General features: G+C 61.9%; 49 protein-coding genes and 1 pseudogene. 23 read left to right on the forward strand and 27 right to left on the reverse strand.

Annotated elements, in window-relative coordinates:
* Positions 1-529: 529 nt before the first annotated feature.
* The gene (locus P3T25_RS35820; RefSeq protein WP_168435748.1) at positions 530-1285 is read right to left on the reverse strand and encodes a DeoR/GlpR family DNA-binding transcription regulator; all 756 of its coding nucleotides are present in this window, start codon (positions 1283-1285) and stop codon (positions 530-532) included.
* A 123-nt stretch (positions 1286-1408) separates the two neighbouring features.
* Between P3T25_RS35820 and P3T25_RS35825 the strand changes: the two genes are divergently transcribed.
* Positions 1409-1996 carry an NUDIX domain-containing protein gene (locus P3T25_RS35825; RefSeq protein ID WP_154561474.1) on the forward strand — a complete coding sequence of 196 codons (588 nt, stop codon included), beginning with the start codon at positions 1409-1411 and terminating at the stop codon, positions 1994-1996.
* A gap of 359 nt (positions 1997-2355) precedes the next feature.
* On the forward strand, positions 2356-2655 hold the full coding sequence (locus tag P3T25_RS35830; RefSeq protein WP_154561476.1) for a hypothetical protein: 300 nt from the start codon (positions 2356-2358) through the stop codon (positions 2653-2655).
* Positions 2656-2740: 85 nt separating this feature from the next.
* Here the strand turns inward: P3T25_RS35830 and P3T25_RS35835 are convergent, their stop codons facing one another.
* Positions 2741-3913: a porin gene (locus P3T25_RS35835; RefSeq protein ID WP_154561478.1), complete on the reverse strand. Its 1173-nt coding sequence runs from the start codon at positions 3911-3913 to the stop codon at positions 2741-2743.
* Positions 3914-4491: 578 nt separating this feature from the next.
* On the opposite strand from P3T25_RS35835, the gene P3T25_RS35840 reads away from it, so the two are divergent.
* Positions 4492-5601, forward strand: coding sequence for an OpgC domain-containing protein (locus P3T25_RS35840; protein ID WP_171927001.1), 1110 nt, complete (start codon positions 4492-4494; stop codon positions 5599-5601).
* A gap of 73 nt (positions 5602-5674) precedes the next feature.
* Entirely contained in the window at positions 5675-6535 is an 861-nt protein-coding gene (locus tag P3T25_RS35845; protein WP_154561482.1) for an alpha/beta hydrolase, read from the forward strand.
* A 71-nt stretch (positions 6536-6606) separates the two neighbouring features.
* On the opposite strand, the gene P3T25_RS35850 is transcribed toward P3T25_RS35845, so the two are convergent.
* Positions 6607-7689: an AI-2E family transporter gene (locus P3T25_RS35850; protein ID WP_266239172.1), complete on the reverse strand. Its 1083-nt coding sequence runs from the start codon at positions 7687-7689 to the stop codon at positions 6607-6609.
* 345 nt (positions 7690-8034) lie between these two features.
* On the opposite strand from P3T25_RS35850, the gene P3T25_RS35855 reads away from it, so the two are divergent.
* Positions 8035-8319, forward strand: coding sequence for a DUF3331 domain-containing protein (locus tag P3T25_RS35855; RefSeq protein WP_028197253.1), 285 nt, complete (start codon positions 8035-8037; stop codon positions 8317-8319).
* A gap of 376 nt (positions 8320-8695) precedes the next feature.
* Complete coding sequence (locus P3T25_RS35860; RefSeq protein WP_429361802.1) at positions 8696-11260, forward strand: adenosylcobalamin-dependent ribonucleoside-diphosphate reductase; 2565 nt, start codon at positions 8696-8698, stop codon at positions 11258-11260.
* Positions 11261-11322: 62 nt separating this feature from the next.
* On the opposite strand, the gene P3T25_RS35865 is transcribed toward P3T25_RS35860, so the two are convergent.
* The 4 genes from P3T25_RS35865 to P3T25_RS35880 all read right to left on the reverse strand — a co-directional run bounded on the left by P3T25_RS35865 (position 11323) and on the right by P3T25_RS35880 (position 17132).
* Positions 11323-12273, reverse strand: a complete 951-nt coding sequence (locus P3T25_RS35865) for a dimethyl sulfoxide reductase anchor subunit family protein (RefSeq protein WP_154561488.1) — start codon at positions 12271-12273, stop codon at positions 11323-11325.
* Between the two features lie 11 nt (positions 12274-12284).
* The gene (locus tag P3T25_RS35870) at positions 12285-13031 is read right to left on the reverse strand and encodes a 4Fe-4S dicluster domain-containing protein (protein ID WP_154561490.1); all 747 of its coding nucleotides are present in this window, start codon (positions 13029-13031) and stop codon (positions 12285-12287) included.
* Positions 13032-13132: 101 nt separating this feature from the next.
* On the reverse strand, positions 13133-16054 hold the full coding sequence (locus P3T25_RS35875; RefSeq protein WP_266239170.1) for a molybdopterin-dependent oxidoreductase: 2922 nt from the start codon (positions 16052-16054) through the stop codon (positions 13133-13135).
* Positions 16055-16199: 145 nt separating this feature from the next.
* Entirely contained in the window at positions 16200-17132 is a 933-nt protein-coding gene (locus P3T25_RS35880; RefSeq protein WP_266239169.1) for a 2-hydroxyacid dehydrogenase, read from the reverse strand.
* Between the two features lie 269 nt (positions 17133-17401).
* Here P3T25_RS35880 and P3T25_RS35885 point away from each other — a divergent pair, with 269 nt between their 5' ends.
* Positions 17402-18907 (forward strand): sensor domain-containing diguanylate cyclase, encoded by a 1506-nt coding sequence (locus tag P3T25_RS35885; protein WP_154561496.1) that lies wholly within the window; start codon positions 17402-17404, stop codon positions 18905-18907.
* Positions 18908-18987: 80 nt separating this feature from the next.
* Here P3T25_RS35885 and P3T25_RS35890 read toward each other — a convergent pair whose 3' ends face one another.
* Positions 18988-19290, reverse strand: coding sequence for a putative quinol monooxygenase (locus P3T25_RS35890; RefSeq protein ID WP_093638511.1), 303 nt, complete (start codon positions 19288-19290; stop codon positions 18988-18990).
* A 204-nt stretch (positions 19291-19494) separates the two neighbouring features.
* A complete protein-coding gene (locus tag P3T25_RS35895) occupies positions 19495-19818 on the reverse strand; it encodes a hypothetical protein (RefSeq protein ID WP_154561595.1) in 324 nt (107 codons plus the stop codon).
* A gap of 207 nt (positions 19819-20025) precedes the next feature.
* On the opposite strand from P3T25_RS35895, the gene P3T25_RS35900 reads away from it, so the two are divergent.
* Positions 20026-20367: a zinc ribbon domain-containing protein YjdM gene (locus P3T25_RS35900; protein WP_154561498.1), complete on the forward strand. Its 342-nt coding sequence runs from the start codon at positions 20026-20028 to the stop codon at positions 20365-20367.
* Between the two features lie 52 nt (positions 20368-20419).
* Positions 20420-20593 carry a hypothetical protein gene (locus P3T25_RS35905; RefSeq protein WP_166618212.1) on the forward strand — a complete coding sequence of 58 codons (174 nt, stop codon included), beginning with the start codon at positions 20420-20422 and terminating at the stop codon, positions 20591-20593.
* On the opposite strand, the gene P3T25_RS35910 is transcribed toward P3T25_RS35905, so the two are convergent.
* Both P3T25_RS35910 and P3T25_RS35915 read right to left on the reverse strand, forming a co-directional pair.
* Positions 20590-21990, reverse strand: coding sequence for a heavy metal sensor histidine kinase (locus tag P3T25_RS35910; protein WP_429361807.1), 1401 nt, complete (start codon positions 21988-21990; stop codon positions 20590-20592). The two genes, P3T25_RS35905 and P3T25_RS35910, sit on opposite strands and share 4 nt — an antisense overlap.
* Positions 21987-22658: a heavy metal response regulator transcription factor gene (locus tag P3T25_RS35915; RefSeq protein ID WP_093638501.1), complete on the reverse strand. Its 672-nt coding sequence runs from the start codon at positions 22656-22658 to the stop codon at positions 21987-21989. The genes P3T25_RS35910 and P3T25_RS35915 overlap by 4 nt, the downstream gene beginning before the upstream one ends.
* Positions 22659-22842: 184 nt before the next feature.
* Between P3T25_RS35915 and P3T25_RS35920 the strand changes: the two genes are divergently transcribed.
* From P3T25_RS35920 to P3T25_RS35930, 3 genes are all read left to right on the forward strand, one after another.
* Positions 22843-23475, forward strand: a complete 633-nt coding sequence (locus P3T25_RS35920; RefSeq protein WP_154561502.1) for a hypothetical protein — start codon at positions 22843-22845, stop codon at positions 23473-23475.
* A 101-nt stretch (positions 23476-23576) separates the two neighbouring features.
* Entirely contained in the window at positions 23577-24209 is a 633-nt protein-coding gene (locus P3T25_RS35925) for a cytochrome b/b6 domain-containing protein (RefSeq protein WP_429361810.1), read from the forward strand.
* A complete protein-coding gene (locus P3T25_RS35930) occupies positions 24206-24979 on the forward strand; it encodes a molybdopterin-dependent oxidoreductase (protein WP_154561506.1) in 774 nt (257 codons plus the stop codon). The genes P3T25_RS35925 and P3T25_RS35930 overlap by 4 nt, the downstream gene beginning before the upstream one ends.
* Positions 24980-24997: 18 nt before the next feature.
* Here P3T25_RS35930 and P3T25_RS35935 read toward each other — a convergent pair whose 3' ends face one another.
* A complete protein-coding gene (locus P3T25_RS35935; RefSeq protein ID WP_154561508.1) occupies positions 24998-25984 on the reverse strand; it encodes an AraC family transcriptional regulator in 987 nt (328 codons plus the stop codon).
* Positions 25985-26304: 320 nt separating this feature from the next.
* Between P3T25_RS35935 and P3T25_RS35940 the strand changes: the two genes are divergently transcribed.
* Both P3T25_RS35940 and P3T25_RS35945 read left to right on the forward strand, forming a co-directional pair.
* Entirely contained in the window at positions 26305-27357 is a 1053-nt protein-coding gene (locus P3T25_RS35940; RefSeq protein ID WP_154561510.1) for an NAD(P)-dependent alcohol dehydrogenase, read from the forward strand.
* Between the two features lie 843 nt (positions 27358-28200).
* Complete coding sequence (locus P3T25_RS35945; RefSeq protein WP_168435750.1) at positions 28201-29157, forward strand: LysR family transcriptional regulator; 957 nt, start codon at positions 28201-28203, stop codon at positions 29155-29157.
* A gap of 31 nt (positions 29158-29188) precedes the next feature.
* Here the strand turns inward: P3T25_RS35945 and P3T25_RS35950 are convergent.
* A pseudogene (locus P3T25_RS35950) lies at positions 29189-29419 on the reverse strand (nucleoside hydrolase); the annotation flags it as partial.
* Between the two features lie 68 nt (positions 29420-29487).
* Positions 29488-30432, reverse strand: a complete 945-nt coding sequence (locus P3T25_RS35955) for a hypothetical protein (protein ID WP_266239167.1) — start codon at positions 30430-30432, stop codon at positions 29488-29490.
* 125 nt (positions 30433-30557) lie between these two features.
* Here P3T25_RS35955 and P3T25_RS35960 point away from each other — a divergent pair, with 125 nt between their 5' ends.
* The 4 genes from P3T25_RS35960 (at position 30558) to P3T25_RS35975 (ending at position 37524) form a co-directional block, all read left to right on the forward strand.
* Positions 30558-31403 carry a M15 family metallopeptidase gene (locus P3T25_RS35960; RefSeq protein WP_054036462.1) on the forward strand — a complete coding sequence of 282 codons (846 nt, stop codon included), beginning with the start codon at positions 30558-30560 and terminating at the stop codon, positions 31401-31403.
* Between the two features lie 268 nt (positions 31404-31671).
* Positions 31672-35574, forward strand: a complete 3903-nt coding sequence (gene tssM, locus P3T25_RS35965; protein ID WP_429361814.1) for a type VI secretion system membrane subunit TssM — start codon at positions 31672-31674, stop codon at positions 35572-35574.
* Positions 35571-36563 (forward strand): type VI secretion system-associated protein TagF, encoded by a 993-nt coding sequence (tagF, locus tag P3T25_RS35970; protein ID WP_054036464.1) that lies wholly within the window; start codon positions 35571-35573, stop codon positions 36561-36563. Before tssM ends, tagF begins: the two co-directional genes overlap by 4 nt.
* Positions 36564-36567: 4 nt before the next feature.
* The gene (locus tag P3T25_RS35975; protein ID WP_154561518.1) at positions 36568-37524 is read left to right on the forward strand and encodes an OmpA family protein; all 957 of its coding nucleotides are present in this window, start codon (positions 36568-36570) and stop codon (positions 37522-37524) included.
* Between the two features lie 84 nt (positions 37525-37608).
* On the opposite strand, the gene tssA is transcribed toward P3T25_RS35975, so the two are convergent.
* The 9 genes from tssA to P3T25_RS36020 all read right to left on the reverse strand — a co-directional run bounded on the left by tssA (position 37609) and on the right by P3T25_RS36020 (position 48420).
* Entirely contained in the window at positions 37609-38718 is a 1110-nt protein-coding gene (gene tssA, locus P3T25_RS35980) for a type VI secretion system protein TssA (RefSeq protein ID WP_266239165.1), read from the reverse strand.
* A 67-nt stretch (positions 38719-38785) separates the two neighbouring features.
* Positions 38786-41461 (reverse strand): type VI secretion system ATPase TssH, encoded by a 2676-nt coding sequence (gene tssH / locus P3T25_RS35985; protein WP_266239164.1) that lies wholly within the window; start codon positions 41459-41461, stop codon positions 38786-38788.
* Positions 41462-41496: 35 nt separating this feature from the next.
* A complete protein-coding gene (tssG, locus tag P3T25_RS35990) occupies positions 41497-42591 on the reverse strand; it encodes a type VI secretion system baseplate subunit TssG (protein ID WP_154561524.1) in 1095 nt (364 codons plus the stop codon).
* On the reverse strand, positions 42555-44393 hold the full coding sequence (tssF, locus tag P3T25_RS35995) for a type VI secretion system baseplate subunit TssF (protein ID WP_429361818.1): 1839 nt from the start codon (positions 44391-44393) through the stop codon (positions 42555-42557). The genes tssG and tssF overlap by 37 nt, the downstream gene beginning before the upstream one ends.
* 101 nt (positions 44394-44494) lie before the next feature.
* The gene (gene tssE / locus P3T25_RS36000) at positions 44495-44974 is read right to left on the reverse strand and encodes a type VI secretion system baseplate subunit TssE (protein ID WP_054036473.1); all 480 of its coding nucleotides are present in this window, start codon (positions 44972-44974) and stop codon (positions 44495-44497) included.
* Between the two features lie 82 nt (positions 44975-45056).
* Positions 45057-45560 (reverse strand): Hcp family type VI secretion system effector, encoded by a 504-nt coding sequence (locus P3T25_RS36005; protein ID WP_054036475.1) that lies wholly within the window; start codon positions 45558-45560, stop codon positions 45057-45059.
* Positions 45561-45632: 72 nt separating this feature from the next.
* Complete coding sequence (gene tssC, locus P3T25_RS36010; RefSeq protein WP_429361821.1) at positions 45633-47123, reverse strand: type VI secretion system contractile sheath large subunit; 1491 nt, start codon at positions 47121-47123, stop codon at positions 45633-45635.
* A gap of 18 nt (positions 47124-47141) precedes the next feature.
* Positions 47142-47690 carry a type VI secretion system contractile sheath small subunit gene (gene tssB, locus P3T25_RS36015; RefSeq protein WP_154561528.1) on the reverse strand — a complete coding sequence of 183 codons (549 nt, stop codon included), beginning with the start codon at positions 47688-47690 and terminating at the stop codon, positions 47142-47144.
* A 37-nt stretch (positions 47691-47727) separates the two neighbouring features.
* Positions 47728-48420, reverse strand: coding sequence for a tetratricopeptide repeat protein (locus P3T25_RS36020; protein WP_154561530.1), 693 nt, complete (start codon positions 48418-48420; stop codon positions 47728-47730).
* Between the two features lie 363 nt (positions 48421-48783).
* Between P3T25_RS36020 and tssJ the strand changes: the two genes are divergently transcribed.
* The 3 genes from tssJ to icmH all read left to right on the forward strand — a co-directional run bounded on the left by tssJ (position 48784) and on the right by icmH (position 51641).
* Positions 48784-49410, forward strand: coding sequence for a type VI secretion system lipoprotein TssJ (tssJ, locus tag P3T25_RS36025; RefSeq protein ID WP_154561597.1), 627 nt, complete (start codon positions 48784-48786; stop codon positions 49408-49410).
* A 108-nt stretch (positions 49411-49518) separates the two neighbouring features.
* Positions 49519-50865: a type VI secretion system baseplate subunit TssK gene (gene tssK, locus P3T25_RS36030; protein ID WP_093638429.1), complete on the forward strand. Its 1347-nt coding sequence runs from the start codon at positions 49519-49521 to the stop codon at positions 50863-50865.
* Positions 50862-51641: a type IVB secretion system protein IcmH/DotU gene (icmH, locus tag P3T25_RS36035; RefSeq protein ID WP_093638426.1), complete on the forward strand. Its 780-nt coding sequence runs from the start codon at positions 50862-50864 to the stop codon at positions 51639-51641. Before tssK ends, icmH begins: the two co-directional genes overlap by 4 nt.
* A gap of 117 nt (positions 51642-51758) precedes the next feature.
* On the opposite strand, the gene zwf is transcribed toward icmH, so the two are convergent.
* The 4 genes from zwf to P3T25_RS36055 form a co-directional block, all read right to left on the reverse strand.
* A complete protein-coding gene (gene zwf, locus P3T25_RS36040; protein WP_266239162.1) occupies positions 51759-53240 on the reverse strand; it encodes a glucose-6-phosphate dehydrogenase in 1482 nt (493 codons plus the stop codon).
* 202 nt (positions 53241-53442) lie between these two features.
* Positions 53443-54396, reverse strand: a complete 954-nt coding sequence (lhpI, locus tag P3T25_RS36045) for a bifunctional Delta(1)-pyrroline-2-carboxylate/Delta(1)-piperideine-2-carboxylate reductase (protein ID WP_154561536.1) — start codon at positions 54394-54396, stop codon at positions 53443-53445.
* A gap of 197 nt (positions 54397-54593) precedes the next feature.
* Entirely contained in the window at positions 54594-54851 is a 258-nt protein-coding gene (locus P3T25_RS36050) for a hypothetical protein (RefSeq protein ID WP_154561538.1), read from the reverse strand.
* Positions 54852-54946: 95 nt separating this feature from the next.
* Positions 54947-55579, reverse strand: coding sequence for a C39 family peptidase (locus P3T25_RS36055; protein ID WP_171927018.1), 633 nt, complete (start codon positions 55577-55579; stop codon positions 54947-54949).
* A 206-nt stretch (positions 55580-55785) separates the two neighbouring features.
* Between P3T25_RS36055 and P3T25_RS36060 the strand changes: the two genes are divergently transcribed.
* Both P3T25_RS36060 and P3T25_RS36065 read left to right on the forward strand, forming a co-directional pair.
* Complete coding sequence (locus P3T25_RS36060; protein ID WP_054036490.1) at positions 55786-56040, forward strand: helix-turn-helix transcriptional regulator; 255 nt, start codon at positions 55786-55788, stop codon at positions 56038-56040.
* A 2-nt stretch (positions 56041-56042) separates the two neighbouring features.
* On the forward strand, positions 56043-57383 hold the full coding sequence (locus P3T25_RS36065) for a type II toxin-antitoxin system HipA family toxin (RefSeq protein ID WP_429361826.1): 1341 nt from the start codon (positions 56043-56045) through the stop codon (positions 57381-57383).
* The last annotated feature ends 288 nt before the right edge of the window (positions 57384-57671 follow it).

Here is a 57671-nt window from a genome sequence, read left to right on the forward strand (position 1 = left end):
TCTTCGTCCGACACATCGGTCGGATACCCTTTGCGGTCTGCTCTTTTCATCCCGCCAGGATACCAGGTCTCACACAAGGTGCCTAACACGCTCTAAGTGAACACAGCGGCAACTCGTGAGCAGGACGATCGTGGAAAACGTCAGGTCTCGCGCGAGACCACGCGCGTGCTCGCGCGCGGCGAACCTGCGCTGGACGGCGATAACCACGAGGGAGGTGTTCGAACCGCGGGCGCTTGTTTGAGCCCGGGCGTACCGGCGATGTGCAGTAGCCATCACTTCGGCTGCCGCAGTCGATCTGATTGACCTTGAACTACCGTGAGTTGCCTTTTCCCTGCCCTGCAGAGGGCCAAGGGCCGGGATTATCTCGCTGTTTAGACGCACGGTGCGTCATTTTTTGTCAGCTATCTCGCAAATAACGTATTGGGTATGAATCGTTATAACAGTGGGTTTATTGCGCTGCTTGTTATCTGTCGAGGATCGGCGATGGCCGCTGTTTTGTCGCGAGCGTAACTTACTAAAACGTATTTAACTAAGCGCGCAAGATCGTGATCCCCAATGCTTCGAACGGCGCGGTAAGCACCTCTGGCGTATTCCGCTCGACGACGATCGTGCTGGCCGCCGACACATCCGCGATCTTGTACGCCGATGCCGCATTGAGTTTTTCCGCCGACGCCAGCACCACTGTTTCCGCTGCATGTTCCGCGAGCGCGCGCTTCACGTAGGCCTCCTCCATATCGCCGGTGCTCAGGCCCGCTTGCGGATGCACACCCGTGACGCCCATGAAGTAGAAGTCGGCGCGAATGTGGCTGAGCGATTCGATAGCCGCCGCACCCACGTTGACCATTGAATGCCGGAACAGACGCCCACCGATCATGATGACCTCGAGCTCCGCGTGCTCGGCCAGTTCGACGGCGATGCTCGGGCTGTGCGTGACGATCGTCGCCCGCAAATCGCGCGGCAAGTGGCGCGCCAGTTGCACGGCAGTCGTGCCGCCGTCGATGAAGGCAATCTGCCCGCGCGCGATCATGCCCGCCGCCGCCCGGCCGATCGCCGCCTTCGATGCCGATTCGATGCGCTCGCGCCCGGCAAAATCCACTGCCGCCGGCGACGCCGGCAATGCGCCGCCATGCACGCGCTGGAGCTGCCCCTCGGCGGCGAGCTCGCGCAGATCGCGGCGGATCGTGTCCTCCGAGACGTCGAACTCGACGCTCAAGGTCCTGGCGATCACCTGGCCGTCACGCTTGAGCGCTTCAAGGATCAACTGTTTTCTTTGCGATGTGAGCACGGCGGGCGTCCCGAAAGCATTTTGGCAATTTGCACGAAATTTCTTGTTTTTGCACGATATTGCACGATACCATAAATTGCATGCGGTGCAGACCGCGTTTCCCAACGGAACAGGATACGAGCCATGAACGAAATCGCCGGGCGGGTGCGGATCGTCGACGTGAAAGTGCTATCGGACGACTGGTACGTGCTGAAGAAAACCACCTTCGACTACCAACGCGCGGACGGCAGCTGGCAGCGCCAGAGCCGCGAAACCTACGATCGCGGCAACGGCGCGACGCTATTGCTGTACGACCCGCGCCGCCGCACGGTGGTGCTGACGCGGCAATTCCGCCTGCCGGCGTTCGTCAACGGTCATCACGGTATGCTGATCGAGGCGCCGGCGGGCCTGCTGGAGGCCGCCTCACCCGAAGAGCGGATTCGCGCTGAAGTCGAAGAGGAAACCGGCTACCGCGTACACGACGTGCGCAAGGTATTCGAAGCCTTCATGAGCCCGGGTTCGGTGACGGAAAAGCTGCACTTTTTCGTCGCTGAATATGATGCGGTGGCGAAAGTCGGCGCGGGCGGCGGCATTGCCGACGAAGGTGAAGATATCGAGGTGCTGGAACTGGCGGTGGACGAAGCGCTGGCAATGGTCGAACGCGGCGAGATCGTCGACGGGAAGACGATCATGTTGTTGCAGTACGCAAAGTTGAATCTGTTCGGCGCGTAAGTGTTGGCTCGCAGGTCGTTCGGCGAGATCGACCGCGGCGGCGGCGGTGCGCATGGGCATTTACGCGCAATGTGGCGAGCGCCTCGCTCCCGCTACGGCCGTTCTGTCCGCGGCCTCGCCACAAACCTCGGCATTTCAGACTAATCCCACGCGACTTTGGGAAAAGGATGATATGTCGATGAACGTCAAAAAAATATCCTTACGGGTCCTTTTAAAGCCTGCCTGCCGCGCGGTCATTGCGAGGCAGTTCTTAAACGGGAAAACCATTTCCGTCAGTATATTTTTTACTTCGTCAGCGTCATAAAGCCGGCGAATGATTTGAGGTTTAAGTGGATTCTCTTAATTCAGCGAACAGATTCATGGCCGGTTTCTTTTTCGGCATCGTGGTCGCCGCAGTCGTAATGGTATTGCTGTGCAATGCCGGTGAATTTTCACCGTTTATCGCGAAACTGCATGCTTTGGAACAGGTCATCCTGACCGTGCTCATTTCGATCGTCATCGTCGATGCAAAACCATTGGCTTATAAGACCGTCTGGCGTGACCGCCGCTGCAGCTTCATACTCGACGAAGATCTAACCGCGACAATTCGCGGCAGAACCTTCGGCATTCCCGCCGGCGTGGTAGTCGGGATTCTGATTCAGAACTACGTGATGAACTGATCTCCCGCCGCACGGGAAAGCGATATCCATCACACCCGGCCCTGCAGTCATCATGCGGCCCACCGCCGGCACGTCCTGCCACCCTCTAGAATTTATGCCGTATCGCCGCGCGCACCACGACCTGCTTCGACGTCGACGACGGCGACTGGGTGCCGGGCGTGAAGGCATCGTCCAGAATTGAGAACGTGGCGTCGCCGGTCACCTGCTGATATTCGCCCTGAATGTACACGTCGGTGCGTTTGGACAGGTTGTAGTCCGCCATCAAACCAAACGAATGAATCTTCGGCTTCACGCCGCCGTTCGAGGCGTCGTAGGTTTCGATCGTGTACACGTACTGCGCGCCGACGAACAGTATCGGCGAAATCTGATACTTGCCGTTCACCTCGAAGTTCTGATACTTGAGCGAGTTCAACAACACGCCCGGCGGCACGAGCGGCGTCACGCCGAGAAAGCCGTTGCCGGTCGGGTCGAGATAGTTCGAGTTGGTGTACACGAAGCCGGCAGTGGCCGGGCCAAAGGTGTAGGTGATGCCGCCGCCGAACACGCGCATGCGAGCCGCGATAAAACTGGCGTCGTTCGCGGTGATCGCGCCGTTTGAGCCGTTGCCGGGGTTGTCGGCCTGCAGATAAGCCGCGGCCACCAGCAGTCCGCCGTAGGTGTACTGGCCGCCGAAACTGTACGCGCGATTGTTGGCGAAGCCGGTGTCGTTGCTGAAGCTGTAGACGCCGCCGAACTGGAAGCCCGAGATCGACGGGCTGGTGTACTTGACGCTGTTGTCGAGACGGAACGAGTTGTCGGTGTTGTCGTTATCGTACGGGTGCGAGAACAGTGAACCGGCCCAGTTGCCGTTGGCCGTGGTCTGCGCCAGAAAGTCGACCACCGAGTCGTACTGGCGGCCGAACGTCAAGGTGCCGTATGGCTCCGAGCTCAAGCCGACGAACGCCTGGCGGCCGAACATCCGGCCGCCCTGGTTAAGCCGCCCGGAACTGACGTCGAAGCCGTTTTCGAGCTGGAAGATCGCCTTCAGGCCGCCGCCCAGTTCCTCGGCGCCCTTCAAGCCCCAACGGCTGCCTTGCGCAAAACCGCTCGCGAGTTCATAGACATGGCCGTGGCCGACATTGTTGGTGTAGTTGATGCCTTCATCGAGCACGCCGTACAGCGTCACGCTCGTCTGGGCAAAAGCAGGCAGGGAGAAAACCGCCAACGAAGTGGCGGACAAAGCGGTGGAGACAGCCAGCGCGAACACTTGCTTGTTCATGATGATCTCCCTGAGCTCGAGCAATGGGACAACTCGATCCGACCGCTTTCTTTTTGACGCTAGTCGAGGCGTTTATCGACCCCGACGCGCTTTAAGGAAATCCTCACACGCCGTTACGTCGCCGTCCATCGGGTGTCGCGCGCATATCTCAAAACGTTGCGAAATCTCCACTGCCTAGGGCAGCCCCTTTTTTCGCAGCGCTTATTCAGGTAAACGGCGCCGCGCCGCCGGGACTTAAGCTGGCTGTCGCATTGGCCGCGCCGGCGCTGCGCGTTTCGACGCGGTTTTGTCATCGAAGGAAATATAATCGAAAGCTTTTGCGGCGCTGCAGCGGAACTCTGCGCCCTCAAACGGGTCATTTTTACTGGCCTCTGCAGCCGCGCCTCGCGTGGCTGGTTCAAGCGGCTACGCGGTTGGTCACCCCACGGGTCGTGCATCCTCGGGGCGGCCACCTGCGGGGCGGCCATCCGCGGGGCGGCCATCCGCCGCAACACCTAATCCAATTTCAAAAGCTTTGTGAGACGCCTGCCGCGCTGGACTAGCGCGCCGTCGCACGGGGCTGCTTTTGGCACCACATAATGCAAAAGTCGCAATCCCGCTTGATCGAGCTCGATTTTTTTCGCGGGCTGGTCCTCCTGATCATCGTCGTCGATCACATCGGCGGCAGCATTCTGTCGCGCGTCACGCTGCATGCCTATGCGCTGTGCGATGCGGCTGAGGTCTTCGTGTTCCTCGGCGGCTTCGCCACCGCGACGGCCTACGCGGCGCTCGCCGAACGGCGTAACGAGGCGACCGCGCGCAGCCGCTTCCTGCGCCGCTCGCTCGAAATCTATCGCGCCTTCCTCATCACTGCCGGCTTGATGCTGCTGGTCAGCGCGGTGCTGACCGCGTTCAGTATCGACGGCCCGAATCTCGCCACCACCGACCTCGACGATCTGATGGACACGCCCGTGGCCGCCCTGCGCGACATTCTGCTGTTCCGCCGTCAGCCGTATCTCGCTTCCGTGTTGCCGATGTACGCGTTCTTCGCACTGCTGGTCCCGATGATCCTGCCGCTCGCGCGCAGCAAGCCATGGCTGCTGCTGGCCGGCAGCGTTGCGCTGTGGGCAGGCGCACCGGCGATCGACGCCTACCTGCCCGCCGCGCCGGACATGCACTGGGATTTCAACCCGTTTGCCTGGCAGTTGCTGTTCGTGCTCGGCGTGCTGGCACGTTGCCAGCCGGTTTATCAGCGGATCAGCGCGCACCGTCTCGGCTGGCTGGTCAGCGTGCTGGCGTTCGCCGTGGTCGCCGCCGCGGCCTACTACAAGCTCTTTATTGAGCGCGAGCCGCTCGATGCCAGCTTCAAGCAAAATCTCTCCTATCTGCGCGCCGTCAATTTTCTGGCGATTGCCTGGCTCGTCGCGAACCTGATCCAGCTCGGCTGGGCAAGGAAGCTCGCTCAATGGATGCCGTGGGTCGGCATGATCGGCCGCAAAGGGCTGCTGTGCTTTATCGCGGGCGCCGTGATTTCGCTGGTCGTCGATTCGCTGCTGTATGCCGCGACTGACGGCTATCTGAACTATCCCCTCGGGCTGGTAGCGGATGCATGTGCTGTCGGCGCGCTGTTCGCCGTCGCGAGAGCATCTGAACCGCTCAAGCGCTTCGCGACGCACCTCTGGAGCTTGCGTCTCAGAACGTCGCCCTGAGTGAGCGTTTTCACTGCCGATCCTGATAGCATGACGGCCGCGCGCGACCTGCGCGGCGGCCTCTTACTCTGACATGCGTCTATTCCTACATTCCGCACTCCTCGCGCTGTGCGCCGCTGTCGGCGCGCCGGCGAGCGCCAGCACCGTCATCAGCCGAAGCTTCCATTCCGAAGCGCTCGGCCGCGACTGGGCGTACACGATCTATCTGCCCACCGGCTATCGCCACGACGCCGCACGCATTCCCGTGCTCTACCTCCTGCACGGCAACAACGGCGACGCCAACGACTGGCTCACGCAAGGCCACCTGCAAACCGCCGCCGACGCACTGATCGAGCACAAGGAGATGCCACCGGTTGCGATCGTGATGCCGCAGGGCGGCACGGACTGGTATGTCGATCGCAAGGAGAAGATGGAAACCGCGTTCTTCGGCGATCTGCTGCCCGAGATCGAAACACGCTACGCGGTCGCAACGCAGCGTAACGGGCGGATGATCGGCGGCGTTTCAATGGGCGGTTTCGGCGCGTTGCGCTACGCCATGACGCAACCGGAGCTGTTTTGCGGCGCACTCCTGCTGAGCCCCGCGATCTATGCGAACGAGCCGCCGCTCGCTTCGGCGGCGCGCCGCGTCGGTGTGTTCGGCGACCGGCAGTTCGATCCGCACGTCTGGCATGCGCTCAACTATCCGGCGCAATGGGAGCGGTACATGAGCCAGCCGTATCGCCTGCCGATGTTCATCGCCGCCGGCGACGACGACCTGGCGATCCAGGCCGATGCGTCATCGCTTTACACGCACCTTCGGCTGGCGGGGAATCCGGCGGCGCTGCGCATCATCGACGGCGGCCACACCTGGGATGTCTGGAGCACGCTGTTGCCCGCCGCGCTGAAATACACGGTTGGCTGCGTCAAACAATCGGCGCGCGATCAGGACAAGTAATCAGAAAAAATAAGCCGGCAAATCAGCAATCCTGATTGCGCCGGCAAAGTGTGTGCAACAAGTGCGTGCAACTATTGCACGAGGTCGGTCCACAGCACCACCAGAACGGTCATGAGCGCGGGCCCGATGAAGAGGCCAAGCAAACCGAACGTCTCCGCCCCGCCGAGAATACCGAATAGCACGAGCAGGAAAGGCAATCGCGTCGAGTTGCCGATCAGCACCGGCCGCACGAAATGTTCGGCGACGAACACCACAACCGAGCCGAACACAGCAAGCGCGACGGCCGCGGCAACCGAGCCTTGCGAGAACAGCCACAAGGCCGCGAGGCCGAACGTGAGCGGTGCGCAGAACGGCAGCATCGCGGCGATCGCCGTGACGAACGCGAGCAGCGCGACGTGCGGCAAGCCGGTCACGAAATAGGCGACGCCCAACAACACCCCCTCGCCGAGCCCGACCACCACCAGCCCCGACACCGTGCCGCGTACTGCCGCGGCCATGCGCGCGAGCAACTGCGCGCCGTCGTCGCCGAAGCCGCGCCGCACGCCTTTCATCAGCGAGCCGGACAGACGCGGCCCCGCCTGAAAGATCACGAACAGCGTGATTAGCATGAAAGCGAACACCATCACGCCGTGCGCCGCGCGCGCGCCGAAGTGGCGGCCGAGCGTCATCACCGTGGTGCTGTGCAGCCCCTTCATTGCCGCCGAGTCGCGCAGCGGCTGGGCGAGATTGGCCTGCCACCAGGCTGAAACCTGTTGCACGCCGAACGGCAAGCGCTGGATGACGTCCGGCATCGGAATACCATTTTCCTGCGCGGCCTGGAACCACTCATTCATGTCATGGGCTTCGCGCAGCGCCTGGGCAATGCCGACACCCACCGGCAGGACCACCAGCAATGCGATCGCAAGGGTTAGCGCCGTGGCGATCAGCGTCGTGCGGCCAGCAAGCCAGCGGTTGCCTGCCGCCGTTTGCAAAAGCGGCCACAGCGCGATCGCAATGACACCCGCCCAGGCCGCCACCGCAATGAAATCGCGCACGACCCACAGCGCCAGCAACACGAGTGCGATATACAGGACGAGTGAAGCCGCTTTCTGCTTTTTCAGGCAATCAGGCGGTGTCGGCAATTCGGGCGGCGCTACGGGGGGGCGTGAAATCATGTGGGCTCTTGAGTTCTTGTGGATATGCGCGCGTGACGACCGGAAAAATGCAAACCCGCTACACTTGCGTCGCACGGTTGCTCATCAATAACCACATCTTAAAGGAAGCACCGGCGCCCTTCGCAGGCAGCATGCTCGTCGCACTGGGTACAACACTGCGTTGCAAAAATCCACGCTATCGCAAATTCACCTCGCATATATCCCGCAAAGGCCCGTCGTTTCGGGTAAGCGTGAATGTCAAGTTTCATTGTTGCTGTTTAGAGAACACTGTTTCAACCGCGGCACAATGGCTATCCGCCTCGCACGGGACTACATTCGGCACACCACAATACGGAGCCGACGATGATGACCTTAGAGTCCATCCCCCTTGACGGAACCAATGGCGTACGCATCGAAATTCTCGAGCGCTCCGACACCACGCTGGTGATCCGCTGGGTCGAACCGGGGCGCTGTCATTACGGCGAGCAGCGTTGGCGGCGGCGCTCGGCGCATACGTCGGGAACGTGCGCGGTGACACGACGCAAGATCCGCCGCGGCGACGCGGTGTTCAAACCGGCTGAACGGCCGGCTCCTTCGAATGCTTCTGCAATGATTTGTGCTGAGGTGTTGGGCGAACTGGTTGAAGCCTGAAGTTTTTTGCCTCGGCGACACGTGGCTGCCGTGAGCTTACGGTCCCTGCTGCCGTAGGCCTCCTTCATGAATTATTGGCGCAGGCTCTCCGCCGCGCTGCCCGCTTTTTCAGGCGCTCTCCAACACGCCCCGGCGCCGCTCGTCAACTCACCGCCTATAGGTCTATAACGGCCGCTACGGAAGGCCGCTGGCATTGGCGGGCAGCCACTCTGCTGGCCCGCCTCCCAAAGCCTGATTGCGGTGCTTGGCCACGTGCGTTAAGGTGAACCCCGATGCGCCAGGCCACCACGCCTGTCAGACGCGCAGCGTTAAATGAATGCACCGCATCCCATTCGAACGCGCCGCAGCCGTCTCGCGGCAAACGAGAGGCGACACCATGGCAGAAGACACGCACGAACCCCGCGCCGCAGCGGTTTCTCCCGCCCCGCTAGTTGCACCGCAACAATTCTCTCTGGACGTCCTGCTCGAGAAATACGCCAAAGGCGACGAGCAATCGGCTGACGACGTATTCAAACGCGTCGCCCGTGGCGTCGCTCAGGCGGAACCGGAAGCCCTGCGCGAGTCGGTGGAAGCGCTCTTTGCCGATAACCTGCGGCACGGCGCGCTCGGCGCCGGACGCATCATGAGCGCGGCGGGCACGGGCATCGCCGCCACGCTCATCAACTGCTTCGTGCAACCGGTCGGCGACGCGATTCAGGGTGTCGACGAACAAGGCCTGCCCGGCATCTACGTGGCGCTGCTGCAAGCCGCCGAAACGATGCGCCGCGGCGGTGGCGTCGGCTACAACTTCTCCGCGATCCGGCCCAAGGGCGCCCGCGTTCATACCACCAGTTCGTCGGCGTCCGGGCCGTGCAGCTATATGGACGTGTTCGACGCGTCATGCCGGACCGTGGAAAGCGCCGGCTCGCGGCGTGGCGCGCAAATGGCCGTGCTCGACTGCAATCACCCCGATCTGATCGAGTTCATCGAGGCGAAGCATTCGAAAGGCCGTTGGAACAACTTCAATGTGTCGGTGGGCGTCACCGACGAATTCATGCGCGCGGTCGAAGAAGATCAGCCCTGGCAACTCGTGCACCGTGCCGAGCCCTCCCCCGCGCTGCGCGCGGCAGGCGATGTGCGGCAACGCGAGGACGGCCTGTGGGTCTATAGCGAAAGGCCGGCACGCGAGATATGGGACCGCGTCATGCGCTCCACGTACGACGTCGCCGAGCCCGGCATCGTGTTCATCTCGCGCATGAACGAGGACAACAATCTACGCGCCGTCGAAACCATCCGCGCCACCAATCCGTGCGGTGAACAACCGCTGCCGGCCTACGGCTGCTGCAACCTCGGACCGTTGAACCTCACGCGCTTCGTGGTCAATCCGTTCGCTCAAATGAAAGGCCGCAAGCCTTCGTTCGACTGGGACGGTCTCGCCAAACGCACTCGCATCCAGGTGCGTTTTCTCGACGACGTGCTCGACGTCACGCTATGGCCGCTGCAACAGCAATATGACGAGTCGCGCGCCAAGCGGCGCATCGGCGTGGGCTTCACCGGCTTAGGCGATACGCTGGTGATGCTCGGCCTGCGCTACAACTCGCAGGAAGGCCGCGACTTCGCAGTGCGCATCGCCCAGTTGATGCGCGACGAGGCCTATCGGGCGTCGGTGGAACTGGCGCGCGAGCGCGGCGCGTTTGAGTTGTTCGACGCCGCACGCTATCTGGAAGACGGTACGTTCGCCTCGCGCCTGCCCGACGACATCAAGGACGCGATACGCCAGGACGGCATCCGCAACAGTCATTTGCTGTCGATCGCGCCGACGGGCACCGTCAGTCTCGCGTTCGCCGACAACGCGTCGAACGGCATCGAGCCGGCCTTCTCGTGGACCTACACGCGCATGAAGGTGATGGCCGACGGCGGCCGCGAGTCGTTCGATGTCGAAGACTACGCGTATCGCCTTTATCGCGAGCTCGGCGGCGACGTGAAAAACCTTCCCGACTACTTCGTCAGCGCACTCGAAATGTCGGCCCGCGACCACCTCGACATGATGGCCGCCGTGCAGCCGTACGTGGACACGTCGATCTCGAAGACGGTGAACGTGCCGGCGGACTATCCGTTCGAAGCGTTCGAAAGCCTGTACTTCGACGCGTGGAAAAACGGTTTGAAAGGGCTCGCCACGTACCGCCCGAATGAAACGCTCGGCGCGGTGCTGAGCGTCAGCCCGCCGCCGCAAGCAGACGATACGCTGACCGAGACCGATCAGGATCCGCTGCGCATCGCGATCGATCATCGGCCCAAAGGTGAATTGCCGGCGATCATCGAAAAGGTCGAGTACCTGACGCAAGCCGGCAAGAAGTCGCTTTACGTGGCGGTCTCGTTCATCGAAGTGACGGGACGGCTGGGCGGTGAAGAAGTCACGATCGAACGCCCCATCGAGTTCTTCATTCCGACCGGGCAGCGCGACGAATCGCAACAGTGGATCACGGCGACGATGCGTTCGCTGTCGCTCGCGGCACGCGGCGGTTTTGTCGCGCGCAATCTGCAGGATATGCGCAAGGTGTCGTGGGATCGCGGGCAGGTGCGGCTCGGCGAGGTGCAGCGTCTCGACGGCCATCGCACGCCGCGCTGGCACGATTCCGAAGTGGCGGCGCTCGCGTTTGCGATCCAGCAGATTCTGCACCGCCGCGGCTTTCTCGATGCCGAAGGCAATCAGGTGCCGTCGCGGATGCTGGCGCGTTTGCCGCGTGGGCAGATGAAGGCCGAGACGGCGTTGCCGGCGGATTTCGGTATCCGTCCGCCTCCTGGCGAGGCTGACGAAGCAGCCTTGACGCAACCCGGCGGTATGCAAGGCTTGCACACCATGCTCGGCCGCAAATGCGGCTCGTGTGGAGCGAATGCGGTAATTCGCAAGGATGGGTGCGACTTCTGTACGGCGTGTGGTGAGGTCGGTGCGTGCGGGTGAGTGACAGCTAGTTACAACGCAGACGCGGCCGCCGATATCGGACGGCTGCGCCAACCCACGCGTCAACCGACTCGCGCGTAATACAGATTCTGCGGATGCTTCGCTTCGGCGAAAAAGAACCAGCGTTCCGCCACGAGGCCCGCGTATTGCACGAGACACGCCGCGGCCAGCAAGCCGAGCGAGACGCCGATCGGATGCAGGCCCGCGCCCAGCGCCATCAGCACAACTGGTACGGCAAACGCGGCCGCGAGGAACCCCCACTTGACGCCGCGCAGCGTCCCCGCCGATTTGCCGTGAAAGAACTCGCGCAGATTGAACGCGCCAGCGGTGAAGCCACGCGAGATCTGCACGAGCTTCGGATTCTGAATGCCGGTCGCGCTCTGCACGGTGGACTTCGGCCGTAAGCGCGCATTGCGCACGAGCGATGCCGAGCGGCTCGCGCAGCCCGCGAGTGTCAGGACGCAGGCACAGATTGCGAGCCCCACTGTCAGCGCGGGCGCGAACCACGCGGTCAGCGCCGTCGCCAGTGTGAAGCCGGACGCGCAACCGAGCAGCACGAAGTTGACCAGCGTGAGCGGCGTGGCCCATTCCTGCAGGAAGCGCAGGCATGCGTAGATCATCGCCGAGCAGACGAACAGCGCGGCGCTCGCCAGTACGCCGAGCCAGCCTATCGCGAGTGACCACGGTGAGCCGAACCCGTGCGCGACGCCGTAGAAAAACGCGCAGGCGAGAAACGCCGGCAGGCACAGACATTCGCGCGACAACCACGACGTACGCCACATCGCGACCGCGCGCCATGCGCGCTCCGGATGCCCGAGATGGAAGAACGAAGCGATCAGCCCGAGGCCACCCAACACGACCGACAAGCCCGCACCGGTGACATAGAACCCAACCGCGGGCGCGGTGACGAGTCCCAGATGCGCAGCCGTCTCCACACCGACGAGCGCGATCAGCAGGCCCTGTGCCGCGCCGCTCAACGTCGTGAGAAAAACCACTGAAAAAGCCGGATTCATCGCGAGGTCCTTTAGATACGCGTCGCCATCGACGCAAGATGCAGTTGGCCGTGTTCGAGTTGCGCATCAAGTGATTCGGGCGCCTCAAGGGCCACACCTGTGTCTTGGCACGAGCAGGCGCCGCTGCCGCAACCCGATGCCGACGTCGTGATGCGCGGCAAATAGTGGTTCGCCGGTTTGGTGTTCCACTCAGGCATCAGTTGATAACCGCCCCGCTCTTTGATTGCCTTCGACACCACCGACTCCGGATCGTGGATATCGCCGAACAGTCGCGCTGAAGTCGGGCACGCGAGCACACACGCGGGTTGCCGGTCGCGTTCGGAGAGGTTTTCATCGTGAATGCGATCGACGCACAGCGTGCACTTGGTCATCTCCTTGCGCGCTTCATCGAGTTCGCGCGCACCATATGGACACGCCCACGCGCAGTATTTGCAGCCGATGCATTTGTCGAAATCGACCAGCACGAGACCGTCTTCCTTGCGCTTGTAGCTGGCGCCGGTCGGACACACCGGCACGCACGGCGGGTCCTCGCAGTGCAGGCACGACTTCGGGAAGTGGATCGTGTCGGCGTTCGGGAAGCTGCCGGCTTCGAAGCTCTGCACGCGATTGAAGAAGGTGCCGGACGGATCCGCGTCGTACGGATTGAGATCGGCCAGACTGCCCGACTCGCCCGACGTATTCCACTCCTTGCAGCTCGTCACGCAAGCCTGGCACCCCACGCACACGTTCAGGTCGATCACTAACGCCATCTGAGTCATTAAAGGCTCCTTGCTGCTTTACTGCGTTATTCGCGCGTTGCCCGCCGTTCTGCGGTGCCCGGGTTTCGCATTGCTCGCGTGCGAATCCTGCGATTCCTGCATCACTTGCGCCCCACCGCACCACGCAGCCGTGCCGCGAATTCGCCGCGCCCCGCGAAATAGGTCTGCACGACCCGCGATATCACCCCGTTCGATCCCGGCAACGCGGGCATCGCACCGAACTGCGGCAGCGTATGACGCGCGTCCGCTTCCGCGGGATAGACGCGCACGCGCACGTCGTACCACGCGGCCTGGCCTGTCACCGGGTCCGAATTCGAAAGACGCGCGGCGGCTTCGTCGCGACCGGGCAACTCGTCGGTGATGAGGTGATTGAGCAGGAAGCCGCGCTGCGATTCGTTCGCGTCCGCGCCGAGGTTCCATGCGCCCGACGCCTTGCCGATCGCATTCCAGGTCCACACTGTCCCCGGCTCGACGGTCTCGCTAAAGCGCGCCATGCAGCGCACCCGGCCCCATTGCGATTCGGCATAGATCCAGCTACCGTCGGCAATGCCGTTTTCGGCCGCCATCAGCGGATTCATGTAGAGATAGTTCTCGCCATGAATCTGCCGCAGCCACGCATTCTGCGAATCCCACGAGTGATACATCGCCATGGGCCGTTGCGTCACCGCGGCCAGCGGAAAACGCGTGAGATCGGTGGAATCGCTTTCGAGCGGCGCATACCAGAACGGCAGCGGATCGAAATACTTTTCGACCCGCGCCCGCAGATGCTCCGGCGGTTGCCTGCCGCTCCTGCGGCCTTGCGCGGCGAGCCTGAACTTCTGCATGACGTCGGAGTACAACTGGATCAGGATCGGCTCGTTGAATTTACGGAAGCCGTTTTTCACCGCCCAGTCGAGATACGGTCCGTTGCAGTTGCGCATGTATTGGAGCGTCTCCGGCAAGCGGTAATGGAACACGCAGTTGTTCTTTGCATACTGTTCCCACTGCTGCGGATTCGGCTCGCCCACCAACGCCTTGTCGCCGTCCTTGCCGCGCCAGCCGATCAGAAAGCCCACGCCGGAAGCGGGCGTCGTCGTGTGATTGACGATGAAGTCGGGATAGTCCCGAAAGCGGCGCGTGCCTTCAGCCGTCGTGAAGGCGGGAAACTTGAGGCGCGAAGCGAGTTCGATCAGCACTTCCTGAAACGGCTTGCATTGACCCGTCGGCGGCACGACCGGCACGCGCACGGAATCCACGGGACCGTCGAATTCGGAGATCGGCCGGTCGAGCATCGACATCGCGTCGTGCCGCTCGAGATAGGTCGTGTCCGGCAGGATCAGATCGGCGAATGCGGTCATCTCCGACTGGAACGCGTCGCACACCACGAGAAACGGAATCTTGTACTCGCCGTTCGCGTGCTTGTCGGCGAGCATCTCGCGCACCTTCATCGTGTTCATCGACGAATTCCAGGCCATGTTAGCCATGAAAATCAGCAGCGTGTCGATGGGATAGGGATCGCCACGCCAGGCATTGGTGATCACGCTATGCATCACGCCGTGCACGGCCAGCGGATATTCCCAGGAGAAGGCCTTGTCGATGCGAACCGGGCCGCCGTGTTCGTCGATGAACAGGTCTTCAGGCGCGGCGGGCCAGCCGAGCGGACCGGTGGCGAGCGGCGTGTTCGGCTTGACGGCGTCCGGACTGTTCGGCGGTTTCGCCGATGGCGGCACCGCGCGAGGAAATGGCGACTTATGACGAAAGCCGCCTGGGCAGTCGATCGTGCCCATTAGCGACATCAGCACCGCCAGCGCGCGGATCGACTGGAAGCCGTTGGAATGCGCGGCCAGCCCGCGCATCGCGTGAAAAGCGACCGGATTGCCGGTGACGGTCTCGTGCGTCTCGCCCCACGCGTCGGTCCATTGGATCGGCAGCGTGATCCGGTGGTCGCGGCTGGTCTGGATCATTTCACCGGCGAGGCGGCGAATTGTGTCCGCGGCAATGCCGGTGATCTCGGCGGCCCACTCCGGCGTACAGTCGGCCACGCGTTCGCGCAGCAAGGCGAACGACGGCGTGACCGGCGTGCCGTCCGCGAGCGCATAGCGGCCGTCGAGCGCGGGCGTCACACCGGGTGCATGGTGCGGCACGGCGCGCGCGGCTGCGGCGTCCCACCAGAGATGGTTCTGCGGAAACAGAGGATTGCCAACCGGTCTATCCGGATCGCGCACGAACAGGCCGAAGTTTTCGCTGGCTTCGTCGAGATCGACAAGCTCCGCCGCATTCGTATAACGCTGCACGAACTCGTGATCCCAGGCGTCGGCCGCGATCAATTCGTGTAGAAAGGCCATGAACAGCGCGCCATCGGTGCCGGGTTTGATGGGCACCCATTCGTCGGCAATCGCCGCATACCCGGTACGGATCGGATTGATCGCGATGAAGCGCCCACCCGCGCGCTTGAACTTCGAAATGGCGATCTTGAGCGGATTCGAATGATGATCTTCCGCCGTGCCGATCATGAAGAAAAGTTTGGCGCTGTCGAGATCAGGACCGCCGAACTCCCAGAACGAGCCGCCGATCGTATAGATCATCCCGGCGGCCATGTTGGCCGAGCAGAAGCCGCCATGCGCCGCGTAATTAGGCGTGCCGAACTGTTTGGCGAAGAGGCCGGTAAGCGCCTGCATCTGGTCGCGTCCGGTGAACAGCGCGAATTTCTTCGGATCGGTGGCGCGAATCGCGGCGAGGCGCTTTTCGAGCATGTCGAACGCGACCTCCCACGACACCGGCTCGAACTGCGCACTGCCCCGCTCCGCGCCTGCCTTGCGCATCAACGGCTGGGTCAGGCGCGCGGGCGAGTACTGCTTCATGATGCCCGAGGCGCCCTTCGCGCAGATCACACCCTGGTTCAGCGGATGCTCGGGGTTGCCGTCGATATAGCGCACCTCGCCTTCACGCAGATGCACGCGGATGCCGCAGCGGCAGGCGCACATGTAGCAAGTGGTGGTCTTGATCTCCAGCCGTTCGTCCTGCGTGCGGGCGTGGTGTTCCATGCGGGATCTCCGTCGCGGCTCCGGCTGTGTCGAAGCGATGTGGATTCGATACCGACCATCCTATTCGCCACGAGCCTACAAGGGAAATCGCGATTTTCGAGAGAAACTATCCGCTGGGCTGATGGTTTCAGTTTGCCTTCAAATGTCAGATCGGCGTCAACACCGCGTCGCCCGCAAAATGGCGTCTGGCGTTGGTCAGGAAATTGTCGACCGAAGCCGCGATCGCCTCCGGCGAGCGGCCGCCCACATGCGGCGTCAGGACTACGTTGCGCAGCGTCAGCAAGGCTTCGGGCGGATGCGGCTCGCCCTCGTAGACGTCGAGACCCGCGCCGGCGATCGTGCCGGCGGCAAGCGCATCCGCCAAAGCAGCGGTATCCACCACACTGCCGCGAGAGACGTTGACCACGAAACCGTCCGGCCCGAGTGCGTCCAGCACCGCCTTGTTAATCAGATGACGCGTACCGCCGCCGCCGGGCGTCGCCACCACCAGAAAGTCGCACCAGTGCGCCAGACCCTGCACGTTGTCGAAATAGCGCAGCGGCGAGCCTTCGCGCGGTTTGCGGTTGTGGTAGCCGATTTCCATATCGAACCCGCCGCCACGCCGCGCGACCTTCTCGCCGATATTGCCGAGCCCGACGATGCCGAGCCGCTTGCCGGAAACGTTCGGGTGCATCGGCAACGTGTCGCGCCAGGCGCCCTTGCGGGTGGCCTGATCGAGTTGCGGCACGTCGCGCACCACCGCAAGCAGTAAGGCGAACGCGTGATCGGCCACACAGTGATCGTTGGTGCCCGCGCCGTTGACCAGCACGATGTCGCGCGAACGGGCGTGGTCGACAGCGAGGTTTTCGTAGCCGGCGCCGAGCGCGCTGACAAACTCGAGTTGTGGCATCCGGTCGATTTCCGCGGCGGTCAGCCCGGTCGTGCCGTTGGTCAGCACGGCACGGATCGTCTCGCCGTGCGTGGCGATCGCGGCGGCCCGCTGGGTGGCATCGGGTGCATAGACGACGTGGAAAGCAGTCTCGACGCTGGCGCGACTTGCGTCTTTCAAGGGGATCAGAACCAGCAGGGATGGCTTCATGGCGGACGTTTTTTCTTAAGGCTGTGACGGACGGAGGATGCGACGAGTGAGTGTAACAAGCCTCCCGTGGCCCTGCTGGCGTGCGATCACGGGCGGTCTCAATCAAAAGGCCCGGTTGCAAACCTGCTGCCGTGCAGCCTAAAGTCTCATCCGAACCACGCCGTTATCTTCGTGAATGGACCGGCGCGGACAGGATGCGTCATGCGTCTTTCTTTTAAGCCGAACCGAAGCCGCTTTAGAATAGCCGGAACTCCGACCACGGGAATCTCATGCTGGACACCCTGCCACGCGGCTCAGCGCCTGCCAACGACGCCCCGCAGGAAGCCCCCTCGGGGGACGATTCCGAAATGTTCGAACTCGCGCCCGTCTCGCTCTGGCTCGAGGACTTCAGCGGCGTGCGGGCGCTATTCGACGCCTGGCGGGCCCAAGGTGTGACGGATCTGCGCGCCCATTTCGTCGAATATCCGGCCCTTGTCGCCGAATGCGCGCACAGCATCCGCGTCATCAAGGTCAATCAGAAGACGCTGGCGCAATTCGAGGCCGCCGACTTCGAGGCGCTCACCAGCAATCTCGCTTCCGTGTTCCGCGACGACATGCTCAAGACTCACCTCGAAGAGCTATGCCAGTTGTGGGCCGGCCAGGCGCATTTCACGAGCCAGACGGTCAACTACACGCTCGGCGGACGGCGCCTCGACGTGCTGCTCAAGGGCGCCGTGCTGCCCGGCCATGAAGAACGCTGGGACCGCGTGCTCGTGTCCGTCGAAGACATTACCGAACTCGAAGGCGCGCGGCATCGCGTGACGCTTGCCGAACAGTATGTGCGCGGCCTGTTCGAATATTCGCCGGTCTCGTTGTGGGTGGAAGATTTCAGCTCGGTCAAGCGTCTGCTCGACGACGCGCGCTCCGCCGGCATCAGCGATTTCCGCGTGTTTACTGACGTGCATCCCGAGTTTGTCGAGCGCTGCATGCAGGAAATCCACGTGCTCGACGTGAACCAGCACACGCTCGACATGTTCGTGGCAAAAGACAAAAAAACGCTGCTGGCGCGCCTGCCCGACGTCTTCCGCGACGACATGCGGCCGCATTTCCGCGAGCAGTTGATCGATCTATGGGACGGCAAGCTGTTCCAGCAGCGCGAGGTGCTCAATTATTCCCTCGACGGCAACGAGGTGCACGTGCACCTGCAGTTCTCCATACTGCCGGGTCATGAAAAGAATTGGGACCTGGTGCTGGTGGCCCTCACCGATATTACGGCGCGCAAAAAGGCCGAAGCTTACCTGGAGTTCCTCGGCAAGCATGACGTGCTGACCAAGCTGCGCAACCGCTCCTTTTACGTGGATGAACTGAACCGGCTCGAGCGCAAGGGTCCGTGGCCGGTGACGATCATCATGGCCGATCTGAACGGCCTCAAACGCGTGAACGACCAGCTCGGCCACGCGGCCGGTGACGCGCTGTTACGGCGCGCCGGCGAAGTTCTCGCCAAAGCGACGGACGCGCCGTTTCACGCGGCGCGCATCGGCGGCGACGAGTTCGCGATCCTGATGCCGGACACCGACGAGCGTGGCGGCGCCGCAATGGTCGATGCGATCCGCCAGCTGGTCGATCTGAACAACCAGTTTTATCCGGGCTCTGTGCTGAGTCTTTCGATGGGTGCGGCGACGTGCCAGCGCGGCGACCGTCTCGAAGCCGGTGTGCAACGCGCCGATCTGCTGATGTATGAGGAAAAGCACGCGCACTACGCGAACCGTCCGTCTGCGGACGCGTCGAGCGACTGACGCCCGACCGCCTCGCACGTTGGTACGGTGTAATTCGATTGTTGAAAAGGCCGCGCCGTGTCAGCGGATTGGCAGCTCAATCAGCCTGGCAGTTTGGATGCCAGCACATCGAGTTTGTGGATGCTGGGCGGCGTGGCGAATAGCTCGCCGGCCTTCGCCATTAGCGCAGCGGCCACCTTGCCGTTCAGATGCGCCTCGCGGCCAGCTTCGTCGGGGAAAGCGTCGAAAATGGCATAGGTGGTCGGTCCAAGCTTGAGACCGAACCAGGCGCTGGTAGCAGGCTCCTCCTCGACGAGCGGCAAGCCGCTCAGCAGAAAGGCCTCGACATCCTGTTCCTTGCCGGGTTTGGCTTCAAGACGAACGTACAGAGCGAGTTTGACCATGGCGCGACTCCCTGGGTGAAGTGAGGACAATGGATCCGCTTTGCCAGGCCGGCAAAGCGCTGTGAAAGGCATCGGCTCGTCAAGCACCTTAGCAAGTATAGGGCGGCGGTCGTGAAGCTGTGCCGAAGAGCATGGGGGCACATCGGGTCGCGCCAGGCAGCATCAGGCACAGGCATTCAGGTTGCATCCGCGCAGAAAAGCATGTCAGCCTTTGCCGGTTCGTACCGCCTCGCCGTAAGTGCTGACGATCCGCCGATCCTGCTCTTCCACCGAAAACAGCTCCCATTCGAGGCCGTTTACATCCTTGCTGCTCGAGTAACCTTCTACTGAATCGTCCTCGAAGCCGACGTGCCGAAGCTGCCCACCGTTATCCGGCATCTCGTTGATCGAAAAGTTGAGCAGCTCGGTTCGCCACATCGCGTAACGGCCCGGCACCACGGCCGTGGGCGGCTGGCCGAGACGGGCGCTGTAATCGTCGATGGAAGCCTCGAGGCTCGTAACGGCCAAAGCAATGTGGAAGCGTTTCATAGCGGTTTTCCCGACAGTTAAAATGAGGTGTTTCATCGTATCCGGCGCGCGCCGCCGCAACCAGTTGCGCGATCATCCCGGTATCGCTATTACCGGTTTGCGCTGCAACAGTATCCGGCGTGCCGGATGCAGGCGGCCCGGTGCGCGTCCGCTATACTCCCCGGCCCTGAAGTTTTCCGCGCCAAGTCGCGGTCTGGAAAGAAAATCATGTCGACAATTCCCGCTTGCCCGCAATGTGCAATGGAAAATACTTACCCGGATGGCGAGAATTATGTCTGCCCGGATTGCGCACACGAGTGGCCGATGAGCGCTACCCAAAGCGCGGACGAGACCGACGAACGCGTCGTCAAGGACGCCAACGGCAACCCGCTCGCCGACGGTGACGCCGTGGTGCTGATCAAGGACCTGAAAGTGAAAGGCTCGTCGATCACGCTGAAAATGGGCACCAAGGTGAAAAGCATTCGTCTGGTCGGCGGCGATCACGAAGTGGACTGCAAGATGGACGCAGGCAACTTCATGCTGAAGGCTGAGTATCTGAAGAAAGTTTGATGCATCCGGCCCGGCCTGGATCGGCCGGCAATGCAAACGAGGAGCGACACTGATGCTTTCCCACGTATTCGTCGGCATTACGGATTTCGAGCGCGCGTTCGGCTTTTATGACGTGCTGATGGAAACGCCAGGAGTGCGGCTTAAGTTTCGCGATGACGATGGCAACAAGCTCTGCGTGTGCTGCCATGCGCCGGAGACGACCTCCGCCACGCAAACAACCAGTTAAGCGCCCGGAAAGCGCAATTCGAAGCGCACCACGCCCGGCACCGGACACACCACGCGCGCCGTGCCGCCGTGCAGATGCATGATCGCCTTGACGATCGCGAGCCCCAGCCCGCTCGATTCGGTGAACTCGCTGCGCGCCGCATCCCCGCGGTAGAAGCGATCGAACAGGCGGTCCAGTTGCTCGCCAGGAATCGGCGCACCGTCGTTTTCCACCACCACAGTCGCGCCCTGCTCGTCCTGCGTGCCGCTCAAGCGCACCACCGTATCGCTCGCGCCGTATCGCACCGCATTGACGACGAGATTGTTGATCGCTCGCCGGCATAGCATCGGATTGGCCGACGCCACGCCCCGAGCCTCGACGGTAAAGCGCATGCCGCGTTCGTCGGCGAGGCCTTCGAAATAGTCTGCGATCCTGACGAGTTCATCGCGCAGATCGACCGGCTCACGGTCGATGGACAGCGCCGCATGGTCCGCATGCGCGAGAAACAGAATGTTCTCCGCGATGTGGCTCAAGCGGCTCAGCTCCTCGAGATTCGATTCGAGCAGTTGCTGATACTCGTCGGCATCGCGCGGTTTCGCGAGCGTCACCTGGGTCTGGCCGATCAAGGCGCCCACCGGCGTGCGAATTTCATGCGCCAGATCGGCGGAGAACTGCGAGAGGCGCTGGTAGCCATCGGCAAGACGGTCGAGCATGGCGTTGAAGGCGTGCGTGAGCTGGCGTAGTTCGACTGGCGCAGCCTCACTGTCGAGCCGCACCGATAAACTCGCCGGACTGATCTGCGCCGCCCGCGTGGCGATTTCGCGCACCGGCCGCAACGCGCGGCGCAGCACGTAATAGGCAAGCAGCGTGGCAGCCAGCATGCCGGTCAGCGTGGCCAGCACGATGCGATTGCGGTAGGCGGCCAGCATCCGCACTTCCTGGGTCATCGGATGCGCGGCAATCACTTCGACTTCGCTGCCATCCTCACGCGCTTTGACGGTAGCGATCGCCCAATGAACCGGCACGCCGTCCGGCAGCAGGGTCTGGCGGATATCCGAGAGTGTCGGCAAGTGGTCCGCGGTGCTAGCCTGCAGGGCAGGCACCGCGACATTGCCGGGATTCACGTCGATAAACGGCGCTTCGCCCGGACGGCGAAACAGCAGCACGTCTTGCTCCGCACCGAGCATGCTCTCGAACAGCAAAGGCCGGCTCTTCAATTCGCTAACCGAATAGAGATCGTGCACGATGCGGCTGAAATGCTCGACACGGCCGGTGAGCACCACGTCCGCGCGGCGCTGCAACGACAGCTCGGCGGAGTGGTAGAAATACATGCCCAACGTGCCGATCACCACGCACGCGATCGAGGCGAACAGCACCGTGGTGCGAGCCGTCAACGAACGTTCGGTCCATAGTTTCATGCGCCGTCGCCGAATGTGTAGCCGATGCTGCGCACCGTATGAATCAGCTTCTTTTCAAACGGATGATCGATCTTTGCGCGCAGCCGTTTGATCGCCACATCGACCACATTGGTGTCGCTGTCGAAGTTCATATCCCACACCTCCGAGGCGATCTGCGTACGCGACAACGCCTCGCCCTGGCGGCGCACCAGCAGATGCAACAGCATGAATTCCTTATTGGTCAGCGGAATCTCGACGCCTTCGCGCGTCACCTTGCGGCGCAGGACGTCGAGCTTGAGGTCGGCGATCTCGAACACATCGCTCTCGCGGATCACGCCGCGGCGCAACAGCGTGCGGATGCGCAACACCAGTTCGGTGAACGAGAACGGCTTGACGAGGTAATCGTCGGCCCCGAGTTCGAGGCCGCGAATGCGGTCGCTGACGTGATCGCGCGCGGTCAGAAAAATGACAGGCAGATCGCGCCGCGCCCGCAGCGCACGCATGATTTCCCAACCGTCGATACCGGGCAGCATCACGTCCAGCACCACGAGGTCATACGCGTGCTCGAGCGCCATGTGCAGCCCATCGGTGCCGGTGCGCGCAAGGTCGACCGCGTAGCCGCTTTCGCGCAGGCCTTTCTTCAGGTAGTCGCCGGTTTTCGGGTCGTCTTCGATGACGAGGATGCTCATGATGCCTGGTTTCCGACCCCGAGCGCCGCCGTGGGCGTGGGTCATGAATGTGGACGTGGATATGGCGGCCATTCTACGTGGCCGCGGCGCGCCGTTCATGACGTTTTTGTCATCCGTCTGTCACTTGGCGGAGCCGATCGCGCGCCTAACCTGACGCTATCTTTCACCCACCCAGAGCAGACTCATGAAGATTGTCTCCGCTAATGCGATGCGCGCCTTCGTTGCCCCCGCGCTCGTCGCCGCCTCATTGTTCGCAGCAGGATCCGTCGCGCAAGCTCAGAGCGCCGCGCCCACCGGCGTGCGTGGCACCGTGACCGCGCTCTCGGGCGACGTGCTGAAAGTCCACACGCGCGACGGCAAAGACGTCGACGTGAAACTCGCCAAAGACACGCCGATTCGCGGCGTGACGATTGCCGACGTGAACGACATCAAGCCGGACAGCTATGTCGGCACCGCCGCGATCCCGCAGCCCGACGGCTCGCTGAAGGCGCTCGAAGTGCACGTATTCCCGGCCAGCATGCGTGGCTCCGGCGAAGGTCACCGCCCGTGGGACCTCGGCTCGAACAGCACGATGACCAACGGCACGGTGGGCTCGCTCGTGGTCAGCAACGGCCGCACGATCACGGTCAAGTACAAGGACGGTGAAAAGAAAATCGTGATTCCGCAAGACGTGCCTATCGTCGCGCTCGAACCGGGTGACCGCGCACTGTTGGTGCCGGGCGCGAAGGTCGTGCTGTTCGCCCATAAGGAAGCCGATGGCTCGATGGCGGCGAATTTCATCTCCGCAGGTGAGCACGGCGTAACGCCGCCGATGTAATACGGCGTTTCTTCAACCGTTCGCCCTTTTTAGCTGCTCGAACAGCCGCGTGCCTCAATGACGCGGCTTTCAGATTTTTCCTTGTTTCATCACCGCTCACCATGCCCAAACCGCAAGCGCGCTTCATCGTCCACCCATTCGTCGTACGAATTACGCACTGGATCAACGCGTTTGCCATGGTCTGCATGGTGATGAGCGGCTGGGCGATCTATAACGCGTCGCCCTTCTTTCCGTTCAAGTTTCCGGTGTGGGCGACCGTAGGTGGCTGGCTGGGCGGCTCGATTGCATGGCACTTTGCGGCCATGTGGCTGCTGTGCGCTAACGGCCTGCTGTATCTGGCGTATGGCATCGGGCGTGGGCATTTTCGTCGCAAGCTATTGCCTGTCTATCCACGCGACGTCGTACACGATGCCGCATTAGCGATGCGGTTCAAGCTGCCGCACGATACGGGCAAATACAACGCGGTGCAGCGCGCGCTCTATCTCTTCGTATTGTTCCTTGGCGTGCTGCTGGTCGCGTCGGGGCTTTCGATCTGGAAGCCAGTGCAGTTCTCGTGGCTTACCGCACTGTTCGGTGGTTTCGATTTCGCACGTCGCGTGCATTTTGTCGCGATGGCCGGCGTGGTGGGTTTTGTCGTCGTGCATCTGGCGCTGGTGCTATTGGTGCCGCGCACGTTGCTGCCGATGTTGATCGGCCGCGCCCGACTGTCCACGCACGAAAGGAGCGAAGCATGAGCGACGCAGAACGCAAAGACGCGCGCGGCACGCGCATTGTCCTCGCCGACCACAAACCGCAAATCGAACGATTGCAACGGCGCTTGTTCCTGCGCTCGTCGCTTTCGATCGGTGCGCTGGCGATGCTCTCGGGTTGCAACATGCAGGACGGAGATTCGGTCGACAAGGTGTTGTGGGCCATGTCGCGCTGGAACGATCGCGTGCAGGGGTGGCTGTTCGATCGCAACAAGCTCGCGCCGACCTACTCGGCGAAAGAAATCACCGACCCGTTCCCCTTCAACGCGTTCTATCCGGAGTTCGACGCGCCGGATATCGACGGCTCGACGTACCAACTGGAAGTGTCCGGTCTGGTGTCGGACAAGCGCACGTGGAATCTCGATCAACTGCGCGCCTTGCCCCAGGTTTCACAGATTACGCGGCACATCTGCATCGAAGGATGGAGCGCGATCGGGCAATGGCGTGGCGTGCCATTTCGCACGTTCCTCGAACGCATCGGCGCCGATCTGAGCGCACGCTATGTCGGGTTCAAATGTGCGGACCGTTATTACTCGAGCCTCGACATGGCGACAGCCTTGCATCCGCAAACCCAGCTCACGCTCGATTTCCGCGACGCGCCGCTGCCGGCCAAATACGGCTACCCGCTGAAGCTGCGCGTACCGACCAAACTGGGCTTCAAGAATCCGAAGCACATCGCGGCGATTTTCGTGACCAACACGAACCCTGGCGGCTATTGGGAAGACCAGGGGTACAACTGGTTTAGCGGGCTATAACGCTTCCCGGGAACGCGCTTATACCGCGGTCACATAACGCGGGACCGGCCTGACCACGCGCGGCGGCGGCGGTGCATCGTACACGGTGCGCATGCGCTTGACTTCATCGACCGGGCTCAGGCCGAACAGACGCTTGAACTCGCGGCTGAATTGCGACGCGCTTTCGTAACCGACGCGTGCCGCTGCCGCACCGGCATTCAAACCGTCGTGCGCCATCAGCAAACGCGCGTGATGCAAACGCGTGGTCTTCACGTACTGCATCGGCGAGGTCGCCGTCACGGCCTTGAATTGCGCATGAAAAACGGCGAGGCTCATGCCCGCTTCAGAGGCGAGCGTATCGACGTCGAGTTGCCCCTGATAATCGGCGTGGATACGCCTTAACGCTTTGGCGATGCGGCCGAAATGATTCTGATGCGTGAGCGCCGCGCGAATCGCATCGCCCTGCTCGCCCGTCAACACGCGATAACAGATTTCGCGGACCACGCCTGGCGCCAGAATCCGCGCATCGAGCGGTGAGGCCAACGCGTCCATCAAACGCTGCACGGCGTTGGACAGGGCCGGGTCCAGCGGCGTCGAATAGATGCCGAGCGGCTCGTTCTGCGTAGCGCCCTGCGTTTCGTTCAGCGCCATCAGCAACTCGGCCACCATGGTCAGATCGACACGCACCGAGATCGCGAGGAACGGCTCTTCCGGACTCGCTTCGGTTTCGCATTCGAACGGCAGCGGCACCGACAGCACCAGGTATTGCTGTGCGTCGTACTGGAACACCTGATCGCCGAGAAAACCGCGCTTGCGGCCCTGACAGACGATCACGATGCTCGGCTCGTACATCACGGGCATACGCGGCATCGGACTATTGGCGCGCAACAGGTTGACACCTTCGAAACTCGAACGCGTCACGCCCGGTTTGGGCGCGAGCAAATCGAACAAATCGACCAGACGCTGCTGGGCAGGATCGGCGGGGCCGCCAGCGGCCGGGACGGGTTCAACGGAACGGGTTGACATGACGGTATAGTGACGTGCAAGAGAATAATGCTTGAAATTTAGCACCAAACGACCTACTGCGCTCACCGCCAGGAGTTTTAGGCAAACCTTCAAGACATTCAGGTATTCCCCGGTTCGCTCCCGGCCCCTACTATGGGAACCCTGCCGGATCATCTATTTCCACGCTGCGCCGGGCTCGGTTACCTGCTCACCGTTTCGGTGAATACGTCAACCACCGCCTGCGCCCTGATCCCGGTTCATGACAAGGTTTTGCCGCATCGGCGACGCGCGTCGCCCATCGCCGGCGCCTTGCGACACCACCCTCTTTGCTGGAGTTACCCATGAGCACGACTTACGCCTATGCAGCGACCGACGCTACCGCGCCGCTCGCTCCGTTCGAAATTCAGCGCCGCGAACTGCGCGCCCATGACGTGCAGATGGAAGTCCTGTTTTGCGGCGTGTGCCATTCCGACTTGCATCAGGCACGCAACGAATGGAAGAACACGATTTTTCCGGTGGTGCCGGGCCATGAAATTGTCGGTCGTGTGACGGCGGTTGGCCCGGACGTGACGAAGTACAAGGCAGGCGATCTGGTGGGCGTGGGATGCCTGGTCGATTCGTGCCGCACATGTGCAAGTTGCGAGGAAGGTCTCGAGCAGTATTGCGAAAACGGTTTTGTCGGCACGTACAACGGTGTGGACCGGGTTGACGGTCAGATCACTTACGGCGGCTATTCGACGCAACTGGTGGTGGACGAGGCATTTACGCTGCGCGTGCCGGAGAATCTCGACCCGGCGGGTGTGGCGCCGTTGCTATGCGCGGGTATCACGACGTATTCGCCGCTGCGCACTTGGGGTGCCGGTCCCGGCAAGAAGGTCGGGATTGTCGGCCTGGGCGGCCTCGGTCACATGGGCGTGAAGCTGGCCCGTGCGATGGGTGCGCATGTCGTGTTGTTTACGACGTCGCCGTCGAAGATTGAAGATGCCAAGCGGCTTGGTGCGCATGAGGTTGTCATTTCGAAGAATGCTGAAGAGATGGGCGCGCATGCTAACAGCTTCGATTTCATTCTGAATACTGTGGCTGCGCAGCATGATTTGAATCCGTTTTTGAATTTGCTGAAGCGTGATGGGACGATGACGCTGGTTGGGGCGCCGGAGCATGACCATCCGTCGCCGCAGGTGTTCAATCTGATCTTTAAGCGCCGCAGGCTGGCTGGGTCGTTGATTGGTGGGATTGCTGAGACGCAGGAAATGCTCGATTTTTGCGGCGAGCATGGGATTACTTCGGATATTGAGGTGATCCCTATGCAGGGGATTAATGAGGCTTATGAACGGATGCTTAAGAGTGATGTTAAGTATCGGTTTGTTGTTGATCTGGATTCCTTACGGAAGTGATTTTGGTTTTTTGCCTTTAGCGGCGGCATTGGCCGTGTTCTTAGGGCTTTGGCCTTTCCTTGATTTGTTAGTGGTCTATTAGTGTTGCCCCTGTGCGGGGCGGCACCTACTTCTCTTTGCCGGCTGCAAAGAGAAGTAGGCAAGAGAAAGCAGCTCAAACCGCTCATGCTAAGTGGGCACCGTGGTCTGCTGCGGGTAGTGGTGCATCTGGAATCCGTGTTCTCGCACATTCCGCGTTAGTGACAAAGGTGTCATCAGCTCCCACTCCGCACTGCGTGCGTCGCGGACGGGTTTGCATGGGAAACCGGCGGCTTCGGTTGAGGTTTGTGGGGGCCGTCGGCTTCGCCTTGGCGAGGCGCCGTCGCACTCATAGGCGAACCCCACTTCAAATAAAGATCGATCACTCGCGGTGGCAGTGGCGATGCAATAACGAGTCATGGTGCCGGAAAAACACGAGAGCCCAAACCCAAAGGCTTAAACGCGAGAGCGCCAACGCAAGGACCAACGTAGCTGGCGGTTTTAAGAAGTACTCTTCGGCGCGCGCAGCGCCGCCGGAAGTATGACGCCCTTGTCACTGGCGCACGCAGGTGCACGAACACAGATTCCAGATGCACCACTACCCGCAGCAGACCACGGGACCCGCTTAGCAGGAGTGGTTTGAGCTGCTTTCTCTTGCCTACTTCTCTTTGCAGCCGGCAAAGAGAAGTAGGTGCCGCCCCGCACAGGGGCAACACTAATAGACCACTAACAAAACAAGGAAAGGCCAAAGGCCTAAGAACACTGACAAACAAGCGCCGCGCAGGCAAAACCCACACCTTTATTTCACCAACAGGAGTTTGCATCGTGATTGACAGAATAACTGCAATGCGGACATTCATCCGAATCGTGGACACCAACAGCTTCACCCGCGCAGCGGAGTCTCTCAACATCCCTCGCGCGACAGCGACAACCATCGTCCAGAATCTGGAAGCCCTACTAGGCACCGCCCTCCTAACCCGCACGACGCGGCGCCTGAGCATCACCCCTGAAGGCGCAGCCTACTACGAACGCTGCGCGCAGATCCTCGCCGACATCGACGAAATGGAAGCGAGCCTCCGTCACGCAACGGATAACCTGACCGGCCGCCTGCGCATAGAAATGCCCGGCGCGGTAGCAAGCACCATCGTCCTTCCAGCACTGGAAGACTTCCACGCCCGCTATCCGAATCTCGATCTCGCCATCGGCATCAGCAACCGCACGGTTGACCTGATCTCGGAAGCCATCGACTGCAGTATCCAGCTAGGCGAATTGCCAGACTCGAATCTGATCGCGCGGCAATTGGGCACCCTCGAGCACGTGACATGCGCAAGCCCGGCTTATCTGGCCCGACATGGCACGCCCGTCGACCTCGACGATCTGCGCGGACACGTCGCCGTCAATTGCATGTCGCCGCATAACGGCCGCGAAGTCGATTTCGACTTCGAAGTGGACGGCGAAGCGCAAAACGTCAAGGTCAGAGGCTTCGTTAAAGTCAGCGACGAGCAGGCTTATCTCACCTGCGGATTGCAAGGCCTGGGGTTGATCCAGCCCGCGCGAATCGCGGCACAGCCCTACCTCGATTCAGGACTGTTGCGCGAAGTACTGCCGCAATGGAAACCCGTGCCGATGCCGGTCTCCGTCGCGTATGTGAAGAACCGCCGGGTGTCCCCACGCGTGCGGGCCTTCGTCGACTGGCTCGCAGAGTTATTCGAGCAGACCGAACACGTCAATCAGGACCTGTCGCGAGTCCGTCAGTTGTTGCGCGGTCTCCATCCCGCTTGAGGCGGGTTTCATGCAGGCCCGCAACACCACGTCAGTTCGGTAGTGTCACCGGCACCGGACGTGTCAGCAGATCAACGTAGAAATTGAAAAAGCTCGGATTGTCGAAGCGTTTCACCACCGTCATCTTCTGCAAACCCGCCGGCGGGGAACTGGTGTAACCGGTCGACTTGCCGTCATTGGCGCCGAAGCTCATATCCACATCCACCCATTCATCCACCGTCTGCGTCGCGAACGACGGATGCATCAGATACGCCAGCGTCAGCGGTCAGCCGCGCGGACCATGGACCTGGTAGCCGCGAGTCACGAAGACAAGCGGCGCATTACGCGAACTTACGGCTGACGTGCCTGCGGCGCAGCCCCCGGACAAGCCGGGTCTTTACCCCAATGTCCATCGCACACGCGCCAGCGGCACAACTGGTCTTCGAAGAAGCCGCGTTGCCCGCACTCTTTCACGCGTTCGGCCAGCTTGGCGTTCCCAGGCGCAGCCGATGCGCTGACCTTGGTGGCCGTGCTGCCGTCTGCCGCTTTCGCGTCGGCCGGTTTGGTGCGCGCCACGAGCGCAGCCAATAGATCGGCATCCGAATCATCTTTCGAAGCATTACCAGTCGGACGCGATTTCTTCGTTTGAGCGACCGCGGTCGGCGCGCTCGCGTGATGATTGCTTGCGCTCACGCTTTCCTTCTTGCTGTGTGCCGTCGCGTCGTGTTTCGCATTGCTGGCGACAGCCGTTGAGCTCTTAGCGTGCTTTGCCGCCGGCACCGTGACCGCCGACGCGGCCGCTGCGGACGCAACCGGCGTAGACGCGTTGCTCGGCTCAGCGCCATCGGCAAGCGCGCGCGATAAGCGGCTTTCATCGCCACTTGCAGGCGCACTCGCGGAGGCCGCTGGCGCCTTGCTGTCGCTGTCGTCAGCAACGATCGTGGCCGCTTGCGACGACGCTGCAGCCGGCGCCTCCGCTTTCGCAGTGACCTGCGCAGCACCGCTCGCGGCGGACGCCGGCACAGCAGCTTTCCCTGGGTTGGCGGGCGTGGCCGACGCCAACGACTCCGTCTGCACACGCTGCTGCATATGCCACGCACCCCAACCGCCGGCCGCGATCACCAGCAAGGCGACCAGCAGGAGCGGCGTTTTCGACCGGCGTGGTTTATCGGCAGGCGGCTCGACACGGCCTTCCAGATTCGCGAGGATTCGCGAACCATTGCCATCGGCGCCCTTAGCCTTATCGGATAACAGGCTAGGTGGGGCTTTGGAATTCGAACTTTCCGGCGCACTCATTCACTGTCTCATTGAATCCTGGATTATTTCGCCGTGATAATACCGTTCCGGCTCCTCTCCGAGCAGGCCTGATTCTAAGAGCAAGCATTACAAAATACAATTGTTTCCAATTTCCGGGGTCGACTTTGATTGCCGTAGTACTTCTCGCCTATTTCGCCTTCGCCGTTGTGATCGCCGCAATGCTGCTATTGCCGGCGGTACGCGCCTCTTTATTAGGCGCCGCACTCGCCATTCATGGCCGCGTTATGCGCGGAGCATCTCAAGGTGCTTCACGTGCTCGCGGTCAATTAGTACGTTCGGCAAAAATTTCGCAATCGACTGCAGTCGATATGCAAAAGTTACTGGCAAAGCGGCGCTTGCTGATTTTTACCACCACAGGTATTCTTGCGACGCCGCCATTGGTGGCATTGGCTTTACGCGGTCGGCAATTATTCCAATTCGATGACACTGCACGGGTACCGGACGAGAAAATTGCCGCGTTATTGAATGGCGAACAGCTCGTGCCCCCGCCGCCGCTGCCGCCCGAGGTATTTGCAACGCAGGAAGTGGAGCAGATTCGGCCCGCGCTGAAAGACGCGAGCCGCGACTGGAATTTGCTCGACGCCGATTTCAGAACGCGTTTATTGCTCGTTTACAAAATCATGCACGAGCAGTACGGGTATGAAATGGCATTGCTGGAAGGTTATCGCAGTCCGGAGCGGCAAAACCGCCTGGCGCAAATGGGGGGCAACGTCACCAATGCCGCAGCGTTTCAAAGCTATCACCAATACGGACTTGCCGCGGACAATGCGTTTTTGCGCGACGGCAAGCTCGTCATTTCAGAAAAAGATCCCTGGGCCATGCGAGGCTATCAGTTATACGGACAGACGGCCGAACAGGTCGGCCTGACGTGGGGTGGCCGTTGGAAATTGATGGATCTCGGGCACGTTGAATATCACAAACCCGGCTTCGTCCTGGGGCGTGGTCATTAAGGCGAAGTGGGCAATAAAGAGGTTGGCAATGGGGCGTTCAAGCAAATTTTCTGGCAAAAATCGGCAATGCCGCATGCATAACGGCATTCGCCCCATCGCCCTCGGCGAAACATTCCATGGCGGATTTAACAATCCGGCCGCATTCACCTTCGCCTGAATATGCTTTCGAATTGTTTCAAACGCGGCGCAGGCAGACTTTGCCCGCGCTCGCGCCATGCTGTTTGCCACACACGCGCCACAACACACATCACCAAGACCTGAACGGCTTATGCGACGCATTCTTAACGTGTTGACCCATACACGCACGCTCTCGATCATCGGCTTGCTCGCGCTCGCTGCTGTTTTGTTCATCGGTGCCGATACCTTGCAGATCGACCTGATGTGGCCTGCCATCGTGCTCGGCGCGGTGATCGCGCTATGGCTGCTGGTCTGGGTGGTGCGCCGCCTGCGCGCACGGCGCGCGAACAACAAGCTCGGCGAGATGCTCGAGCAGCAAGCCGAAAAACAGACCGAAACCGGCCCCGCCCCAACGCCCGCGCGCCAGGCCGAACTCGACGTGCTGCGCACACGCCTCGTCGACGCGGTGAAAACGATCAAGACCTCGAAGATCGGTCAGATGTCCGGCGGCTCGGCGCTGTATGAATTGCCCTGGTACATCGTGATCGGCAACCCGGCCGCAGGCAAGAGCAGCGCCGTGCTGAATTCCGGTCTGCAATTTCCTTTCGCCGACAAGAACAACGCCGTGATTCACGGTATCGGCGGCACGCGCAATTGCGACTGGTTCTTCACGACCGAAGGCATTCTGCTCGACACCGCCGGCCGCTATTCCGTGCACGAAGAAGACCGCACCGAATGGATCGGCTTCCTCGGCCTGCTCAAGCGCTTCCGGCCAAAGGCGCCGATCAACGGCATCATCGTCACGGCGAGCATTGCCGAGTTGACCAGCAGCAAGCCCGAGTTCGCGATCAATCTCGCGAAGAATCTGCGCCAGCGCGTGCAGGAGTTGACCGAGAAGCTCGAAGTGTTCGCGCCGGTGTATGTGATGTTCACCAAGGCCGACCTGATCACGGGCTTCACCGAATTTTTCAGCGGCAGCGACCGCCACGAATACGACCGCGTGTGGGGCGCCACCCTGCCCTACGAGCCAGACGAAAAGCGCGACGTGGTGGGTCTGTTCGACGAGCACTTCGAAGAGCTCTATGACGGCCTGAAAGAAATCAGCGTCGCGCAGATGTCGATCAACCGCGGCAACAAGCTCTCGCCGGGCCAGTTGAGCTTCCCGCTCGAATTCTCGGCGATCAAGCCCGCGTTGCGCGCGTTCCTCGCCACGCTGTTCGAAACCAACCCGTTCCAGCACAAGCCGATTTTCCGTGGCTTCTACTTCACCAGCGCGTTGCAGGAAGGCGAAACCAACAGCGCCGCCGCCACGCGCATCGCCAACCGCTTTGGCCTCTCCGCGGACAGTCTGCCCAAGCCGCATAGCGCGTTCTCGAAGAACGGCTTCTTCCTGCGCGACCTGTTCTCCAAGGTGATCTTCGCCGACCGGCAGACCGTCAAGCAGTTCGCCAGTCCCGCCAAGACGCGCATGCGTTATGCCACGTTCTTCGGCTTCGTCGCGGTGCTCGCGTTGGCGCTCGGCGGCTGGACGTGGTCGACGATCGGCAATGAGCAGCTCGCCGACAACGTCAAGGCCGACCTCGACAACGTGGTGCGCCTGCAGCAGAACCGCAATGACCTGCAATCGCGCTTGCAGGCCATGGACATTCTGGAAGACCGCATCGACCAGCTCGAACAGTTCCGCCGCGACAAGCCGCTAGCCGTGTCGCTCGGGCTGTATCAGGGCGACCGCCTCGAGCAGCACTTGCTCACCGAGTACTACAACGGCGTGCGCCAGATCCTGCTCGACCCGGTCTCGCAGAATCTCGCGTCGTTCCTGAAGGACGTCAATGCGCACCCCGATCATCTCGCGCCGCTGAACCGCACGCCGGACGCCGCCGCGATTCCGGTGTCCGCACACACGGCGATGGCGGCGAACAGCCAGGGTGGCCTGTATAGCGACGCGTCGCCGACCAACGTCGAAGACGCGTACAACGCGCTCAAGACCTACCTGATGCTGAGCGACAAGCGTCACGTGGAAACCGCGCACCTGACTGATCAGGTCGCCCGCTTCTGGCGCGGCTGGCTCGAAACGAATCGCGGCAACATGCCCCGCGACGAGATGATCCGCAGCGCCGAGCGCATGATCACCTTCTATCTGTCGCGCGTGTCCGACAACGACTGGCCGATGATCGACCAGAACCTCGGCCTCGTCGACCAGACCCGTGAAAACCTGCGCCGCGTGGTGCGCGGCATGCCGGCTCGTCAGCGTGTCTACGAAGAAATCAAGGCGCGTGCGTCGACCCGCTTCGCGCCGATGACGATCGCGCGCATCGTCGGCGAAAACAATACGGCGCTGGTGGCCGGCAGCTACGCGATTCCCGGCACCTTCACGCGTGAAGCGTGGTTCCAGTACGTGCAGCCGGCGATTCGCGATGCCGCCACCAAGGAATTGCAGGCCAAGGACTGGGTGCTCAATACCTCCGCGCACGACGACCTGACGCTCGAAGGCAGCCCCGAGCAGATCCAGAAAGCACTCGTGGCGATGTACAAAACGGAGTACGCGATGCACTGGCAGAAGTTCATGCAAGGCATTGCCGTGCAGAGCTTCGGCAGCTTCGGTCAGGCGGTGGATGCGATGAACCGTCTCGGCGACCCGCAGGATTCGCCGATCCGCAAGGTCCTCGAAACCGCGTATGACCAGACTTCGTGGGACAACCCGTCGCTCTTCAACGCGAACCTGAAGCGCGCGCAAACCGGCATGACCAGCTGGTTCAAGAATTGGTTCGCGCGTGCGCCGACCGGCCAGTTGAACGCCAACATCGACATCAACGGCAATCCGGTCGAAGTGCCGATGGGCCCGATCGGCCAGGAGTTCTCGGCATTGGGCCGCATCGTCGTCTCCGGCGACAACGGCTCGATGTTGAAGGGCTACATGGACACGCTCTCGAAGGTCCGTACGCGCTTCAACGTGATCAAGAATCAGGGCGATCCGGGACCGGGCGCGCGTCAGCTGATGCAGCAGACACTCGACGGCAGCGGCTCCGAACTGGCTGATTCGCTGAAGTACGTCGACGAACAGATGCTGACGGGTCTCACCGATTCGCAACGCAAGGCACTGCGCCCGCTGCTGGTGCGTCCGCTGATGGCGGCGTATGCAGTGGTGATCCAGCCGGCCAGCGTCGAAGTCAACAAGGTGTGGAACGCACAGGTCTACCAGACCTTCCAGGGGGCGCTCGCGAACAAGTATCCGTTTGCAGGCGATGCGAAGGTCGAGGCCGGCGCCGGCGAAATCGCCCAGGTGTTCGGGCCGGACGGCGCGATCGCCAAGTTCGTCGGTACGACGCTCGGGCCGCTCGCGGTGCGCCGCGGCGACACGCTGACCTCACGCACATGGGGCGATATGGGTCTCGCGCTGACGCCCGACTTCACCAGCGGTTTCGCGCGCTGGGTGGCGCCGCTTGCCGGCGGCGCGGCGACCTCGGGTGGCCAAAGCTCGGCCGAACCGCAGACCGTATTCCAGATCCTGCCGCAACCAAGCAGCGGCACCACGGAATACACGCTCGCGATCGATGGCCAGCAGATGCGTTACCGCAATACGCCGCCGCAGTGGACCAACTTCGTGTGGCCGAATCCGTCGGGCTCGCCGGGCGCCACGCTGAATGCCACGACCTTCGACGGCCGCACGCTGCAACTGGTCAACGAGCCGGGCCGCTACGGTCTGGAGAAACTGATCAACTCGGCGCAACGCAAACGCCGTCCGGATGGCACCTTCGATCTGTCGTGGACGCAAGGCAATGTCACGGTGGCGGTCAGCATGCGCATCATCAGCACGTCGCAGGCCTCGGGCGGTGCCAGCAGCGATGCACCGCAACAGCAAAGCCTGCGCGGCTTGCGGCTGCCGTCGTCGGTAGCGGACGTGAGCGCCGCGGCGAATTCAGTCAATGCGACAGCCGCGGGTGCGCCAGGACCAACAGGAACAGCGGGCACCGTGCCCGCTGTCGCACCGGCCTCACCAGCGGCACGGCCGGCCACGGCCGCCGCCGCGGTTTCGAACACAGGAGGTGCGCAATGACGCAAACCGTGCAGGCGCAAATCGCCTACTTCGGCAAGATCCCGTCGCGCGGCGACTTCGTCAAAAGCGCGCATAACCCGCAATTGCTGGCCACGCTCGACCGCTGGATCGCCGAGGCCATGGAGTTGCTCACTGACGATCCGCGCTGGAAGATCGTCTACGAAAACGCCAAGCCGATGCACTTCGCGTTCCTCGGCTCGCGCAGCAAGCTAGCGATCGCAGGGCATATGGTGGCGAGCCAGGATCAATCGTCGCGCCGCTTTCCGTTTCTTGCCGCCACCGCGCTGGAAGTAGAAAAGCCGCTGACGTTCCTCGCGCACAGTCCGCTGGCCTTCGCGCGCCTGTGGTCGCGTATCGCCTCGCAGATGAAGCCGTTGCTCGGCGTGAGCGAGCCAGCCGGCGCGTTGCACGCGCTCGGCGAAACGCAAGTGCCGATCGAAATCGGCGGCGGTCCGGGCAATCCGCACGACGGCACCTTCAACGACTTCGTCGAGCATCAGACCCTCTCCGGCCTCGAACAGATGCTGCTTGCAAGCGGCCATCCGGTGCGCTTGCGTGGCGCGATGCTGGCGCTCGGTTCGCTGCTGCGTCCGGTGATGCAAAGCGGTTCGTCGCATCTCGAACGCGGGCTCACACTGCCGCTACCTAACGATCCGTTCTATCGCTCGCTCGTCGCCGCTTTCTGGCTCGAACTGATCGCACCGTTCGTCTCGCAGGCTGATTTCGAACTGGCGATTTTTATCGGCACGATTGCCGAACGCGAACGGCTCATCATCGGCTTTAACGGTGCCTCGGCCAAAACGCTGCACAGCGTGGTCGATCCGCAGGCGTACGCGGCACACAACATCGATATCGACGATCCCGAGTGGATCGACGAACACGCACAAAACGACCATGGCATTAGCAAGCTCGTCAGCTACCTCGACCAACCGCAACTGTCGTTGCGTGTCAGCATCGACACGTTCCGCGAAGCATTCACGGGAGCGTGACACGATGTTGAGCAAACACACGCGCATTGCCTCGCTGCTGGCGGGCCTTCTCGTCTGCGCACTCGCCCATGCCGACAACGACGGCCCGGCACGCGTCACGCCGGTCGACAACAGCGGCATGGCGATTCGCACGACGGTTCTGCCCGCGCCTTCTTCGGCTCAGCAGGGCACTGCAGGTCCTGCGGTCAGCACGGCCGGCCTCGCCAGCGGTACGACGGGCGGCGGCACCGGTGCGATCAGCGCAGCGCCGCCGCCCGCCAATGCAACGCCGGGCCAGGTGGTGGTGGGCGGAAAGGTGCCGGATGAAGCGACCAAAGCGGCCGTGCTCGCACGTCTGCGCGACACCTACGGCGCGGCCAACGTGGTCGATCAGATCGAAGTCGCCGACGTTGCGACGCCGCCGAACTGGTCCGCCAACGTACAAAAGCTGATCGGCCCGCAGTTGAAGCAGATCAGCAAAGGCCAGTTGAAGATCGACGGCACGCAGATCGACGTGAAGGGCGAGGTGCATAACGAATCGCAGCGCCAGCAACTCGCAAGCGATATGGCGAACGCGCTGAATCCGACCTACACGATCAAGAACGGCCTGCGCGTGAGCGCATCGGAACAGGGCCTGCTCGACCAGACGCTGGCGAATCGCACAATCGAGTTCGAGACGGGCAGCGCGACACTTACGCCGCAAGGCCGCGCGATTCTCGATCAGATGGCGGCCGTGTTGTCGAAGATGCAGACGAAGACGGTGGCGATCATCGGCCATACCGACAACTCGGGCAATCGCACCTCGAATATCGCGCTGAGCCAGGCGCGTGCGGATGCGGTGAAGGGTTATCTGGTCGCGAGAGGCATTCCGCCCGAGCAGATGACGACCACAGGGGTTGGTCCGGATCAGCCGATCGCATCGAACGATACGACCGACGGGCGGGCGCGTAATCGGCGTATTGAGTTTCGCGCGGGGTCTTGAGTTGCTGCTTGCTTGACCTTATGAATTGAAAAAGCCTGGCACCGATTTCGATGCCTGGCTTTTTTGCTTGTGTTCAAGGAAGTTCTAGCTGTTTTCCTCGGGCTTCACGCCCAACAACTCGCGAATATGCGCGAGCGACCCATCGTCCTTCACCACCGACGACAACCACTGATGCAAAGGCATATCCGCGCACTCCGCCGCCTTGTCCGCAAGGTAAGCAGCCGGATTATGCGGCTCGGTGCTGCGAAAGAACTTGGCCACGGCACGCAACTGCGCGACGGCTTGCGCGCGGCTCTGGATTCCTGCAATCGGGCTGATCGTGGTCGGCATGGTCGTCAACACGGGTTCCTCGCGTTGCGGTGAAGTCTTGAAGGTAGGCTCGGCGCGTTCGTGTTCTTCCGGCTTCGGCGCTTTCGGCGGCGACGCTTCAGCGCTGACGCCCAGTTCGCGTGCAAAGCGTTCCGCCAACCGGTAGACGCTCTCGTACGCATCTTTCGCCTGACGGAAACTCGGTGCTGAATCGGCCGCGCGCTGGTCCAGTTGCTGTTCGAGTGCGAGCATTGCCGCTTCGAATGCTTTCAGATCCACCAGCAGGGTCGAATAGAACGCCGGCGGCGTGGCGCGTTTCGACGCCTCGATCTGCTCGATGGAAGGCTTGCCGCGCGCGATGTCGTCGGCGTGATCCGGATCGCGCTTGACCGCTTGCGCGACGTGCGTTGCCACGTCCCAATCGATCGTACTGTACGAGCTGCCTTGCGACGACGTGAGCGGCATCGCCCGCAGCAGATCACCGGTGCGGCCCATCAGCCACGCAACGTTGCCGAGGCGATACTCGGTGTCGTCGCCTTCCGGCAACGGATGCACGTAATCCCAGTACTTTTCGCACAGCCCCGTCAGCAGCGCATACCCTTGTGTGAGACCGGTCACGCCCTCTTCGATGGCCAACGCCTCGGTGAGCCAGACAGCGAGGCGCAGGTCCTTGGTCTGCGTCTGCAGCAGGTTGCTGGAGCGTTCGACCACGAATGGCCAGTCGGCCTCCTTGATATCCGTGACCCATTCGCCTTGATCCAGCGACGGGTCTTCGAATCGGCGCGCGTGCTGAATCGCGTCGAAATCCGCCGAAAACAGCAGGTCGTCGCCACAAGGCGAGGCTTCGCTGATCGGCGCCAGCAGCGTGTTCAGATTAGTCGGCATGACAGAAAGCAATAAGTATCCGGTACGGCATTAAAACAGATTGGCAGGCAGGCGGGGACTTGCCTGTTCACGCAACCGTGTATTCGAACTCGCCCGCCTCGCTCGCACGGACCGCGATGCGTTCGATCGCGGTGCCGTTGGCAATACGCTCGAGCATCTGCTGCGCGACTTCGGGCAATAGCGTGCCGTTCAGAATGTGGTCCACATTGCGCGCGCCGGAATCCACTTCGGTGCAGCGCGCCAGCACAGCGTCGACGAGCGACTCGTCCCACTCGAACACCGCTTTGTGATTCGATTCGATGCGGCGGCGAATCCGCTCCAGCTTCAAGTCGATAATTTCGGCCAGCACGTCGTCGGAGATCGGATAGTACGGCACCACTTTCATACGGCCGAGGAACGCCGGCTTGAACGTCTTGTACAGTTGCGGGCGCAACGTCTCCGCGAGTTCGTCCGGATCGGGCAGTTCTTCGGCGCTCTTGTTCAGGCATGCCTGCATCACCGCCTGCGAGCCGACGTTCGAGGTCAGAATGATCAGCGTGTTGCGGAAATCGATCTCGCGCCCTTCGGCGTCGTCCATGGTGCCCTTATCGAATACCTGGAAGAACATTTCCAGCACGTCCGGGTGTGCCTTTTCCACCTCGTCGAGCAGCACTACCGAATACGGATTGCGACGCACCGCTTCGGTCAGCACACCGCCCTCGCCGTAACCGACGTAGCCCGGCGGCGAACCCTTCAGGCCCGACACGCTGTGCGCCTCCTGATACTCGCTCATGTTGATCGTGACCATCTTGCGTTCGCCGCCGTACAGCACGTCGGCGAGTGCCAGCGCGGTTTCGGTCTTGCCGACACCCGACGGTCCGACGAACATGAACACGCCACGCGGTTTGTTCGGATCTTCGAGACTCGCGCTGGCGGTGCGCACGCGCTGCGCGATCGCATCGAGCGCATGGTCCTGCCCGATCACGCGAGCGGCCAGCAACGGCTGCAGATTCAGCACGGTCTGGATTTCGTCCTTGATCATGCGGCCGAGCGGAATGCCGGTCCATGAAGCGACGATTTCGGCGACCACGTGGCCGTCGACCTGCAATGGGACCATCGGCTGGCCGCCCTGCAATGCATGTAATTCCGCAACACGCGTGGCCAGCGTTTCGCGCGCCTGCTGAGCCTTGTCGGCCTGCGCGGCGTCTGCACTACTTACGCGCGCGGCGTCGATTTCCGCGCGCAAGCCGACGATCTCCGTTACCAATGCGCGCTCCTTGTCGTAGCGCGCCTCGTCAACGGCCAGGTCTTTCACGTCTTCTTCACGCAGGCTGCGCAGTTCCGCGAGCCGCTCGTCGTGCAACGCACCGCTCGCCACTTCGCGCTCCAGCGCCGCGATTTCGGCGTCGATGCGCTCGAGCCGTTTCTTCGTGTCGTCGATCGCGGCGGGTGTCGAACTATGCGCGAGCGCGACTTTCGCGCAGGCGGTGTCGAGCACGCTGATCGCTTTGTCCGGCAGTTGACGGCCGCTGATGTAGCGATGCGACAGACGCACTGCTTCGGTGATCGCATCGTCCAGCACGCGGACATTGAAGTGCTTTTCCATCAACGCGGCCATGCCGCGCAACATCGCCGCCGCGAGCGTCTCGCTCGGCTCTTCGATCTTTACAACCTGGAAACGCCGCGCCAGCGCCGCATCTTTCTCGAAGTACTTCTTGTATTCGCCCCACGTAGTCGCCGCGATGGTGCGCAATTCGCCGCGCGCCAAAGCGGGCTTCAGCAGATTCGCCGCGTCGTTCTGCCCGGCCTGGCCGCCGGCGCCGATGATCGTATGCGCTTCGTCGATAAACAGAATGATCGGATGCGGGCTCTTCTTCACCTCGTCGATCACGTTCTTCAGGCGGTTCTCGAACTCGCCTTTGACGCTTGCGCCGGCTTGCAGCAGCCCCATATCGAGCACGTGCAACGCGACTCCTTTCAGCGGTGCGGGCACGTCGTCGGCCGCGATGCGCAGCGCGAGGCCTTCGACCACCGCCGTTTTACCGACGCCCGCCTCGCCCGTCATGATCGGATTGTTCTGCCGGCGGCGCATCAGGATGTCGATCGTTTGGCGAATCTCGCCCTCACGGCCGATCACCGGATCGATCTTGCCTTCACGCGCACGCTGCGTCAGATTGCTGGTGTAGGTATCCAGCGCGGGGGTTTTAGAAGGCGCACCGGGTGCGGAGTCGGTCGCAGCTGCATCGCTTACGGCTTCTGCGGCGTTCTCTGCCGCATTGCTACGTTCGACTTCACGCGACCCCGCGGTCATTTCGTCGAACTTGTGCTTCAGATCCGTCACCCGCACGTCGCGCAGCAGCGGCGACATGCGTTCGGCGAACTGCGCGAGGTCCGGCGCCGTCAACAACGCGAGCAGCAAATGTCCCGAGCGAATCCGTCCAATCTGCGAATCGAGCGACGCGATCAACCACGCCTGTTCGAGCAAATCGATCAGATGCTTCGAAAACACAGGCGTGCGCGTATTGCCGGTTTTCAATCGCTGCAATTCGCGCTCGATATCAGCACGCAAGGCATGTGCGTCGACCCTGCATGCGCGCAGTACCAGCGTGACGTCGCTCGCCGGTTCATCCAGCAGCGCCAGCAACAGATGTTCAAGGTCGACCTCATAGTGACCGCGCGCGAGACAGTTGTTCGCCGCGAGCAAAGCCGCTTGCCGGCAGGTCGGATTCAGTTTGGCGATCAGGGTATTGAGGGACGTGCTCATGTCGTGCGATCCGGGTCCAGGTTCTATCGTTGTAGTCAGTGAATCACATGCAATTCGTAGCGGGCATCCGCACGGTCACGGTCGCCTTCTCTCGTGCACAGGAATGCGTCCCAGCCGAGGCGCGCACCGCCGCTCAGCATGCTGGGTCCCACCTCCTTGCGGCGCAGTACCAGCGAGACCTCATATTCGAGGGTCACGCCGGCGAGCAGCGTCAGCATGCGTTCGAGCGCCACGGCGCGGTCGGCGCCAGGTAAAAACGCTTCGTAGTCGGCCTTGTCGAGCGGCCCGATCACGAGCCGCGCGCGCATGTCGCGTTGCCAGACCCGCTCGCCCGCCAGCGCCGTTGCGCCGAGCGTCGCGTTGACACCGCCGAGCACGGTCAATTGATCGCGCGGCACGTCGTACCATTTGCCGACGAACTGCTCGACCCGCACCCGCACCTTAAAGTACTCGGACAGCGTACGCTGCAGATAGGCCGCTGAAACCGGCCGGTGCCGTGCGGCCAATGCATAACCGGCAATCGCTTCGTCGAATAGCGCGCCGTCGCCGCTTTGCAGACTGTTGCGCGTGTCGTCGTCGGCGACGCCTGCCAACGCGAGCAACAGCGGCAGATAACGTTCGTCGCGATCCAGTTCGTAGTGAAACGGCAACCGGTACTTCTTCCACGCCGCGTAGAACAGCGCAGTCGCGCGATTCGAAAACACGTCGAAGAATTCGCGTGCGGCCCGGTCGCGCTTGATCTGCTCACGCGCGATGATCTGCTCGGTGTAATGCAGCGGCAACGCGCCCTGCCCGCCGAGCAAACCGAAAAACGCCGGCGTGATATCGACCTTGTGAAGCGAACCCGCTTCGAGCGCGGCGGTGCGTTGCGGCTTCTCTTTCAGCGCCGTGCCTTCATCGTCGTAAGACTGTGCGCTGTGAATTTCGCTAGGCGGAAAAGACATCGACAGCGAATTGCGAAAGGCAATCCGCTGCGCGACGATTTCGCCGGGGCGTCCATGACTCGACGGCGTTTGTTGCGCGAACCACTTCTCGAGAATCCGCACCGCCTGAAAAAATTCGAAGCGATGCGGTTCGTCGAGAAGTTGCTCGACTACGCCAGGATCGATTCGCCGCTGCGCGGTTTGCATCGCAGAATCTCCTCGCCGGTGCGCTTCGACACGACGACCAGTTGCACAAAGCTGTTCAGATGCACGTACAGCCCGAAAAACGTATCGATCACCCGCACGAACGAAGCGAGACTCGTGCCGACGAAATGCTCTTCGTCGATCGTCAAACGAATCTCGATGCCGCGCACGAAAGTTGCAAACGGCTTGCCCGGCAACCATTGCACCGCTGCGCGCTGTTCGATGCCGACCAGACCGTCGATATGCCGCGCCGACACCGCCGTGCGCCGCAAATCGTAAAGCACCAGCATTTCCTTCAGCGCCGACAGGCCGCTATTGGCGAGCGACACATGATTCAGCGCCAGATGCGAAATCAGCCGCCAGTGCGAGGCGCGCCCGCGTTCGAAACGCACGCTAGGCGTCGGCCTGCGCAGCATTGTGATGCTGCCGGTCAAGGAGCCGCCTTCCAGAAACAGATCGCCGCCTTCAAGACCCACGGCGAGGCCGGCCGGCAGGTCGCGATTGGTACACGTCAGATCGAGACTCAGCGTATCGGTCTGCGGCGCGGCCGGCTCGAAGTCGATATCGACGATCGAGATTTCGGTCTCGTAGCCGGGGCTTTTCTGCGCGACCCAATCGTTGCGACACGCGAACCAGTAGTGTCCCGCACGCGCCGCTTCGCCGTGATGCAGCGAATAGAACGGCCGGAATTCGATCACCGATTCCTCATGCGCCTGCTGCCGGACGAGTTTCACCGAGTCGATCGAATAGACTTCGTACGCGAATGCCCGGCGCGCTTCGGCGATCACCGGGTACGAAATCGCCTGGTGACTGACGCGGATCGGCTCGCCGTGCTGTTCGAACAGATTCACGACCGGCGTGCAGAACAAGCGGAAATGATGCGCGGACAACGAATCCAGCAAGCGCGCGACGTGAGAATCGCTGCGCACTTCCTTGAGTACGATGTGCAGCGTCAGACGCTGGCAGCGACCGCTCGCGCGCGTCATCGCCGCCAGATCGAAATCGGTGAAGTTGAATTTTTCGGGGAAAGCAAAGTATTCGGTCAGCAACCGGTACGCCGGATGTGATTTGGCCGGATAGTCGATCAGCGCATCGTCTTCATCGAAACCGGCTTGTACGACCGGCGATTCGCGCAGTTGCGTCCACACACCGCGGCGGTCGGCTTCGACATAAGTGGCCATCGCGTTGACGAACAGGCAGTCCGCCAGCGCCGCGATAAACGACTGTTCGCCGTGCAGGTGCGTGCGCAACGTGCCGACTTTCAATGCGGAGAGATCGAGCTGCGCAGCCGTGGATTCGAACGTGATCGACACGATCGCCGTAGCGTTGCCTGGCAGGACGGTCGCGCTCGGCGCCATGGCCACCGATGTGTACTTCGCCTCCGAGATCCGGATCGGCGCCAGCGTCACGTCGTAGGCGGTCCGGAAACGGCATTGCACGCCGCGAATCGGTCGCGACTTGAGTTCGGTGCCACGCTCGACCAGCACCGGCTCGGTCAGATGGCTGAGCGCGGCCGAGGTGCCCAACTGCGCGATCGAGCACGATGGAAACGGCCGCAAGTAGTGCGGATACAGCACTTCCAGCAGCGCTTCGGTGAATTCGGGGTAATCGTCGTCGAGCTTCTTGTTGATACGCGCGCCCAGGAGCGCGAACGATTCGATCATCCGCTCGACGTGCGGATCTTCGCAGTGCTCGCCCGACATCGCGAGGCGCGCTGCGATCTTCGGATAGCGCTCGGCGAAATCGCGCGAATAGCGCCGCAAAAATGATAATTCGCGCTCGTAATACGGCAGCAATTCTTCCATCGATCTATCCCCGAACCTGAACCATCGCCGCCTGATCAGTCGCTGCCGTTGCGCGTTAACGGCGACGACAAAGCGGTACTCAAAACACTAAAACGCAGGTACTAAAGCTTCGCGCGTGCGCGCGTCACCGAATACTGCAGCGTGGAAGGCTGCAGCATCGCATCGAAACTCACCGGTTCTTCCGCCGGGTGCACCACCAGCAACGCCTGAATCGCAAAGTTCAGCGCGTTGGTGGATTGTTCGTTCAATTCGAGCGTGACCGCCACCTGCTGCAAGCGCGGCTCATGCCGTGCGATGGCCTGTTGAATCGATTTGCAGATAAACGTGCGGTCGTAGTGACTCGCCAGGCTCAAGCCCGCGAAATCGTTCAGCCCGTACGTGAGCACCGAGCGCTGACATTCCGGCAGCGCCGCCAGCTCGTGCTCGGTCAGGGCAATCCGGGTGTTCAGGATTGCCTCGACGTCGCGCGCAACGGTGGCCTTCAGCTCGTCCAACGACAATTGCCGCATCGCCGGGGAAGCCGGCAGATGCGGTTCGTCGTCGAACAGCTTGTCGAGAAAGCTGGGTTCGAAGCGTTTCATCAGCGTCCGAAAAACCGGTTCGATGCGAGGCGCGCGCGGCGGGCGTCAGCCTTTTCAGGCGCGCGCCGCGTGCGCCCCGGCATCAGACCGCGTACGTCTTGTCGTTCTTCGTCAGGCTCCATGCGCCTTGCGCGTTGCCGCCCTGGTTGCCGCCGATCTTCTGCTGCGTGTACTTCCACTGCACTGCAGCGTATTTCAGCGAGAACTGTTCGGTCGGCAGGCCTTCGCCCACCACGCTTGGCGTAGCGCTCGAGATGATCACGTACTTGAGCTTCACTTCCAGGTACTTGATGCGGTTGCCTTCGCCATCCGAACGCATGAAGTCGATCGTCACTTCGTCGAACGTCGTGCCGCCCGATGCGTGTTGATAGATCAGCGGGCTGACCACGTCGATGTCTTTCGTGAACTGCATGTCAGCGTGCTCGCAACGCTCGGACGTGTGACCGCCCGCCGTTGAAGCCGTTGCCGAACGCGGTTGCGTAATCGAGTGGCTCCACGAATCGATTTCGATCCAGCCAGCATGATCTTTATCGGCAGACTCGCCTTTGATCGCCGGATTGCCGAATTTTAAATAGATGTCCTTCATAACTCATCGACTCCCCAAAGAGGTGGTTTTAACAGCCTGCCCGTGCGGCCGGCACGGGCTTTCTGACTTCGTTTATGAATTTGCCGGTTTCGGCAGGTCAGCGACAAGCCGCAAAGAGATCGACAGCTCGTCCAGTTGAAAGTGCGGACGCAGGAATGCGACCGAACGATACGCACCAGGTTTGCCCGGAATCTCCGAGACCTGTATCGATGCCTCGCGCAGCGGAAACTGCGCTTTCTGCTCCTGAGTCGCGTTGTCGTCCAGCAGCACGTACTGCGAGATCCAACGGTTCAGGAATACTTCGACGTTCTGCGCCGATGCGAAGCTGCCGATCTTGTCGCGCATCATCGCCTTCAGGTAGTGCGCGACGCGCGATACCGAGAAGATGTACTGTAGCTGCGCGGACAGCACGGCGTTCGCATTCGCGCTATCGGTGCTGTATTTCTTGGGCTTCTGCACCGATTGCGCGGCGAAGAACGCGGCGTAATCCGAATTCTTGCAGTGCACGAGCGGAATGAAACCGAGGTCGCTCAGTTCCTTTTCGCGGCGATCGGTAATCGCGATTTCGGTCGGGCATTTCAGCGCAACTTCGCCGTCGTCGGTCTTGAACGTGTGGGTGGGCAGGTCTTCAACCAGACCGCCGCCTTCCACGCCGCGAATCGCCGCGCACCAGCCGAAGTCGTCGAATGCAGCCGTCAGGCGGGCGGCAAATGCCCACGCTGCGTTACACCACAGGTATTTGCTGTGATCGGTGCCGTCCACGTCTTCGACGAAGTTAAAGCCTTCCGCCGTGGCGCCGTCTTTCGGATTGAAAGGCAGGCGGCCGAGGAAACGCGGCAAGGTCAGGCCGACATAGCGCGAGTCTTCGGAGTCGCGGAACGACTTCCACTTCGCGTATTCGACGGTATCGAACACTTTGCCGAGATCGCGCGGCTTGCCGAGATCGGCAAACGTTTCGAGACCCATCAGTTCAGGCGACGCCGATGCGATGAACGGTGCGTGCGCCGCAGCTGCGACATGCGCCATCTGTTCGATGAAGTACACGTCTTCCGGCTGACGCGTCACTTCGAAGTCACCGATGATCGTGCCGAACGGCGCGCCACCGAACGTACCGAACTCTTCTTCATACACCTTCTTGAAGAGTGCGCTCTGGTCGAATTCGATCGCGTTCTTGAAGTCGCGCACGAGGTCGCGCTTCGGCGCGTGCAGCGCCTTGATCTTGACCGTCGAGCCGGTATTGCTTTCCTTGCACAGATAGTCGAGGCCGCGCCACGTGCTTTCCATGCGCTGGAATTGCGGTGCATGCATCACCGCGCTCAGTTGCGCAGAGATCAGGCGGTCGAGTTCCGCGACGCGCGCGTCGATGGTGGCCGACAGGTTGTCGGACATGACCACCGTGCCGTCGAGCACCTGGTGGACGAGCTCGCCGATCAGGTCTTTCGCGCGCGCGTGTTCGGAATCGGACTTCGCCACGCGGCTTTTCTCGACGATTTCGTCGAGCAGCATGGATTCCGTGCCGCTCTGCACGCTGGCGAGTTGGGCTGCTGCCGTTTGCTGGTTCATCTCACACCCCGTACGTACTTATTCGCCCTGCTTGTCGTGATCCGGCGCGCCGGCGTGCTGGTCTGCTGCGTTGCCCTGATCTTTCGCCAGCGTCTGCAACTGCTGCGTGTTGTTGAGCACTTCGCTCAGCAGGTCCTCGAGCTTGTCGTTGCCGGCCAGCTTGTTGCGCAGGTCGGCCAGCTTCGAACGCGCATCGAGCAGACGGCGCAGCGGTTCGATCTGCGCGACCACCTCATCCGGATTGAAATCGGCCATCGACTTGAAACGCAAGTCGACTGCAAATTTGCCGCCCGCCTCACTCAGGCGGTTTTCCACCTGAAACGCAGCGCGCGGCTCGATCGCTTTCATCACGTCGTCAAAATTGTCGCGGTCGATATTGACGAACTTACGATCGCGCAACTTCGGCTGCTCGACTTCGGACTGCCCTGCCAGATCGGCAACCACGCCGACGACGAACGGCAACTCCTTTATCTCGATCGCATCGCCGCGCTCAACTTCGTACGTCAGTTGAACGCGCGGAGGCCGCACTTTTTGCAAACGCTTCTGAATACTTTCTTTCTTCGCCATCGTCGGCTCCCGGATGCAGATAGGTCAGGCGTGTGGATCAGCGCAGCGCGCTGAACGGGTCGGACGCGCCGCCGCTTTGTGCGGCTTTGGCGGGTGCTGCAGGCGCAGCCGGGGCGGCAGGCGCCGCGGGGGCCGCCGGCGTAGCGGCCGGAGCCGCTGCGCTGGTGGTGGCATCCGGCGTATCCCCGGCCTTGCCCTTGGCAACGACGTGGCGAACGATGCGCTTCTTCTTCACGGCCGGCTTGTCGTTCGGGTCAGGCGGGAACAACGTGGCTTCGCCGAGCGTGTCGCGCAACTGCTTGGCGAGCGCTTGCGCGTCCGACTTCGCATCACCCGCGAGCGACGCATCCTGACGCAGTTCGCCGAGCGATTGCGTGGCCACGCGCAGGCCGGCTACCGCCAGCACGCTCTTGGCCTGACGATCCGTCTGGTCGCGCTGCAGCGCTTCTTGCGCGGCGACGATGGCCTGACCGTAGTGACCCTGAGTAAACTGGATCTGCGCAATGCGCGACCACGGTTCTTCACGGGTCGGATCGGATTTTGACAATTGCTGATAAAGCGCGATGGCGCGATCCTGATCACCGCCCTTGGCGACGGTATCCGCGTCCGCGAGTTGCTTATTAAAAGCCTCCGGTGTGGTCGCTGTGTTGTTGCCCTGTGTCGCGCAACCGGCAATCACGCCGCATGCCAACACTACCCCAGATAGTTTTACTAACAGACGCTCATTCATCGTTTTTCACCGACGTGCGATTTTTTTAATTCAAGGAGAAACCGGAGTTTTGCTTTGCTTCAACTGCGCGGGTATAGTACAGGCCAATTTTCGATAATTCAACTTTCGTGTGAAGAAGCATTGCACAAAAAAAATGCATGTGGATGATTTAAACGAAACATGCAGAAATTGTTTCCTGGCGCAATAGCCGCATTGTGGAGAGCGGAAAAAATTTCCGCCTACCGACCTGCAAACACGCGAGTGCCATAGAACAATGCACTTTGCATAAAGCGGCATTACGCGGCATAGCGTTGCTGCAAATTTGCGGGATTGAATTCGTTATTGATGTTTTGACGGGGGACGGCGCCGAGCCGGTCGATGTATATGAATTCGCGTCTTGTTCGCCATGCATCGCTATTGATTGCAACCGCCGCGGCGTGCGCGCTGCTGGGCGGCTGCGCGGCCGCCGTGCCGGCGCTGGGAGCCGCTGCCAACGCGGTTTTGCAGGCGAGCGGCCTCGGTAAGCCCGACGTACCCGATGCGCAAAAGCCACCACGTAATGTCGGCCTCACGTTATACGCCGCGTCAAATCTGAATGCCGCCAATGACAACCGCCCATTGGCGCTGGTCGTGCGGCTTTACGTGCTGAAAGACCCCACTTCATTCCAGCAGGCGCCATTCGACGCCTTTACCGATCCGGCCAAGGAAAAGACCATACTGGGTGGCGATCTGCTGGGCGTGCGCGAAGTGACACTGATCCCCGGTCAACGTTACGTCGTCACCGAAAAAGTCTCGCGTGAAGCGCAGGCATTCGGTATCGTCGCTCTATTCCGCGATCCGGCCATGCAACGCTGGAAATTCGCCTTCGACCCGGCGAAGTCGGAGAAATCCGGCATAATGATCGGCCTGCATAACTGTGCAATGACGGTGACCAACGGCACTGTGATCCCGCCAGAACAGGGATTGCCCGCCCAGCCGTTGAATATGCTTTCTTCGGTAAGCTGCGGCTAAAGATGCCGTGCAAATACGATTTAACAGTTTTTAGAGAATTAACAATGTGGCGTTCGAATCGTTTATCTCCGGACGCGTCACACGCTGAACGCATATAACAGGTTTGAGATGAGTTATTCAGCAAAAGTGCTCTGGGGGGAAGGCCTGTTTCTGAGGCCGCAGCATTTTCAGCGTCAGGACGCCTATCACGAGGCGCGCCTGTTCGAATCGATCCAGGCGATCCAGCCGTACAACTGGGGCGTGCGTTCGGCGCGCTTCGACCGCGACGCACTCGGCAGCAACGTGCTGCGCGTGAGCGAACTCTCGCTGGTGTTTCCGGATGGCGCGCTCTACTCAGCGCCGCAAGCCGACGGCCTGCCACCGCCGATCGCGCTCGACACGCTGCCAGACGGCATCAACGAATTTACCTTCTATCTCGCGCTGCATCCGTTGCGCGAAGCCGGCGCGAACTATTCACAAGACAGCAATGCAGGCTTCGTATCGCGTTACGTCAGCGAGCAAACACCGGTGGCCGATCATTTCACCGACGCCGCCGAAGCCGACATCACCTTCCTGAAGACCAGCGTCAAACTCATTGCGCATAGCGAGCCGCGCGACCAGTTGCTGTCGGTGCCGCTCGTGCGCGTTCGCCGCACCGCCACCTCGGGTTTTGAAATCGACGACACGTTCGTGCCGCCCTGCCTCGCGATCGATGCGTCGCCGATCCTGCATCAACGGCTGCGTCAACTGATCGACGCGCTGCAGGCCAAGGTCAACGCACTGTATGGTTTTCACCGCGAGCCGACCAAGAACATCATCGAGTTCCGCTCCGGCGACATCGCGTCGTTCTGGCTGCTGCACACCGCGAGCGCCGCGTTTGCCTCGCTCGCGCATCTTTATCAGCATTCGGCGCTGCATCCTGAACGCCTGTTCCAGGAGTTGCTGCGTCTGGCCGGCCAGTTGATGACGTTTTCGAAGGGCTATGCGCTGTCCGACCTGCCGGCTTACCGGCATGACGATCCCGGCCCCGGCTTTGCGCGTCTCGACACGATCCTGCGCGATCTGCTCGAAACCGTGATCTCCACGCGTTACTTCGCGATCGCGCTCGAAGAAGTGCGTCCGTCGTTCCATGCAGGCCGTCTCGACTCGGGCAAGATCGACGACAAAACGATGTTCTACATCGCGGTGTCCGCGGACATGCCAACCGCTGAACTGGTCGAAGCCGTACCCGCCCGCTTCAAGGTCGGCGCGCCGGACGACGTCGACAAGCTGGTGCTCTCGGCCATGCCGGGCGTGCGCCTCGTCTACACGCCGCAAGTGCCGCCCGCCATTCCGGTGCGGCCGGGCGCATGCTACTTCTCTTGCGAATCGCGCGGCGCATTGTATGACCGCATGTTGCAGGCCCAATCGGCAATGATCTACGCGCCGTCGGGCATCAACGATCTTCAACTCGAACTGATCGCCGTCACATCATGAGCTACGCGCCTTCCCTGTTTGGCGGCAGCACGCCTGCCGCGACGCCCGCCCCCATGACCGAGCCGAGCTATCAGGTCCGCTCGCTGCTCGATCTGCTCTACGACGGCTTCTTCATGCTGTTTCTGTTGAAGAACGGCCGCGAGCCTGGCGACGCGCACGAATTCAGCCAGCGCATCCAGCAGTTTCTCGGCGACTTCGAGCGCGGTGCGAAAAAGCTCAACGCGTCGGCGGAAGATGTCTACGCGTCCAAGTTTGCGTTCTGCGCCGCCATCGACGAATCGGTGTTGTCATCCACCTTCAAGATCCGCACGGAATGGGAGCGTCGGCCGTTGCAACTGGTGCTGTTCGGCGAGCAACTGGCAGGCGAGAAATTCTTCCAGTATCTCGAGGAATGCCGCGCGCAGGGTGCCGCGCGTTTACAGTCGCTCGAAGTGTTCCACATGTGCCTGCTGCTCGGCTTCCAGGGCAAGTATCTGCTCGAAGGACCGGAGAAGCTCGCCTATCTGACCGCACGCATCGGCGACGAAATCGCGCATATGAAAGGCAAGCGCGCACCGTTCGCGCCGCATTGGCCGCTGCCGGATCAGGTGGCGCACCGGCTCAAGCGCGAGGTGCCGTTGTGGTCGATCGGCGCGGTGTTCGCGCTGGTTGGGCTGCTCGCTTATCTCGGCCTGAACACTTACCTGAAAGATCAGACGTTGCGCACGCTCGCTCCGTATTCGCAGGTGGTCAAGCTCGGCCCGCAATCGGCCACGTTGACGATTTCGCTGCCGTAAATCAGAACGGCAACGCGTAACGAAAAAGGCGGCCCGTGAAAACGGGCCGCCTTTTTTAGTGCGAGACGAACGCTTCGAAGCGTCGACGTACCGCCGACGCCTGACTGCCTGCTCCGCTTACTGCGACTCTTCCGCCCACACGGCGTTTTCACGCGCCATCAGCGCCGTCGACGCAGCCGGCCCAAACGTGCCTGCCGTATAACCACGCGGCTTGTCGCCCGACTTGGCCCAGCCATCCAGAATCGGTTCGGCCCACGCCCATGCGGCTTCGAGTTCGTCACGGCGCATGAAGTGCGTGAGGCGTCCGCGAATCACGTCGATCAACAAACGCTCGTATGCTTCCGCGCGACGCTCGGTGAAAGCCTGCTGCAAGTCCAGGTTCAGATTCACCGGCAACATGTGCATGCCGCTGCCGGGTTCCTTCGCGAGCATCTGCAACTGGATCGACTCTTCCGGCTGCAACTGGATCACGAGACGGTTGCCGTAATTGCGCCCACCGCTCGGAATGATCGAGAACGGCAATTCGGAAAACTCGATAACGATTTCCGATACCTTCTTCTGCAGACGCTTGCCGGTGCGCAGGTAAAACGGCACGTTGGCCCAGCGCCAGTTGTTGATATGCGCGCGCAGCGCGACGAAAGTCTCGGCGCGGCTGCCGGCCGGCACATTGTCTTCCTCGAGGTAGCCCTTCACCGGCTCGCCGTTTACCGCGCCGGCCGTGTACTGGCCGCGCACGGTATCGCGCGCGATATCCTCGGGCGTCATGGGGCGCAGCGAGCGCAGCACCTTGAGCTTCTCGTCGCGCACCGCATCCGGATCGAGCGACACCGGCGGCTCCATGGCGACGATGCACAGCAACTGCAGCAAGTGGTTCTGCACCATGTCGCGCAGCGCACCGGTTTTATCGTAGAAGCCCGCGCGGCTGCCCACCCCGACCTCTTCGGCCACGGTGATCTGCACGCGCTTGATATACGGCGCCTGCCACAACGGACCGAAAATCGCGTTGCCAAAGCGCAGCACCATCAGGTTCTGCACGGTTTCCTTGCCGAGGTAATGATCGATCCGATAGATCTGCGCCTCGCTGAAATGCTTGCCAACCGCCGTGTTGATCTCCTGCGCGGACGCCAGATCGTGGCCCAGCGGTTTCTCGAGCACCACCCGCGAATTCTCGTCGACCAATCCCGCCGCCGAAAGGTTTTCGCAGATATTCGTGAACAGATCCGGCGAGGTCGCGAGATAGAACACGCGCCGCACGCCTTCGCGCGACACTTCCTTCAGACGCTGGTAGTCCTCGACCGAATCGACGTCCATGCGCACGTACTCGAACAGCGCGAGGAATTTGTCCCAGGCGGTGGCATCGAACGCCTTCTTTTCGATGAAGGGCTTCGCCTTCGCTTCCATGAATTCGCTGATGTACTCCTCACGCGACCACGGCTTGCGGCCGATCGTGATAATGCGGGTGTCCGGCGGCAGATTGCAGTGCAGATGCGCCATGTAGAGCGCGGGCAGCAGCTTGCGAAATGACAGGTCGCCGGTGCCGCCGAAGATGATCATGTCGAGCGGCAGGTTGGGAGTGGCTGAAGCGTGTTGGGTCGTCATAGCGCGATCGCAGCGTCGTGGTAGGCGTCAAGTCAACAGACAAAGGGCAAAAAACGCCGGCGGACCGGCGCTTTTTTCTGGCAAACGCCTATGGTGCAACGTTTTGAGATTGTTTGCACGGCAACATGTGCCGCAGGTTGGCGCAAGATGCCAATTAGGACCTGCGAACCGCAACGTGCCGGACGCTGCGAACGGTCCGCGATCAGGCGCCTGACAAGGCTTCGCGCGCCACGCGGCAGGCCGCCAGATCCCACGCCGCGCAGCCGACACTTTTAAAAACAATCGGTTGTTTCGACGGCAACAAAGCGGCGTTGTCCACCACGGTGGCAATTCCACCGACCCGCGCCCAATCGACACCGGCCTGAATGAAATCGCCGGCTTCATGCCTCGCGCCGGCTTCGTCGTCGACGAACAGCGCGCTGCCTGCGATCGTGCGCGCGCCGATCTCGACCATAGCCGGTGTGAACGCGCCGACGCCGATCACGAGCCGGTCCGCGCGCGCGGCTTCGTCGTAGACGGCCTGCTTGCTGGTGGTCAGCGCAATCACCACGTCGATCGAATCAGGGATGGCCGCGTTGGAGTCGGCCAGCGGTCGCAGTTCGTGCGCGCTGCCGCCATGCGCACCCTGCGCAGCATGTGCGGCGCAAAACGCTTCGGCCCGCGCGGGCGCACTGCCCTTCACCCACACGCGAGCGTCGGGAAACAATTCGCCGATCGCTTCCAGATGATTCACCGCCTGCGTGCCGGTGCCGATCAGCAGGAATTCGCGCGGCCTTGCCGGCGCGAAAGTGCGTACGCCGAGCATCGACATCGCCGCCGTGCGGCGCCCGGTCACCGTCGGGCCATCGAGGATGAAGAGCGTCTCGCCGGTATCGGCGTCGAAGGCCATCACCTGGCCGTGGATCGTCGGGATGCCGCGTGGTCGATTGCTCGCGCATACGTTGACCAGCTTGTGGATCGCGAGATCGGGCGCGGTGGCCGGCATCGATAGCATGATGCCGCCCTCGTTGAGCGGCACGACGAGCCGTTCAGGACTCACAACCCGTTGCTGTGCGTAGTCGATGCTCGCACGCCTCAATGCGTCGACGAGCGTCGCGTACGGAATCAGCCGCGCGGTGGCGGCAGCGTCGAAAATCTGTGTGGTCGGGCGGGTCATATGCGGGCTTTTCCTGTCCAGGCGAGTTGATGCGTTCGATTCAGCGCACCAGACACGCGGCTGTTCCGGGAATCGGGAACAAGCGATTCTACGACGCGCTGCGCGCCGTGGGGCCGGATCGCGGGAACGCGGGCACGCGGCTGCAGCGCAGGAATTGGCCTGCCTTACCGAAAAGCAGCGGCGCGCCGCCGCTAGGGTCATTGCGAAACGGCGTCGTCTTTGGCGTCGTCTTTCTTGCCGTCCTCGAACATCGCGCGGCACGCCGGACTGAGTTCGTCGAGGTGCTGCTTCATGCAGGCGGTGATTTTTGCCTTGCTCGGGATGTGGGCGGCGCAGAAATGCATCGCGTCGCTGCGACAGGCCTTGGCCCGGTCGTCCTGGGTAGCCGCATGCGCTGCGGTGACGGCGCCGAGCGCGACGAGGCCGGCAGCAAGCACGGCATAGGTTCGCTTCATGACGGGCTCCGGTATCGCAAAAGTCGGCGTGAAGCTCCTCAGCAGAAAACGGGCCCGATCATTGCGTTCGCCGTGCGGCTTGCCGGTTGCCGTATCTAGCGCACGCTGCGGGTGAGCGTCATGCCACGCCCTGCGTAGAAACGCGCCACCGTGGCGAACGGCAAATAGACATCCGCCTGGTGAGGCGCAATGCCCGACGGATTATGAAACCATACGCCATCGCGATCGCGCCCGTGCAGCAGGATCAGATGCCCGCCCTGGCTCTGATTCGGCCGCTCCGGATAACGGATCTCGGGGCTCACGGAAACGATCGCCAGCGTGTCGCCGTCGATGCGCACGGCGATCTCTTCGAGCGGCGCCTGCGGCAGCACTTCGACCTGAATACCGAATGCCTCGCCGAGCCAGTCGGCGAACGGCTGGTAGATCAAACCGTCGACGCCACCGTCGTCACGCAGCCGGTACACGCCGTGGCGCAACGCTTCGTCCAGCAACGCGGCGCGCGGCGCGTGTTCGATGCGCCAGTAATCGAGCGCGGATTCGAGGCAGGTCAGACCGCACAGGCGTTTCGCCCAGAAACGGTAACGCTCCGGGTCGGCAAAACCGCTCTGCTGCCAGTGTGGATCGTCGCATGGGTCGCCCTCTTGTTCGACGATGTGGCGCACCCATTCGGGGCTGCCCCATTGCGTGTGGTACGGCACCTCGGTGTGGCGTAGTGTCGGTTGGTTCATGAATCGCGCGGAGTCGGTGGCAAATATTTTCACAGCATGCTACACGGCCGGCCCAGCGGAGCGCACGCATACGGAATTTATTCGTCATGCAGATATTTGCCGTTTATTCGCCAGACAGATATTTGTCGAATATGCGTCACACGAATATTTGACAAATATCTGTGTGACGCATAAAGTGTGTTTATTCGTCTCGCGGATAATTTGCCATGATCCACCTTGTCGCCACGCCGGACCAAATGGCCCAACTGCTCGCTGCCGGTCGGCGCCAGGCCGGCCTCACCCAGGCTGACGCCGCCGCGCGCATCGGCGTGAGCCAGAGCCGCATCTCGGCGCTGGAAACCGACGCCACCGCCCTTACCCTCGCACAATTGCTGGCGCTGTGCGGCGCCTACGGCCTGCAATTGCAGGTACGCGACAAGAACCAGCCGGTGCCTGAACCGGCGCCTTTGGTCGAGTGGTAAGCATGGGCCGCCAAACGCATTCGCGGGCGCTTTCGGTGTGGGCCAACGGCGAGCGCGTCGGCGTCTGGCGCCTGCCCACCCGCGGCCCCATGGAGTTCGCTTACGACCCCGCATGGGTCGCCTCGCCCGCGGGCCGGCCGCTTTCGCTCTCGCTGCCGTTCGCGCCGAGCAACGTGGCGAACAAAGGGCCACGGGTGCTCAACTATTTCGACAATCTGCTGCCCGACAGCGAGGCCATCAGAAAGCGCATCGCCCAGCGCTACCAGACTGATACGCTCGATGCATTCGATCTGCTGCAAGCCATCGGCCGCGATTGCGTGGGCGCCGTCCAGTTGCTGGCCGAAGACGACGCGCCGGCCGGCGTCGAACGCATCGAGGGCACGCCGCTCTCCGACAGCGAGATCGAGACCATGCTGGCGCGCACCGTCAGCAACCCCGCCCTCGGCGCAGCCGACGAAGCAGACGATTTCCGCATCTCGCTCGCCGGCGCGCAGGAGAAAACCGCCCTGCTGTGGCACGACGGCAAGTGGCAGCGCCCGCATGGCGCCACGCCTACCACGCACATTTTCAAGCTGCCGCTCGGGCTGGTCGGCAACAAGCTCGCCGACCTCAGCACCTCGGTCGAAAACGAATGGCTGTGTCTGCGGATTCTGCGCGTCTATGGCCTGCCGGTGGCCAACACCGAGATCATGACGTTCGGCAAGCAGCGGGTGCTGAGCGTCGAACGCTTCGACCGGCAACTGCATTCGAGCGGGCAATGGCTGCTGCGCCTGCCGCAGGAGGACTTCTGCCAGGTGTACGGCGTGCCGTCGCATCGCAAGTACGAAAACGAAGGCGGTCCGGGCCTGCTGGACCTCGCGCGGATTCTCCAGCAATCGGTGTCGGCGCAACAGGACATCGAAACGCTGCTGGCAAGCCAGATCCTGTTCTGGATGCTGGCGGCGCCGGACGGCCACGCCAAGAACTTCAGCATTCGCCTGCTGGCGGGCGGTCAGTACCGTCTCACGCCGCTTTACGACGTGATGTCGATCTGGCCGGTGGAGGGTAACGGCCCGAACCAGTGGTCATGGTTCAAGGCCAGGCTCGCCATGGCGATGTGGTCGCGCAGCAAACACGACGCCTTCCGCGACGTGCAGCGGCGCCATTTCAACACCATGGCGCCAAGGTGCTCATACGGTGCGAACGCCGAACCGTTGATCCAGCGGCTGATCGAACAGACGCCGGCGGTCATCGCGCGGGTCTCGGCCGAATTGCCCGAGCGCTTTCCGGGCAAGGTTGCCGAGCGGATTTTCAAAGGCCTGAAAAACTCGGCGGCCAAGCTCGACACAATGCCGCCCGCGTAACGGCGGGTGAGGGTAAATTCAATCGGAATTACTTACAGATTCCGCCCGGTTTAATCGGTAAAATACATTCGATGCTAAAAGCATAAACAGATCGCCGAATGTGTCCGTTCGCACCTCGCACCGACAGGTTTGGCGGCAGTCATACCAAAACACAGGCCGTGAGACTTTTTGCGGTACATTTGCTGTCCCCCGCGTAGCCGCGTCAATGCGCATCCAATGTGCGTGGCCGCGCTGCGCGTGCCATATCGCATGCCCCCAGCCACCCTTCAAGAAGGCAGATCCTCACGC

Origin of the sequence: Paraburkholderia sp. GAS32 (genome assembly GCF_050434225.1) — a bacterium.
Lineage (GTDB): Bacteria > Pseudomonadota > Gammaproteobacteria > Burkholderiales > Burkholderiaceae > Paraburkholderia > Paraburkholderia madseniana.

Excerpts from the sequence above, each read along its gene's own strand:
- P3T25_RS35825 (WP_154561474.1), top strand. The coding sequence starts at position 1,409 with ATGAACGAAATCGCCGGGCGGGTGCGGATCGTCGACGTGAAAGTGCTA.
- P3T25_RS35830 (WP_154561476.1), top strand. The coding sequence starts at position 2,356 with ATGGCCGGTTTCTTTTTCGGCATCGTGGTCGCCGCAGTCGTAATGGTA.
- P3T25_RS35835 (WP_154561478.1), bottom strand. The coding sequence starts at position 3,913 with ATGAACAAGCAAGTGTTCGCGCTGGCTGTCTCCACCGCTTTGTCCGCC.
- P3T25_RS35840 (WP_171927001.1), top strand. The coding sequence starts at position 4,492 with ATGCAAAAGTCGCAATCCCGCTTGATCGAGCTCGATTTTTTTCGCGGG.
- P3T25_RS35845 (WP_154561482.1), top strand. The coding sequence starts at position 5,675 with ATGCGTCTATTCCTACATTCCGCACTCCTCGCGCTGTGCGCCGCTGTC.
- P3T25_RS35850 (WP_266239172.1), bottom strand. The coding sequence starts at position 7,689 with ATGATTTCACGCCCCCCCGTAGCGCCGCCCGAATTGCCGACACCGCCT.
- P3T25_RS35855 (WP_028197253.1), top strand. The coding sequence starts at position 8,035 with ATGACCTTAGAGTCCATCCCCCTTGACGGAACCAATGGCGTACGCATC.
- P3T25_RS35860 (WP_429361802.1), top strand. The coding sequence starts at position 8,696 with ATGGCAGAAGACACGCACGAACCCCGCGCCGCAGCGGTTTCTCCCGCC.
- P3T25_RS35865 (WP_154561488.1), bottom strand. The coding sequence starts at position 12,273 with ATGAATCCGGCTTTTTCAGTGGTTTTTCTCACGACGTTGAGCGGCGCG.
- P3T25_RS35870 (WP_154561490.1), bottom strand. The coding sequence starts at position 13,031 with ATGACTCAGATGGCGTTAGTGATCGACCTGAACGTGTGCGTGGGGTGC.
- P3T25_RS35875 (WP_266239170.1), bottom strand. The coding sequence starts at position 16,054 with ATGGAACACCACGCCCGCACGCAGGACGAACGGCTGGAGATCAAGACC.
- P3T25_RS35880 (WP_266239169.1), bottom strand. The coding sequence starts at position 17,132 with ATGAAGCCATCCCTGCTGGTTCTGATCCCCTTGAAAGACGCAAGTCGC.
- P3T25_RS35885 (WP_154561496.1), top strand. The coding sequence starts at position 17,402 with ATGCTGGACACCCTGCCACGCGGCTCAGCGCCTGCCAACGACGCCCCG.
- P3T25_RS35890 (WP_093638511.1), bottom strand. The coding sequence starts at position 19,290 with ATGGTCAAACTCGCTCTGTACGTTCGTCTTGAAGCCAAACCCGGCAAG.
- P3T25_RS35895 (WP_154561595.1), bottom strand. The coding sequence starts at position 19,818 with ATGAAACGCTTCCACATTGCTTTGGCCGTTACGAGCCTCGAGGCTTCC.
- P3T25_RS35900 (WP_154561498.1), top strand. The coding sequence starts at position 20,026 with ATGTCGACAATTCCCGCTTGCCCGCAATGTGCAATGGAAAATACTTAC.
- P3T25_RS35905 (WP_166618212.1), top strand. The coding sequence starts at position 20,420 with ATGCTTTCCCACGTATTCGTCGGCATTACGGATTTCGAGCGCGCGTTC.
- P3T25_RS35910 (WP_429361807.1), bottom strand. The coding sequence starts at position 21,990 with ATGAAACTATGGACCGAACGTTCGTTGACGGCTCGCACCACGGTGCTG.
- P3T25_RS35915 (WP_093638501.1), bottom strand. The coding sequence starts at position 22,658 with ATGAGCATCCTCGTCATCGAAGACGACCCGAAAACCGGCGACTACCTG.
- P3T25_RS35920 (WP_154561502.1), top strand. The coding sequence starts at position 22,843 with ATGAAGATTGTCTCCGCTAATGCGATGCGCGCCTTCGTTGCCCCCGCG.
- P3T25_RS35925 (WP_429361810.1), top strand. The coding sequence starts at position 23,577 with ATGCCCAAACCGCAAGCGCGCTTCATCGTCCACCCATTCGTCGTACGA.
- P3T25_RS35930 (WP_154561506.1), top strand. The coding sequence starts at position 24,206 with ATGAGCGACGCAGAACGCAAAGACGCGCGCGGCACGCGCATTGTCCTC.
- P3T25_RS35935 (WP_154561508.1), bottom strand. The coding sequence starts at position 25,984 with ATGTCAACCCGTTCCGTTGAACCCGTCCCGGCCGCTGGCGGCCCCGCC.
- P3T25_RS35940 (WP_154561510.1), top strand. The coding sequence starts at position 26,305 with ATGAGCACGACTTACGCCTATGCAGCGACCGACGCTACCGCGCCGCTC.
- P3T25_RS35955 (WP_266239167.1), bottom strand. The coding sequence starts at position 30,432 with ATGAGTGCGCCGGAAAGTTCGAATTCCAAAGCCCCACCTAGCCTGTTA.
- tssM (WP_429361814.1), top strand. The coding sequence starts at position 31,672 with ATGCGACGCATTCTTAACGTGTTGACCCATACACGCACGCTCTCGATC.
- tagF (WP_054036464.1), top strand. The coding sequence starts at position 35,571 with ATGACGCAAACCGTGCAGGCGCAAATCGCCTACTTCGGCAAGATCCCG.
- P3T25_RS35975 (WP_154561518.1), top strand. The coding sequence starts at position 36,568 with ATGTTGAGCAAACACACGCGCATTGCCTCGCTGCTGGCGGGCCTTCTC.
- tssA (WP_266239165.1), bottom strand. The coding sequence starts at position 38,718 with ATGCCGACTAATCTGAACACGCTGCTGGCGCCGATCAGCGAAGCCTCG.
- tssH (WP_266239164.1), bottom strand. The coding sequence starts at position 41,461 with ATGAGCACGTCCCTCAATACCCTGATCGCCAAACTGAATCCGACCTGC.
- tssG (WP_154561524.1), bottom strand. The coding sequence starts at position 42,591 with ATGCAAACCGCGCAGCGGCGAATCGATCCTGGCGTAGTCGAGCAACTT.
- tssF (WP_429361818.1), bottom strand. The coding sequence starts at position 44,393 with ATGGAAGAATTGCTGCCGTATTACGAGCGCGAATTATCATTTTTGCGG.
- tssE (WP_054036473.1), bottom strand. The coding sequence starts at position 44,974 with ATGAAACGCTTCGAACCCAGCTTTCTCGACAAGCTGTTCGACGACGAA.
- P3T25_RS36005 (WP_054036475.1), bottom strand. The coding sequence starts at position 45,560 with ATGAAGGACATCTATTTAAAATTCGGCAATCCGGCGATCAAAGGCGAG.
- tssC (WP_429361821.1), bottom strand. The coding sequence starts at position 47,123 with ATGAACCAGCAAACGGCAGCAGCCCAACTCGCCAGCGTGCAGAGCGGC.
- tssB (WP_154561528.1), bottom strand. The coding sequence starts at position 47,690 with ATGGCGAAGAAAGAAAGTATTCAGAAGCGTTTGCAAAAAGTGCGGCCT.
- P3T25_RS36020 (WP_154561530.1), bottom strand. The coding sequence starts at position 48,420 with ATGAATGAGCGTCTGTTAGTAAAACTATCTGGGGTAGTGTTGGCATGC.
- tssJ (WP_154561597.1), top strand. The coding sequence starts at position 48,784 with ATGAATTCGCGTCTTGTTCGCCATGCATCGCTATTGATTGCAACCGCC.
- tssK (WP_093638429.1), top strand. The coding sequence starts at position 49,519 with ATGAGTTATTCAGCAAAAGTGCTCTGGGGGGAAGGCCTGTTTCTGAGG.
- icmH (WP_093638426.1), top strand. The coding sequence starts at position 50,862 with ATGAGCTACGCGCCTTCCCTGTTTGGCGGCAGCACGCCTGCCGCGACG.
- zwf (WP_266239162.1), bottom strand. The coding sequence starts at position 53,240 with ATGACGACCCAACACGCTTCAGCCACTCCCAACCTGCCGCTCGACATG.
- lhpI (WP_154561536.1), bottom strand. The coding sequence starts at position 54,396 with ATGACCCGCCCGACCACACAGATTTTCGACGCTGCCGCCACCGCGCGG.
- P3T25_RS36050 (WP_154561538.1), bottom strand. The coding sequence starts at position 54,851 with ATGAAGCGAACCTATGCCGTGCTTGCTGCCGGCCTCGTCGCGCTCGGC.
- P3T25_RS36055 (WP_171927018.1), bottom strand. The coding sequence starts at position 55,579 with ATGAACCAACCGACACTACGCCACACCGAGGTGCCGTACCACACGCAA.
- P3T25_RS36060 (WP_054036490.1), top strand. The coding sequence starts at position 55,786 with ATGATCCACCTTGTCGCCACGCCGGACCAAATGGCCCAACTGCTCGCT.
- P3T25_RS36065 (WP_429361826.1), top strand. The coding sequence starts at position 56,043 with ATGGGCCGCCAAACGCATTCGCGGGCGCTTTCGGTGTGGGCCAACGGC.